The sequence below is a fragment of the Autumnicola edwardsiae genome (assembly GCF_031846505.1).
Taxonomy (GTDB): domain Bacteria; phylum Bacteroidota; class Bacteroidia; order Flavobacteriales; family Flavobacteriaceae; genus Autumnicola; species Autumnicola edwardsiae.
Genome location: NZ_JAVRHP010000020.1, coordinates 1 through 46,230, shown reverse-complemented (window position 1 = coordinate 46,230; position 46,230 = coordinate 1). Strand labels below are relative to the sequence as shown.

Annotated in this window: 46 protein-coding genes; 40 read left to right on the top strand and 6 right to left on the bottom strand. The window is 35.2% G+C overall.

Translation table 11 applies throughout. The features are described 5' to 3' along the window. Nucleotides 1-204 precede the first annotated feature (204 nt). From RM529_RS05920 to RM529_RS05905, 4 genes are all read right to left on the bottom strand, one after another. Nucleotides 205-1,110: a mechanosensitive ion channel family protein gene (locus tag RM529_RS05920; RefSeq protein WP_311483834.1), complete on the bottom strand. Its 906-nt coding sequence runs from the start codon at nucleotides 1,108-1,110 to the stop codon at nucleotides 205-207. 21 nt (nucleotides 1,111-1,131) lie between these two features. Continuing rightward, nucleotides 1,132-1,623 carry a Dps family protein gene (locus RM529_RS05915; RefSeq protein ID WP_311483833.1) on the bottom strand — a complete coding sequence of 164 codons (492 nt, stop codon included), beginning with the start codon at nucleotides 1,621-1,623 and terminating at the stop codon, nucleotides 1,132-1,134. A 97-nt stretch (nucleotides 1,624-1,720) separates the two neighbouring features. Then, nucleotides 1,721-2,041, bottom strand: coding sequence for a phosphoribosylpyrophosphate synthetase (locus RM529_RS05910; protein ID WP_311483832.1), 321 nt, complete (start codon nucleotides 2,039-2,041; stop codon nucleotides 1,721-1,723). A 130-nt stretch (nucleotides 2,042-2,171) separates the two neighbouring features. Then, nucleotides 2,172-2,309, bottom strand: coding sequence for a hypothetical protein (locus RM529_RS05905; RefSeq protein ID WP_311483831.1), 138 nt, complete (start codon nucleotides 2,307-2,309; stop codon nucleotides 2,172-2,174). 205 nt (nucleotides 2,310-2,514) lie between these two features. Here RM529_RS05905 and RM529_RS05900 point away from each other — a divergent pair, with 205 nt between their 5' ends. The 30 genes from RM529_RS05900 to RM529_RS05755 all read left to right on the top strand — a co-directional run bounded on the left by RM529_RS05900 (nucleotide 2,515) and on the right by RM529_RS05755 (nucleotide 31,121). Then, entirely contained in the window at nucleotides 2,515-3,525 is a 1,011-nt protein-coding gene (locus RM529_RS05900) for a LacI family DNA-binding transcriptional regulator (protein ID WP_311483830.1), read from the top strand. A 20-nt stretch (nucleotides 3,526-3,545) separates the two neighbouring features. Further along, nucleotides 3,546-4,607 carry a dTDP-glucose 4,6-dehydratase gene (gene rfbB / locus RM529_RS05895; protein ID WP_311483829.1) on the top strand — a complete coding sequence of 354 codons (1,062 nt, stop codon included), beginning with the start codon at nucleotides 3,546-3,548 and terminating at the stop codon, nucleotides 4,605-4,607. Between the two features lie 13 nt (nucleotides 4,608-4,620). Continuing rightward, nucleotides 4,621-5,505, top strand: a complete 885-nt coding sequence (gene rfbA, locus RM529_RS05890; protein WP_311483828.1) for a glucose-1-phosphate thymidylyltransferase RfbA — start codon at nucleotides 4,621-4,623, stop codon at nucleotides 5,503-5,505. Between the two features lie 110 nt (nucleotides 5,506-5,615). Beyond that, complete coding sequence (locus RM529_RS05885; RefSeq protein ID WP_311483827.1) at nucleotides 5,616-6,614, top strand: SDR family oxidoreductase; 999 nt, start codon at nucleotides 5,616-5,618, stop codon at nucleotides 6,612-6,614. A 64-nt stretch (nucleotides 6,615-6,678) separates the two neighbouring features. After that, nucleotides 6,679-7,053 carry a four helix bundle protein gene (locus tag RM529_RS05880; RefSeq protein WP_311483826.1) on the top strand — a complete coding sequence of 125 codons (375 nt, stop codon included), beginning with the start codon at nucleotides 6,679-6,681 and terminating at the stop codon, nucleotides 7,051-7,053. Between the two features lie 25 nt (nucleotides 7,054-7,078). Further along, entirely contained in the window at nucleotides 7,079-8,398 is a 1,320-nt protein-coding gene (locus RM529_RS05875) for a nucleotide sugar dehydrogenase (RefSeq protein WP_311483825.1), read from the top strand. 103 nt (nucleotides 8,399-8,501) lie between these two features. Then, a complete protein-coding gene (locus RM529_RS05870) occupies nucleotides 8,502-8,849 on the top strand; it encodes a four helix bundle protein (RefSeq protein ID WP_311483824.1) in 348 nt (115 codons plus the stop codon). Nucleotides 8,850-9,001: 152 nt separating this feature from the next. Further along, nucleotides 9,002-10,399 (top strand): nucleotide sugar dehydrogenase, encoded by a 1,398-nt coding sequence (locus tag RM529_RS05865; RefSeq protein ID WP_311483823.1) that lies wholly within the window; start codon nucleotides 9,002-9,004, stop codon nucleotides 10,397-10,399. An 11-nt stretch (nucleotides 10,400-10,410) separates the two neighbouring features. Next, nucleotides 10,411-12,201: an ABC transporter ATP-binding protein gene (locus RM529_RS05860; RefSeq protein WP_311483822.1), complete on the top strand. Its 1,791-nt coding sequence runs from the start codon at nucleotides 10,411-10,413 to the stop codon at nucleotides 12,199-12,201. 14 nt (nucleotides 12,202-12,215) lie between these two features. Then, complete coding sequence (gene rfbB / locus RM529_RS05855) at nucleotides 12,216-13,268, top strand: dTDP-glucose 4,6-dehydratase (RefSeq protein ID WP_311483821.1); 1,053 nt, start codon at nucleotides 12,216-12,218, stop codon at nucleotides 13,266-13,268. A 26-nt stretch (nucleotides 13,269-13,294) separates the two neighbouring features. Then, nucleotides 13,295-14,161, top strand: coding sequence for a glucose-1-phosphate thymidylyltransferase RfbA (gene rfbA, locus RM529_RS05850; protein ID WP_311483820.1), 867 nt, complete (start codon nucleotides 13,295-13,297; stop codon nucleotides 14,159-14,161). 25 nt (nucleotides 14,162-14,186) lie between these two features. Beyond that, nucleotides 14,187-14,600: a sugar 3,4-ketoisomerase gene (locus tag RM529_RS05845; protein ID WP_311483819.1), complete on the top strand. Its 414-nt coding sequence runs from the start codon at nucleotides 14,187-14,189 to the stop codon at nucleotides 14,598-14,600. Then, the gene (locus tag RM529_RS05840; RefSeq protein ID WP_311483818.1) at nucleotides 14,593-15,015 is read left to right on the top strand and encodes a sugar 3,4-ketoisomerase; all 423 of its coding nucleotides are present in this window, start codon (nucleotides 14,593-14,595) and stop codon (nucleotides 15,013-15,015) included. Before RM529_RS05845 ends, RM529_RS05840 begins: the two co-directional genes overlap by 8 nt. A gap of 36 nt (nucleotides 15,016-15,051) precedes the next feature. Continuing rightward, the gene (locus RM529_RS05835; protein WP_311483817.1) at nucleotides 15,052-16,479 is read left to right on the top strand and encodes an NDP-hexose 2,3-dehydratase family protein; all 1,428 of its coding nucleotides are present in this window, start codon (nucleotides 15,052-15,054) and stop codon (nucleotides 16,477-16,479) included. Continuing rightward, nucleotides 16,476-17,453, top strand: coding sequence for a Gfo/Idh/MocA family protein (locus tag RM529_RS05830; RefSeq protein ID WP_311483816.1), 978 nt, complete (start codon nucleotides 16,476-16,478; stop codon nucleotides 17,451-17,453). The genes RM529_RS05835 and RM529_RS05830 overlap by 4 nt, the downstream gene beginning before the upstream one ends. A gap of 48 nt (nucleotides 17,454-17,501) precedes the next feature. Continuing rightward, nucleotides 17,502-18,359 (top strand): glycosyltransferase family 2 protein, encoded by an 858-nt coding sequence (locus RM529_RS05825; RefSeq protein WP_311483815.1) that lies wholly within the window; start codon nucleotides 17,502-17,504, stop codon nucleotides 18,357-18,359. Nucleotides 18,360-18,473: 114 nt separating this feature from the next. Continuing rightward, nucleotides 18,474-19,493, top strand: a complete 1,020-nt coding sequence (gene pseB, locus RM529_RS05820; protein WP_311483814.1) for a UDP-N-acetylglucosamine 4,6-dehydratase (inverting) — start codon at nucleotides 18,474-18,476, stop codon at nucleotides 19,491-19,493. A 7-nt stretch (nucleotides 19,494-19,500) separates the two neighbouring features. Then, nucleotides 19,501-20,688 (top strand): UDP-4-amino-4,6-dideoxy-N-acetyl-beta-L-altrosamine transaminase, encoded by a 1,188-nt coding sequence (gene pseC / locus RM529_RS05815; protein WP_311483813.1) that lies wholly within the window; start codon nucleotides 19,501-19,503, stop codon nucleotides 20,686-20,688. Then, a complete protein-coding gene (locus tag RM529_RS05810) occupies nucleotides 20,675-21,514 on the top strand; it encodes an aldo/keto reductase (RefSeq protein ID WP_311483812.1) in 840 nt (279 codons plus the stop codon). The genes pseC and RM529_RS05810 overlap by 14 nt, the downstream gene beginning before the upstream one ends. Continuing rightward, entirely contained in the window at nucleotides 21,499-22,395 is an 897-nt protein-coding gene (locus RM529_RS05805) for a Gfo/Idh/MocA family oxidoreductase (protein ID WP_311483811.1), read from the top strand. Before RM529_RS05810 ends, RM529_RS05805 begins: the two co-directional genes overlap by 16 nt. Next, on the top strand, nucleotides 22,392-23,144 hold the full coding sequence (locus RM529_RS05800; protein WP_311483810.1) for an SDR family oxidoreductase: 753 nt from the start codon (nucleotides 22,392-22,394) through the stop codon (nucleotides 23,142-23,144). The genes RM529_RS05805 and RM529_RS05800 overlap by 4 nt, the downstream gene beginning before the upstream one ends. Beyond that, complete coding sequence (locus RM529_RS05795; RefSeq protein WP_311483809.1) at nucleotides 23,138-23,830, top strand: acylneuraminate cytidylyltransferase family protein; 693 nt, start codon at nucleotides 23,138-23,140, stop codon at nucleotides 23,828-23,830. The genes RM529_RS05800 and RM529_RS05795 overlap by 7 nt, the downstream gene beginning before the upstream one ends. Further along, nucleotides 23,830-24,825, top strand: coding sequence for a UDP-2,4-diacetamido-2,4,6-trideoxy-beta-L-altropyranose hydrolase (pseG, locus tag RM529_RS05790; RefSeq protein WP_311483808.1), 996 nt, complete (start codon nucleotides 23,830-23,832; stop codon nucleotides 24,823-24,825). Before RM529_RS05795 ends, pseG begins: the two co-directional genes overlap by 1 nt. 64 nt (nucleotides 24,826-24,889) lie before the next feature. Continuing rightward, a complete protein-coding gene (locus RM529_RS05785) occupies nucleotides 24,890-25,705 on the top strand; it encodes a hypothetical protein (protein ID WP_311483807.1) in 816 nt (271 codons plus the stop codon). A 47-nt stretch (nucleotides 25,706-25,752) separates the two neighbouring features. Then, entirely contained in the window at nucleotides 25,753-26,187 is a 435-nt protein-coding gene (locus RM529_RS05780) for a GNAT family N-acetyltransferase (RefSeq protein ID WP_311483806.1), read from the top strand. Then, nucleotides 26,184-26,864, top strand: coding sequence for a formyl transferase (locus tag RM529_RS05775; protein WP_311483805.1), 681 nt, complete (start codon nucleotides 26,184-26,186; stop codon nucleotides 26,862-26,864). Before RM529_RS05780 ends, RM529_RS05775 begins: the two co-directional genes overlap by 4 nt. Continuing rightward, a complete protein-coding gene (locus RM529_RS05770) occupies nucleotides 26,842-27,552 on the top strand; it encodes a PIG-L deacetylase family protein (protein ID WP_311483804.1) in 711 nt (236 codons plus the stop codon). Before RM529_RS05775 ends, RM529_RS05770 begins: the two co-directional genes overlap by 23 nt. Nucleotides 27,553-27,556: 4 nt before the next feature. Further along, nucleotides 27,557-28,600 (top strand): pseudaminic acid synthase, encoded by a 1,044-nt coding sequence (gene pseI / locus RM529_RS05765; protein WP_311483803.1) that lies wholly within the window; start codon nucleotides 27,557-27,559, stop codon nucleotides 28,598-28,600. A 36-nt stretch (nucleotides 28,601-28,636) separates the two neighbouring features. Then, nucleotides 28,637-29,824 (top strand): hypothetical protein, encoded by a 1,188-nt coding sequence (locus RM529_RS05760; protein WP_311483802.1) that lies wholly within the window; start codon nucleotides 28,637-28,639, stop codon nucleotides 29,822-29,824. Between the two features lie 124 nt (nucleotides 29,825-29,948). Further along, nucleotides 29,949-31,121 (top strand): hypothetical protein, encoded by a 1,173-nt coding sequence (locus RM529_RS05755; RefSeq protein ID WP_311483801.1) that lies wholly within the window; start codon nucleotides 29,949-29,951, stop codon nucleotides 31,119-31,121. A gap of 51 nt (nucleotides 31,122-31,172) precedes the next feature. On the opposite strand, the gene RM529_RS05750 is transcribed toward RM529_RS05755, so the two are convergent. Both RM529_RS05750 and RM529_RS05745 read right to left on the bottom strand, forming a co-directional pair. Further along, complete coding sequence (locus RM529_RS05750) at nucleotides 31,173-32,495, bottom strand: hypothetical protein (protein WP_311483800.1); 1,323 nt, start codon at nucleotides 32,493-32,495, stop codon at nucleotides 31,173-31,175. Between the two features lie 464 nt (nucleotides 32,496-32,959). Then, the gene (locus tag RM529_RS05745) at nucleotides 32,960-34,666 is read right to left on the bottom strand and encodes an asparagine synthetase B family protein (protein ID WP_311483799.1); all 1,707 of its coding nucleotides are present in this window, start codon (nucleotides 34,664-34,666) and stop codon (nucleotides 32,960-32,962) included. A 222-nt stretch (nucleotides 34,667-34,888) separates the two neighbouring features. On the opposite strand from RM529_RS05745, the gene RM529_RS05740 reads away from it, so the two are divergent. The 10 genes from RM529_RS05740 to asnB all read left to right on the top strand — a co-directional run. After that, the gene (locus RM529_RS05740) at nucleotides 34,889-35,701 is read left to right on the top strand and encodes a polysaccharide deacetylase family protein (protein ID WP_311483798.1); all 813 of its coding nucleotides are present in this window, start codon (nucleotides 34,889-34,891) and stop codon (nucleotides 35,699-35,701) included. A 20-nt stretch (nucleotides 35,702-35,721) separates the two neighbouring features. Further along, a complete protein-coding gene (locus tag RM529_RS05735) occupies nucleotides 35,722-36,606 on the top strand; it encodes a GNAT family N-acetyltransferase (RefSeq protein WP_311483797.1) in 885 nt (294 codons plus the stop codon). Between the two features lie 65 nt (nucleotides 36,607-36,671). Continuing rightward, nucleotides 36,672-37,796, top strand: coding sequence for a glycosyltransferase family 4 protein (locus RM529_RS05730; protein ID WP_311483796.1), 1,125 nt, complete (start codon nucleotides 36,672-36,674; stop codon nucleotides 37,794-37,796). 3 nt (nucleotides 37,797-37,799) lie between these two features. Then, on the top strand, nucleotides 37,800-40,001 hold the full coding sequence (locus tag RM529_RS05725) for a glycosyltransferase (RefSeq protein ID WP_311483795.1): 2,202 nt from the start codon (nucleotides 37,800-37,802) through the stop codon (nucleotides 39,999-40,001). A gap of 31 nt (nucleotides 40,002-40,032) precedes the next feature. Further along, entirely contained in the window at nucleotides 40,033-41,148 is a 1,116-nt protein-coding gene (locus tag RM529_RS05720) for a glycosyltransferase (RefSeq protein WP_311483794.1), read from the top strand. Beyond that, nucleotides 41,138-42,085, top strand: a complete 948-nt coding sequence (locus RM529_RS05715; protein ID WP_311483793.1) for a GNAT family N-acetyltransferase — start codon at nucleotides 41,138-41,140, stop codon at nucleotides 42,083-42,085. Before RM529_RS05720 ends, RM529_RS05715 begins: the two co-directional genes overlap by 11 nt. Nucleotides 42,086-42,090: 5 nt before the next feature. Beyond that, a complete protein-coding gene (locus RM529_RS05710; protein WP_311483792.1) occupies nucleotides 42,091-43,296 on the top strand; it encodes a hypothetical protein in 1,206 nt (401 codons plus the stop codon). Between the two features lie 11 nt (nucleotides 43,297-43,307). After that, nucleotides 43,308-44,126: a glycosyltransferase family 2 protein gene (locus RM529_RS05705; RefSeq protein ID WP_311483791.1), complete on the top strand. Its 819-nt coding sequence runs from the start codon at nucleotides 43,308-43,310 to the stop codon at nucleotides 44,124-44,126. Nucleotides 44,127-44,137: 11 nt separating this feature from the next. Further along, entirely contained in the window at nucleotides 44,138-45,103 is a 966-nt protein-coding gene (locus tag RM529_RS05700) for a polysaccharide deacetylase family protein (RefSeq protein ID WP_311483790.1), read from the top strand. 68 nt (nucleotides 45,104-45,171) lie between these two features. After that, nucleotides 45,172-46,230, top strand: a 1,059-nt coding sequence (asnB, locus tag RM529_RS05695) for an asparagine synthase (glutamine-hydrolyzing) (protein WP_311483789.1), incomplete at its 3' end; no start/stop codon positions are given.

Below are 46,230 nucleotides of genomic sequence, written 5' to 3'. Positions count from 1 at the left end.
TGTTGGAAAGGATAATTAATCTGCCGCTACTCTGATTTTTGGGCATTTGTGTGTTAATGTGAGGTTCTTTTATACCCTTTAAGTAGGGTAAATAAACCTACAAGGTTTTCTAAAACCTTGCAGGAGGGAGTTACCAGTAAAGGAAAATAAAAAAGTGAGCCTGGAAGATTACCGGACTCACTTCTTATAAAAAATTAGATGACTTTATTCTTTACTTCCTTCTTTTAAGTCATTGGATTTTTCAATAGAAAGATTATTGGTGAAATCGATCGTCCTGATAGGGAATGGGATATTGATTCCGTTTTTGTCGAAGGCCTTTTTAATTTCAATAATCGCTGTATTTTTAGCGACCAGAATATCCCTGTTCTTACCAACATCTGTCCAGAATCGTACAACAAAATTAATTGAACTATCACCAAATTCTTCGTACATAAATTCCACTTCTTCATTTGTACCTTGTGGAAAAGCTTTGGCTATGGTTTCTTTGGTAAGATTTTGAACGAATTCAAGATCAGAACTATAACCCACTCCGCAGGTAAGCATTACCCGGGATCGCAAGGTTCGGGTGAAGTTTTTAAAAGGTTCTTCAATAATTTTACCATTGGGAATCACCACATAGTTATTGTCTGATTGTTTAATTACTATATTCCGAAGATTAATTTCGGTGACTGCCCCGGCAAATCCGTTGGTTTCAATCCAGTCACCAATTTGTAATTCCGGAAGAAAACTTAGTATTAAACCTGAAAATGTATTGGTAAGTGTTCCCTGGAGTGCCAGGCCTATAGCTAAACCCACCACACCTGCACCCGCGAGAACAGAAGTTAAAACAGTGTCGAGGTTTAACAGCCCCAGAGCTATGAAGAAACCTATAAGGATAATGATGACCTTAAGGACCTTTACAGACATTTCCCTGATCGAGGCTTGTTTTACCTTTCCCCTCAGGAGTTTATTGATGAGGTTACCAATGTATTTGGAAAGTATAATAAATACTATAAAGACCAGTACGGCCATAATAAAATTGGGCAAATTCAGGATTAAACTATCCAGCCATTCGCCCAATTTTGCTCCAATTTTATCTATAGAATCTCTGAAACTAAAGTTTTCAAACATTTAGCAATATGTGATTTAAAATTATATCTGTTTATGATTATCGCTGGTTTTCATTTTCCATGCGTCCAACATCCAGCTGGTTTTCTCCAATTCCCTTATATAAGCTCCTATAAGGTCTATTGTTCCTTCATCTCCTCCTGCTTCAGCAATATCTATTACCTTCCTCATTTGATTTAGGAGGATACGGTGATCTTCCAGCAATATTTCAATCATATCAAAATCTGACAATCGGCTGCCCGATTCTTTGATATTTGACATTTTTAGGTAATCGCTTAAGTTGCTTGTAGGTTGATGACGAAGTGTGAGTATTCGCTCTGCGATTTCATCGACTTTTAATTTCGCGTCATCATAAAGCTCTTCGAATTTTTCATGAAGATCGAAAAAATTCTTTCCGATAATATTCCAGTGAAAATTTCGAAGTTTTTGATAGTATAAATGATAATCGGCTAACAACGTATTTAATTCTCCAACAGTTTTTTCTGTTTTTGCGTTATCTAAACCTAAGTAGCTCATAGTTTTTATTTATTGATTTGAAAAATTTCATACAAAAATATGATAACAACAACTGATCTCCAACCATAGTTGCTGAATTAATAGAAGTTTAACTCAATTAATCCAACGGCCGCTTTTCTTTAAGGTCCAGCTTTTTGAGCATTTCTTTGGAAACCTGTCCACCAGAAACACCATAACCATCAACAAGGACTCCTTTTTTTCCATTATTTGTAGAAATAGCGTAAAGGATGGCATTGTCATCGGGATTACTCATCCCTTCAAACCTTAAAACCTTGTCCACATCAAAATCTTCTACTCCGTAGGATTCGTTTAAGGATTTGATCTCTATTTTTTCGTCCAGGAGGTTAAAATCAAATTCGTAACCTTCCTCTAACTTTAGTTTATTTAGTGCCTGGGATAACGTTCCGTAATCTTTCATTTTCTGTTTGGTATAAGTTTTAATTTCAAATTACTGCTACGTGCCCGAATTTACAAATTGATCGTGAGGTTTAGGATAAGTTTAACGGCTGTGGGAACTGTGCCCATCCTGAGAAATAAAATGTTCGTTCCTATTCGTCTTTTTTACCAGAGCGAAAGAAGCCAAATGGAATAACGAGAAAAATAAAGAAATACCACCCGGTAACAAGTCCTACGATGGTAATAATAGCTGCAATAATATAAAACCAGTAGGAATTAAAAAATCTCATATTCTAGCGGATTTATAGTTTCTAATAATCTGTTAATACTCCAGTTTTTACTTCAGAAGAAATAAATAATATTTCTGAAGTGATCCCGAAAACTGAAAGCCGATAATTTGCATTTATAGCGACTGATCTTAATTAACTCTGCATAATCCTGAAAAATATAAGCAAATATCTTAAATTTGTTGAATTATTTTTTGTCCATAAGATTATGAAGACTAAAATCACTCTCAAAGAACTGGCAAAACTACTAAATGTTTCTGTTTCTACAGTATCTAAAGCGCTTAACGATAGTTCCGAAATTAGTCCTAAAACTATAGAAAGGGTAAAAGAACTTGCTGCTCTGCACAAATACCGGCCCAATCCGGTTGCGGTGAACCTTAAGAACAGCAAGAGCGGAACGATTGGAGTGGTTATTCCTAATATTTCAAATAACTTTTTTGCTCAGGTACTTTCCGGTATTGAGGCAAAAGCGCAGAAAGAAGGTCTGCAGGTGATTACGTCTATTTCTAATGAATCGCTGGACAGGGAGAAACAAATAACCGATATGCTTACCTCGGGATTTGTAGATGGGGTTTTAATTGCTATATCAGAAGCCACACACCGGGCGCGAGATTACGACCACATTTTTGGTATACTGGAATATGAAATTCCGGTTGTATTGTATGATCGTACAAATTTTGATATTCCTGTAGATAAGATAGGGATTGATGATGAAAGGAGCTTTGAAGAGGCTACCCGGTTACTAATTTCCAAGGGTATAAAGAAAATAGGCCTTGCTTCCGGAATCCATCATTTAGGGGTAGGGAAGCTAAGGATAAAGGGATATGAGAAGGCGCTTTCTGAAAATATGGAACGTTTTGTTGCGGCATCTTCCAGGCATCATGTGCTTAAGGATGGTATTAAAGACCTTCTGGTAAATAAAAGAGTGGAAGCCATGCTCTGTACAGATTTTGTAAGCGCGATGCTTGTTTCCAGAATGGCTTATGAGAATAATATTGATATACCGAAAGATCTGAAAATAATTGGTTTTTTAAACAAAGATGTGGCTCAATATCTTACACCGTCCATAAGTTATATCGAGCAGTTTCCTGAGGAAGTAGGAAAGCGCGCTATGGAGATGCTTATTAAGCGGATGAATGGACAGCTTCTTCCCGAAAAGAACACTCACAAAATCGTTAATACTGAATTGGTTCACCTTGAATCAACAGTGTTTAAATAGAAGATAAACAGATCGAAGGAATGTCAAAATCAGAGAATTTGAATGTTCTAATAACCGGAGGAGCGGGTTTTATAGGCTCTCATGTAGTGCGGCTTTTTGTAAAAAAATATCCTGATTATAATATTTATAACCTGGATTCCCTTACTTATGCAGGAAATCTGGAGAACCTCAAGGATGTTGAAAAAGAGCCAAACTATCAATTTATTAAAGCAGACATTAATGATGCGGAGGTAATAAATGAGCTTTTTAAAAAATATAGATTTCAGGCTGTTATTCATTTGGCAGCAGAATCCCACGTAGACAGATCTATAAGCAACCCTTTTGCGTTCGTAAAAACAAACATCCTCGGTACTGTAAACCTACTGAATGCAGCGAAGAAAACATGGAACGGTAATCCTGATAATCAGCTTTTTTATCATATTAGTACCGACGAAGTCTATGGAAGCCTTGGAGAAACAGGCCTGTTTACAGAAATGAGTCCGTATGATCCAAATTCCCCTTATTCAGCTTCTAAAGCGGGATCTGATCATTTTGTAAGAGCTTATGGAGAAACTTATGGTTTACCGTACATAATTAGTAACTGCTCAAATAATTACGGTCCTAATCAATTTCCGGAAAAGCTGATTCCATTGTTCATTAATAACATCATTAACGAAAAACCATTACCCGTCTATGGTGATGGAAGGTACACTCGTGACTGGCTTTACGTAAAAGATCACGCAGCAGCTATAGATCTGCTTTTCCATAAAGGCAAAAAAATGGAAACTTATAATATTGGTGGGTTTAATGAATGGCAGAATATTGATTTGGTACGGTTGCTCTGTGCTATTATGGATAAAAAACTAAATCGTCCAGAATTTTATTCAGAAAAGTTCATCAGTTTTGTAAAAGATCGCCCCGGTCATGATAAGAGGTATGCCATAGATGCCGGTAAAATTAAGGAAGAATTGAATTGGGAGCCGCCGGTGACTTTTGCAGAAGGCTTAGAAAAGACGGTGGATTGGTACCTGGAAAATGATGAATGGCTTAAACATGTGGTTTCAGGAGAATATTTAGATTATTACCAAAAGCAGTATAACTGATGAAAACCGAGATATGAAAGGTATAGTACTGGCAGGAGGAACAGGGAGTCGTCTTTACCCCATAACGAAAGGAACTTCCAAGCAGTTGTTGGCTGTATATGATAAGCCCATGATCTATTACCCTATATCTGTTCTCATGCTGGCAGGAATAAAGGAGATTTTAATAATTTCCACACCACAGGACCTGCCAAATTTTGAGAATTTGCTCGGCGATGGGAGTCAGCTCGGTTTAAAATTCAGCTACGAAATGCAGTCCCGTCCCAATGGTCTGGCAGAAGCTCTTATAATAGGAGAGCGATTTATAGGGAGTGATGACGTTTGCCTTGTTCTGGGGGATAATATTTTTTACGGACAAGGATTTAGCAGTTTACTTGCGAGTGCATTACAGAATTGTACTGAACAAAATATGGCCACTGTTTTTGGTTATTATGTGAAAGATCCAAAGCGTTATGGAGTGGTCGAATTTGACGAGGATGGCAGCGCAAAAAGTATAGAGGAGAAACCTTTAAAGCCGAAGAGTAATTTCGCGGTAACCGGATTATATTTTTATCCTAACTCTGTTGTTGAAGTTGCAAATAATTGTAAGCCGAGTGCACGTGGAGAACTGGAAATAACCTCTGTTAACCAGTATTACCTGAAGGAAAGCCAGCTGAAGGTGGAGATGATGGGGCGCGGTTTTGCATGGTTAGACACAGGTACTCATGATTCACTTTTGGAGGCTTCAAATTTTATACAAACTATAGAAAAGCGGCAGGGTTTGAAGATTGCCTGTCTTGAAGAAATTGCTTTTCGAAAAGGGTATATAGATGAAGAGCAGCTAAGGAAACTGGCTTCGGGTTTGGATAAGAGCGAATATGGGGGTTATTTAAAAGCTCTCATCGGAAACAATAAATACTGATTATAAATCCTTGTTTAAACATTTTACATTTCTTTAAGAGGTTAGAGGCTTTAGCTTAGGCAGGAAATTCTATATTTGCTGCCTGAAAACTTAAATAAAGATACTACTACATGGAGGAAGGTCTATTACAAAAATTAGATTCTGCTAATATTCTTGTTACCGGTGGAGCCGGTTTTATTGGCTCAAACTTATGTGAAAAGCTTTTAAGTCTGAATTCCCGGGTGACCTGCCTTGATAACTTCTCTACCGGGCACAAACATAATCTGGATGCCGTTATAGATAATCCCAATTTTACTTTAATTGAAGGGGATATTCGTGATGCAGATATTTGCAAAAAAGCATGTGAAGGAAAAGACTTTGTTCTTCATGAAGCGGCTTTAGGGTCTGTTCCCAGGTCTTTAAGAGATCCGGTAACGACGAATGATGTAAATGTTTCAGGATTTCTAAATATGCTGGTTGCGGCAAGAGATGCCGAAGTCAAAAGGTTTGTCTATGCGGCCAGTTCTTCTACCTATGGCGATTCCAAGGGTTTACCTAAAGTAGAGGATAAAATTGGTAAACCTCTTTCTCCTTATGCAATTACAAAATATGTAAATGAGCTTTATGCAGATATTTTTCAGGATGCTTATGGTCTGGATACCATAGGTCTTCGTTATTTCAATGTTTTTGGGAGAAAGCAGGATCCTAATGGAGCTTATGCAGCTGTGATTCCGAAGTTTGTAATGCAGTTTATGGAGCATGAAAGCCCTGTAATTAATGGAGATGGAACCTATTCCAGAGACTTTACCTATATCGATAATGTTATTCAGATGAATTTACGTGCATTAACAGTAGAAGATAGTAAAGCTGTTAATGAAGTCTATAATACAGCTGTTGGTGATCGTACAAATCTGGTAGAACTTACTCAGTATTTAAAAGAATTTCTTTCTGAATATGATCCTGAAATTAAGAATGTAGAGGTTAAGCATGGGCCAAATCGCCCTGGTGACATTCCTCATTCTTTAGCTTCCGTAGAAAAAGCTAAAAATCTTCTGGGGTACAATCCTGAATACAATATAAAGTCCGGACTAAAAGAAGCTGTAGGATGGTACTGGGAGAACCTGAAGTAACTAAGGACAAGGAGATTGGTAAAGTTGACTGGGAGACCAGGGATTTGGGTGGAGCATAACAAGTATGGAGAAGATTAAAACACATAAAGACCTTCGGGTTTATCAATTTTCTTTTGAGGCAGGAATGGAAGTTTATAAGATGACGAAAAAATTTCCAAAAGAAGAAACTTATTCCCTTACCGATCAAATGAGAAGATCCTCCAGGTCTGTTTCCGGTAATTTGGGAGAAGCAGGGCGAAAGCGCAGATATGAAAAAGCTTTTGTAGCTAAACTTTCAGATTCTGAAGGTGAAGCAGCAGAAACACAGGTTTGGCTCGATTATGCCTTAGCTTGTGCTTATATTAATGAAAAAGAACACCGGGAGGTGTATAATAAATACAATAGTATATTAGGTATGTTGGTCAAAATGATTACCAATCCCGACAAATGGACACTTTAAAACATTTAATTAGAACAAATAAAAAATGAGTACAGATAACTCCTCCATTCCCAAATTCACCGGGTCTCCCAGTCCTAAGATAGCCGTAATCGGTTTAGGGTATGTAGGGCTTCCTTTAGCCAGGCTTTTTGCTGAAAAATTTTCAGTTATAGGTTTTGATATAAATCAGAAGAGAGTAAAGGAGCTGATGACAGGCGTGGATTCTACTTTAGAAGTTGAGAACGACGTGCTTCAGGCAGTATTAAAACAGGATTTCGGTCAGGAAAATGGACTTTATTGTACTGCAGATTTAGATGAGATCGAAAATTGCAATTATTACATCATCACCGTTCCAACACCTGTAGATAAAAACAACCGTCCGGATCTCACTCCTCTTTATAAAAGTAGTGAAACTGTAGGAAAAGTATTGAAGAAAGGAGATATAGTTATTTATGAATCTACCGTCTATCCCGGAGTTACAGAGGACGAATGTGTGCCTGTTCTGGAGAAAAATAGCGGACTCACTTATAATGAGGATTTCTATGTGGGATATTCACCGGAGCGCATAAATCCGGGAGATAAGGAACATACTGTAGATAAGATATTAAAAGTAACGGCGGGTTCTACTCCCGAAATAGGAAAAAAAGTTAACGAATTATATGCCTCTGTTATCACCGCCGGAACGCATTTAGCGCCAACAATAAAAGTTGCGGAAGCGGCAAAAGTTATAGAGAATTCTCAGAGAGACATTAATATAGCCTTTGTAAATGAATTGGCTAAAATATTTAACATGATGGATATTGATACTCAGGATGTGTTGGAGGCGGCAGGCACAAAATGGAATTTCTTACCTTTTAAGCCCGGTTTGGTTGGGGGTCATTGTATTGGTGTAGATCCATACTATCTTGCTCAAAAAGCTCAGGAGATAGGCTATCATCCTGAAATTATCCTGGCGGGAAGAAGAATGAACGACTCTATGGGGCAATATGTTGCAGGGGAAGTTGTGAAATTAATGCTTCAGAATGATCAGAAAGTAAAGGGTTCGAAAGTTCTCGTATTAGGAGTAACTTTTAAGGAAAATTGTCCCGATGTTAGGAATACGAAAGTAATTGATGTCGTAAGGAATTTAAAAGAATACGGAGTAGATATAACCATCTATGATCCATTGGCAGATCCGGAAGAGGTAAAGCATGAGTATGGTCTGGACACAATCAGGAAGCAACCTTCAGAAAAATACGAAGCCATTGTACTTGCGGTAGCACATAAGGAGTTTCTTGAACTCGATTTTGATTCCCTTAAAAATGATAATGCTGTTGTTTATGATGTAAAGGGAGTGCTTGGTGACAGGTGTGATAAGAAGTTGTGAAGAAGTGACCTTGTGAAGGAGTGACGTTGTAAAGAAGGTGACGGAGTAAAGTTGCGACGATGTGAAAGATTGAAAAGTGAAAGAATACTGAGATTTTTAAGTTATGAAGTCGCATAAAGATTTAACCGTTTACAAAACAAGTATTGATTTGGTCGTCAATCTTTATCAATTAAGTCAAAACTTTCCGGATGCTGAAAAGTTTGGATTAACGAGTCAGATTAGAAGAGCAGCAGTCTCTATTCCTTCTAATATAGCTGAAGGTGCTGCAAGGGGCAGCAAGAAAGATTTCAGCAGGTTTCTTTATATCGCTTTAGGTTCATTGGCTGAAGTGGAAACTCAACTGGAAATAGCAGAAAGGCTGGATTTTATTATGAAAAATTCTGAAGTAGAAGAAAAAATAATTTATATCAGAAGAATGATTCTGAAATTAATGCAAAGTTTGAAGGATTAATGAAGTGAAGTAGTGATGAAGTGATGCTGTCAGGGAGTAAAAGATAAATTTCCTTTCTCCGTAACAAGATCACCAGATCACTTCTTTACAAATTAAAAGCAGAATTACTGTTTCACCCGAACAATTACCTGATAAAAAGATATAAAGTACAAATGACTCAAATAAAAAACATCTGCTGCATAGGTGCAGGTTACGTTGGAGGGCCAACGATGGCTGTAATAGCACAGAAATGTCCGGATGTAAATGTTACGGTAGTAGATATTAATGAAAAAAGAATAGCTGCGTGGAATGATCCCAATGTGGAAAATATTCCAATTTACGAGCCGGGCTTATCTGAAATTGTGAAAGAAGCAAGGGATAGAAACCTCTTCTTTTCAACGGATGTCAATGCTGCTATCGACAAGGCCGATATGATCTTTATCTCTGTAAATACACCTACCAAAACCTACGGAATAGGTAAAGGTATGGCGGCCGATTTAAAGTGGATAGAATTGTGTGCGAGGCAAATTGCTGAAGTGGCTAAAAACGATAAGATCATTGTTGAAAAATCCACACTGCCTGTTCGTACAGCTGCTGCATTAAAAGATATTCTTGATAATACTGGAAATGGTGTAAAATACCAGATCCTTTCTAATCCGGAATTCCTTGCGGAAGGAACTGCTGTAGAGGATTTACAAAATCCGGATAGGGTGCTAATTGGTGGTGATATAGATAGTCCCGAAGGGAAGGAAGCTATGGATGCCCTGGTGAATATTTATGCTACATGGGTGCCTAAAGAAAATATTCTTACCACCAATGTATGGTCTTCGGAACTTTCTAAGTTAACTGCAAATGCTTTTCTGGCACAACGTGTTTCCAGTATAAATGCCATGTCTGAACTTTGCGAAAAAACAGGCGCAGATGTGAATGAAGTGGCAAAAGCAGTAGGAATGGATAGCAGGGTAGGCTCTAAATTCCTAAAAGCTTCAGTTGGGTTTGGAGGTTCCTGTTTTCAGAAAGACATTTTAAATTTAGTGTATATCGCCAAATCTTTTGGATTGCATGAAGTCGCCGATTACTGGGAGCAAGTTATTTTAATGAACGATCACCAAAAAAGAAGGTTTGCGGCAAAGATTGTAAAGACTCTTTATAACACGGTTTCGGGGAAGAAAATTGCCATTTTAGGCTGGGCATTTAAAAAAGATACCAATGACACAAGGGAATCCGCTGCGATTTATGTAACAGATTATTTATTAAGTGAGCAGGCTGAGGTTGTAGTGTACGATCCTAAGGTGAAACCAGAACAGGTTTATGCAGACCTGGAATATTTATGCACTCATAGCAGTGAAGAAATACGAGAAAGAGTTACGGTAGTGCAAAATGCAGATGAAGCCTGTAAAGAGGCACATGCCATAGCTGTTTTGACAGAATGGGACGAATTTAAGGAGCTGAATTGGAAAGCTGTTTATGAAAATATGCTCAAGCCTGCATTTTTGTTTGATGGAAGAAGACTTTTGGATAAGAAAACAAAGGAAGAGCTAGGATTTGAATTTTTTTCAATAGGAAACTAAATTATTTAGTATTGGTAAAAAGATTAATAAAAAAATATTTTGAAAGCCTTGCGTATTTCTATTCCTATTTGGGATATCGGATATTAATTGTCGTTTCTTTCAGTATTATCATCGGGATCCTTGACGGATTTGGATTAACTATGTTTTTGCCCCTACTTCAAATGGTTAGTGGTGAAGGTAACGTAGATCCTGATGGGCTGGGGAATCTTAGTTTTCTAGTAGACTTTTTTGAAGATTTCGGAATAGAGCTTAGCTTACTCGTAGTCTTAGGAATAATGACTTTCTTCTTTTTAGCAAAAGGGATTTTTCAATATTTTGCCGGCGTTTACAGGGTGAATGTTCAGGAATGGTTTATTAAAAGGCTAAGGCTAAAAAATATCAAGGGTTTGAATAATCTGGCTTACAAGTATTTTGTTAATTCCAATGTGGGTCGTATTCAAAATACACTTACCGGGGAGGTAGACCGCGTAGCTACCTCCTACTTTAATTATTTTAAAGCGGTGGAATATGGAATTCTTGTAGCTGTATATATGGGTTTTGCATTTTGGATTGATGCTCAGTTTGCTATACTTGTTACCATAGGAGGTGCTTTAACTAACTTTCTTTTTAAGCATTTATATAAAAAAACCAAAGGTGTTTCCAGAACACTAACAGGAGAGAATAACAACTTTCAAAGTTTAATTATTCAAAATGTTGGAAATTATAAATATTTGAAAGCAACGGGTTCTTTGCATGGCTATGGTAGAAAATTGCATGAATCTGTTCTTAGGATTAGAGACAGTAATGTAAGAATTGGCAAATTAGATGCTATTCTTACTGCTGGCAGGGAGCCTATTTTAATTATTGTGGTGGTTTCCGTTATTATTATTCAAAATACACTTTTTGGGTCTGAGTTAGGTCCAATATTGCTGAGTTTGGTATTTTTTTACCGAGCACTTAATTATTTAATGCAGCTTCAGGTGAGATGGAATAAGTTTCTATCAGTTTCAGGTTCATTAGAGAATATGCAACAATTTGAGAAGGAACTAAAAGAAAACCAGGATTTTAATGGTGGTCGGGAACTGGAGGGAGATATTCAAACATTAGAATTAAACAGCATTTATTTTTACTACGGAAAAACAGCAGTTCTTAAGGAAATTAATCTTAACATAAAAAACAATGAAACTGTTGCCTTTGTGGGTGAAAGCGGCAGTGGTAAGACTACCTTGGTAAATATAATTGCAGGGTTACTACCTGTGGAAGAAGGGCGGTACAAAATTAATAAACATATAAGCACAGAACTTGATCTTAATTACCTTCAGAATAAAATTGGATATATCACCCAGGATCCGGTAATTTTTAATGATACGCTTTTTAACAATATTACCTTTTGGGATGAGAAAAACGAACTTTCTGAAGAGCGTTTTTGGACCGCAATTAAGCAAGCAGCAATATTCGATTTTATTAATGATTTACCTGATCGCGAGGAGACAGTATTGGGTAATAATGGAATGACACTAAGTGGTGGTCAAAGACAACGGATCTCCATAGCCCGGGAATTATATAAGGATGTAAAAATATTAATTTTGGATGAAGCTACCTCTGCCCTGGATTCTGAAACAGAAAAAGCCATCCAAAGTAATATAGATGAACTAAAAGGACGATATACCATACTTATAGTGGCTCATAGAATTTCTACTATTAAGAATGCTGATAAAATAGTGGTAATGAAAGATGGGATAATTTCTAAAACGGGAAATTTTAATGAACTCGTTACCACTTCAAGCTATTTTAAAAAATTAGTTGAACTACAAGAGTTATAATTTAACTGGAAAAGATGGGCACAAGAAATATTTTAATAACCGGAGGAGCTGGCTTTATTGGCTCTCACGTGGTAAGACTATTTGTGGAGAAATTTAGAGATTGGCATATCTATAATCTTGATAGTCTTACCTATGCCGGAAATCTTGAAAATTTAAAAGATATAGAATCGGAAGGTAATTATACTTTCTTAAAGGCCGATATAAATGATTTTTCGCAAATTGAAAAGCTTTTCAAAAAGTATAATTTTCAAAAAATCATACATCTTGCTGCGGAATCACACGTAGACAGGTCAATTGCTAATCCTGATGCCTTTGTAAGAACTAATATTTTAGGAACTGTAAATCTTTTAAATGCAGCCAGGGGAATATGGGGAAGTAATGTAGAAAATAACCTGTTTTACCATATTAGCACAGACGAAGTTTACGGAACTCTGGGCGAAACTGGTTTGTTTACAGAAACCACACCATATGCACCAAATTCTCCTTATTCTGCTTCAAAGGCCGGGTCAGATCATTTTGTAAGAGCTTTTGGAGAAACATATAACCTTCCATACATTATTTCAAATTGTTCAAATAATTATGGTCCCAACCAGTTCCCGGAAAAACTGATTCCATTATTTATTAATAATATTATTGAGAAGAAACCTCTTCCGGTATATGGTGATGGAAAATATACCAGGGATTGGCTTTTTGTTAAAGATCATGCACTGGCAATAAAACTTTTACTGGAAAAAGGTCAAAATAAATCTACCTATAATATAGGAGGTTTTAATGAGTGGCAGAATATTGATCTAATTCAACTCTTGTGCAAGATAATGGATGCAAAATTGAACAGGGAAGAAGGGAGTTCAGCTTCCTTAATAACTTGTATAAAGGACAGGCCGGGACATGACAAAAGGTATGCTATAGATGCTTCAAAAATTAACAAAGAACTAGGTTGGAGCCCTACAGTTACTTTTGAAGAAGGTTTGGAACAGACTGTAGAGTGGTATTTATCTAACCAAAAATGGATGAAAAATGTTACTTCAGGGGAATACGAGAATTATTATAATAAGCAGTATTCCTGATTTAGAAATTTATAAAAAACTAAAAAATGAAAGGAATTATTCTGGCCGGAGGCTCTGGCAGTAGGTTATACCCTATAACTATAGCGGTAAGCAAACAGTTGCTTCCGGTATATGACAAGCCAATGATCTATTATCCATTATCGGTTCTAATGTTGGCAGGTATAAAGGATATATTAATCATTTCAACCCCTGAAGATCAAAGTTCTTTTAAGAAACTTCTTGGGGATGGTAGCCATCTTGGCTGTAATTTTGAATATGCTGTTCAGAAAGAACCCAAAGGATTAGCAGAAGCTTTTACAATAGGAGAAGAGTTTATTGGCGAAGAGAAAGTAGCATTGGTTTTAGGAGATAACATTTTCTACGGAAATGGATTGGCCAACCTTCTGGCAAGCAAAGTAAATATTGAAGGGGCATCTATTTTTGCTTATCCGGTTAAAGATCCGGAGCGTTATGGCGTAGTTCAATTTGATAAAGAAAATAAGGTACTAAGCATAGAAGAAAAGCCTGAGCTGCCAAAGTCTAAATATGCTATTCCCGGTTTATATTTTTATGACAATAAAGTTGTTGAATATGCTAAAGAGGTTAAACCATCTGGAAGGGGAGAGAAAGAAATTTCTACTATAAACCAAAGATATCTGGAAGAAGGAAATTTAGAAGTGGGGGTAATGACCAGGGGGATGAGCTGGTTTGATACCGGTACGGTGGAATCTTTGGATGATGCTACAGAATTTATTCGTGTGATCCAAAACAGGCAAAGTGCTATGATTGGATGTATTGAGGAGGTAGCCTATTTAAGGAATTTTATTAATAAAGATTCCCTGAACCAATTATCTGAGAGGTATGGGAAATCTAAGTATGGTGCTTATTTAAGGGAACTGGCAAAGGTGTACTGATCAGCGCTAAAATAATATTATAGACATGAACACTATTACCAAGCCAAAAATTTTAGAATTGCCCAAAAATAAAGAGTCCCGGGGATATCTTACTTATATAGAGAAGGACCTTCACATACCCTTTAAGATTGAAAGAGCGGTATGGCGTTACGACCTGCCAATGGAGGAAATTCCGGTCGGGTACGCCTGCAAAATTAGTGAACAGTTAATTATCCCGCTTACCGGCAGCCTTGAGGTTCTGGTAACCGATGGAAAAAATAAATCTACTTTTTTTCTGAATAAGGCATTTAAGGGGCTTTATATTCCGCCGGAATATTGGGTGGAGATGAAAAATTTTTCCTCGAATTCAATGATTCTTCTTTTAGGTTCTGAAAAAAATAATGAAGAAGAATATGTTTATGAGCATTATGAATTCCTAAAATTGAAAAATCATGAATAAAAACAGTGTATTCGATTGTTCAATTTTACCGCTGGACACGTTACAAGATCAATTTGGAAATATGGTCGCGGTTCAGGGAAACCAAAATATAAATTTTCCTATAGAGCGCGTATACTATATGTATGGAATGCCTGAAGGGGTGTCCAGGGGAGGGCATGCTCATACAGATTTATATCAATTAATAGTTGCTACGGGAGGAAGTTTTGATGTTCTTCTGGATGATGGGAAAAATAAGAAAGTGGTAAGGCTTAATCAGCCAAACCAAGGACTTTTCGTGGTTCCGGGAATATGGAGAGACCTTTATGATTTTTCTGCAGGTGCTGTTTGTTTGGTTTTTGCGTCTCTTACTTACAAGAATAATGTATCGATAAGGCATTACGATGAATTCAGGAAATTTAAGGGGTTGGAAAATTAAAAACATTAAAATTACCGATATTTAATACAACTATATATGAACCGGAATTTGTACTTGTTTCTAAAAAGTCTTGTAACCCATGGGAACTCTTATGTTTCTACTGATTATGCCCTGGAATGGATAAAAGAACAAAATGAAAGAGTAGAAGTGTCTGTAGATCAAATTCAATTTTCTGAATTAAAAAATTGGAAATTAAACCATAATAATCTCAGTCATGAATCCGGAAAGTTTTTCTCTATAGATGGTATAGATATTAGTACAAATTATGGAAATGTTTCTCACTGGCAACAGCCAATTATAAATCAACCGGAAATTGGCTATTTAGGCTTCATTACCAAAGAAATTAACGGGGTATTGCATTTTTTAATGCAAGCAAAAATTGAACCTGGAAATATTAATTATGTGCAACTGTCTCCTACACTTCAGGCAACCAAGAGCAACTACTCCAGGGTTCATAAAGGTAATGCCCCGGCATATCTGGATTATTTTAGAAATGCTACAAAAGATCAGGTAATGCTGGATCAACTTCAGTCTGAACAGGGAGCGAGATTTATTAAAAAGAGAAATAGAAATATTATTATTAAAGTAGAGGAAGATATAGAAATTCTCGAAAATTTCCTTTGGTTAACCCTGGCGCAAATAAAAGAACTTATTGGTCACAATAATGTTGTAAATATGGATACCCGTACGGTAATATCAGGTATTCCATTGGGAGATTTGACTTCAGAAAGTGTGGACGTTATCAGTATTTTTGAAGATGTTAAATGGGATGGTTTCAATAAGGGTCTTTTAAAATCTTATGCACTGGATGCAAACAGCTATAATAATCTTAATGATATTATCCTTTTTATTACCAGCAGAAAATGTGAATTGGAGTTAGAAATTTCCAAAGTCCCGTTAATGTCTTTAAAAAATTGGATAGTAGGTGATACAGCGATCTATCATGAAGAACATAAATATTTTGAAATTATAGCTGCAGACATAAAGATAGGCAACCGTGAAGTTATAAATTGGTCGCAGCCAATGGTAAAGCCGGTTCAGGAAGGACTTTGCGCCTTTATATGCAAAAATATTAATGGGGTGTTACACTTTATTGTGCAAACAAAAATGGAATGTGGCAATTTTGATTTAATTGAATTTGCTCCCACAGTGCAGTGTCTTACAGATAATTACAAAAATAAGACTTCATTTAAAACGCTTCCCTTCCTAAAACAGGTGTTGAATGCACCTAAGGAAAAAGTTATTTTTGATACTTTACAGTCAGAAGAAGGGGGGAGGTTTTATAGAGAACAAAACAGAAACCTACTTATAATGGCCGATGAAGACTTTCCCCTGGAGCTCCCCAAAAATTATATCTGGATGACTTTTAGTCAGCTTCAAACGTTTATGAAGCACAATAATTATATAAATATACAGGCGAGAAATTTACTTTCTGCTTTATCATTTCATAATATAAATTCATGAATAAAAAAATAAGAATAGGGGTTTTAGGTACAGCGAACATTGCAATGCGATCTGTTGTTCCAATTTTGAATTCCCTGAAAGATAAATTCGAATTTATAGGAGTAGCCACCAGGGATCCTTCCAAAGTGGATTATCCTGATTATAATATTGTAAAAGGTTATGATGCCCTTATAGAACAGACGAACCTGGATGCTGTTTATATTCCCCTACCCAATGCAATGCATTATGAATGGGTTAAAAAGTCTTTGGAAAAAGGGCTACATGTACTAGTTGAAAAATCACTGGCTTGTAATTATGAAGAGGTTAAAGAGCTAAATTTCCTGGCCAGGCAGAAAGACCTTGTACTATTGGAGAATTTTCAGTTTAGATCTCATTCCCAACTCAAAACCATCAGGGAAATTCTGGACAATGGTGTAATAGGGGAAATACGTATTGTTAGAAGTACGTTCTGTTTTCCTCCTTTTCCTGATAAAACTAACATAAGGTACCGCAAAGATTTAGGGGGAGGAGCTTTACTGGATGCAGGGACGTATCCCGTAAAATTATCTCAGCTTCTGTTAGGAAAAGAGCTTGAAGTTACTTCCGCAGTACTAAATTTTGATGAAGATCTTGGCGTTGATATCTGGGGAGGAGCTTTTCTGAAACAGAAAAATGGTTCTTTATTTTCCCAGATAGCTTTTGGATTTGACAATTATTACCAATGTAATCTTGAAGTAGTAGGATCTAAGGGTAAACTCTATACTAACAGGATTTTTACAGCTAAAGAAGACTTTACTCCTACACTCTTTTTAGAAACTAATTCTGAAGGTTTAAAAGAGGTAAACCTTAAAGCTGATAATCACTTTAAAAACATGCTTATATACTTTTACACTTGTGTAATCGGAGATAGTATTAATAGAGAAGAAGAATATGATAATAATATTAGTCAGGCTTACTTGTTACAGGAATTACGAAGCAAGGCTATTGAAAGCTGAGGATGATTGTAAATAAATGTTCCTTTTTAACGGATTAACTATAACAATATGCATACAAAAAAGCCTAAGGTTTCGGCTTGTATTATAACTTATAATCATGAGAAGTTTCTCAGGAAGTGCCTTGATGGTGCTATATCACAAAATTTAGATTTTCCTTATGAAATTGTGATTGGAGAAGATAAATCTACAGATAATACATTAGCAATATGTAAGGAATATCAAAACAGATACCCAGATCTTATAAGGCTTATAGAGAGACCGGCTAATCTCGGAATGTTGGGTAACTGGACTGGTACTCTGGGAGAATGTAATGGAGAATATATAGCGGTATGTGAGGGGGATGACTATTGGATTGATCCCGATAAATTGAAAAAGCAGATTGATTTTTTAGATAAAAATAGGCAGTATGTTCTATGTGGTAGTAAAGTGAAGAGCAGCAATGAAAATGGAGAAGAAGGCGAAAGTGGAGGAAAAAAATATGGTGCTGTTTCCCTGGAAGATATCTTATGGAGAAATCAGTTTACAACCTGCTCTGTAGTATTACGAAAAGAAGCATTGGACATCCCTCCCTTTAAAAATTTTTCACGTTACTTTACCCCAGACTGGACAGTTTGGTGCAGTGTTTTGCAGTACGGAAAAGGCTATAATTTTAAGGAGATTACAGCACAATATAATATACACTCTGCAGGTGCTACTTCCGGTCGCAACCGGGTTAATGCTTTGCGTAACAAATTGGAAGATAGAATGTTGATGATGGAAAATTTTCCAGCTCATAAGCAAAGGATTAAAAAATACGGCTTAAAAATAATTTTTCACTACATGTGGAAATCTTTGTTGCTTAAAAAGAGCTATAGCCAGGCCCTTTCAAAAAACAGAAAATTGGTGCTTAATTATCTAAATTGTTGAATTATCCTATAAAAGCAAAAATTTCTACTTGTTAAATTTGATTTAAAATGAACGGGTTATAGTTCTTAGGCTTTTAAAGTCTTTAATTTTGGCCCTTAAAATAGATATAATTATATGTTGGAACTATCAGGTAAGTCCATCCTTATAACCGGTGGTACCGGTTCTTTGGGAAAGGCTTTAACAGCGCATATGTTAAAGAACTCGCCCAATATCAAAAAATTGGTAATCTTTTCAAGAGATGAGCAAAAACAATTTGAAATGGCTCAGGAGTATCCTGTTTCAAAACACCCTCAAATTCGTTTTTTTATTGGAGATGTTAGAGATTTCGATAGGGTGAAGAGAGCTCTGAAAGGTATAGATTATGTTATTCATGCCGCCGCAATGAAACATGTTCCTATAGCAGAATACAATCCCATGGAATGTGTAAAAACCAACATTTTGGGTGCTGAGAATATCATTAATGCTTGCCTGGAGACGGAAGTAAGCCGGGTAGTTGCTTTGTCTACAGATAAGGCTGCTGCTCCAATCAATCTTTACGGCGCCACAAAGCTGGCATCAGATAAACTTTTTGTTGCAGCAAATAATATTACAGGCTGGAACCCTATAAAATTCTCTGTTGTGCGATACGGTAATGTAATGGGATCCAATGGTTCAGTAATTCCATTCTTCTTAAAAAGAAGGAAAGAGGGAGTACTGCCTATTACAGATCCTACGATGACAAGATTTAATATATCGCTTCAGGGAGGGGTGGATATGGTAATGCATGCCCTTGAAAATGCATGGGGAGGAGAAATATTTGTCCCTAAAATCCCTTCATATAAAATAACTGATATTGCTGAAGCTATTGGACCAAATTGTGAAAAACCAGTTGTTGGTATTCGTCCGGGAGAAAAAATACATGAGGAAATGATAACATCATCAGATTCCCATTATACTTATGATTTGGGGCGGTATTATGCCATATTACCTACCACTCATAAATGGAATAAAGAAGAGTATCTTGAAAAATTTAATGCTAAAAAAGTTAAACCAGGATTTCAGTATAATTCAGGTGAAAATGAAGAATGGGAAACAGTCGAAAATCTCAGAACTTTAATTAAAGAGCATGTAGATCCAACGTTTGAAGTAAAATAAGTATAACATGGATAAGCCAATACCCTACGGTAGACAAAATATTACAGAAGAAGACATTTCTGCAGTTATAGAAACCCTGAAATCTGATTACTTGACGCAGGGTCCTAAAATTGCCGAATTTGAGAATAATTTTGCCAATTATGTAGGAAGCGAGTATGCAGTAGCAGTGGCAAATGGTACCGCTGCCCTGCATTTATGCGCCCTTTCATTAGGGATTGAAAGGGGGGATAAAGTTATTACAACCCCTATCACCTTTGCGGCTTCTGCCAATTGCGTGAGGTATGCAGGCGGGGAAGTTGTTTTTGCTGATATTGATCCGGAAACTTATCTCATTGATATTGAAAGCGTAAGAAGATTGCTTGAAGATGCTCCAGAAGGCACGTATAAAGGAATAATTCCTGTAGATTTTGCGGGTAGGCCTGTAGATATAGAAGCTTTAAATAAACTTGCCAGGGAATATAATCTTTGGATTATTGAAGATGCCTGTCATGCGCCTGGCGGTTTTCTTCTTGATAAGAATAATGATAAGCAAATATGTGGAAATGGGAAATATGCAGATCTGGCTATTTTCTCATTTCACCCCGTAAAGCATATTGCCAGCGGGGAAGGAGGGATGATTACCACAAACAATAAGGATTTATATCAAAAATTACTTCAGCTTAGAACACATGGGATTGTAAAAGACGATTCGCGTTACGAAAATTCTATTGAATTTGCCGGAGGCAAAGATAATTACCCATTATGGTATATGGAAATGCAGGAACTGGGATTTAATTATCGCATAACAGATTTTCAGGCCGCCTTGGGAAACAGTCAACTACAAAGAGCTGATGAAGGACTAAAGGAAAGAAGAAAAATTGCAGGCCGCTATTATAAATTCTTTAAAGATAAATCATATATAAAAGGCCAATCAGGAATAATAGAGGGGCATGCTTACCATCTTTATATTTTGGAGGTGCCAAGTAGATTAGAACTCTATGATTTTTTAAGAGAACATAAAATTTATGCACAAATTCACTACATCCCCTGCCATTTAATGCCATATTACAGACAATTTGGATGGAAAGAAGGTGACTTGCCATATGCTGAAAATTATTACAAGCATTGCATTAGTTTACCTATGTACCCAACATTACAGGAAGAGGAGCAGGAATATGTAATGGAAAAGATAAATTCGTTCTATGCAGCAAAATAGAAGAATTGGTTTAGGCACTGTGCAATTTGGGATGGATTATGGCATATCTAATGGAGAAGGCCAAACTTCAGAAGAAGAAGTATTTTCCATCTTAGGCTGTGCCAGAAAAAACAATATTGGTCTCTTAGATTCTGCTTCGGCATATGGAAATGCAGAGGAAATATTGGGAAAATGTGGAGTTGATAGCTTTGAAATCGTTTCTAAATTTCTGCCTTCAGAAAATGGACAAACAATAACCCGTCAATTAAAATCAAGCCTTAGTAACTTAAACCAACATTTTATTTATGGATATATGGCACATCGCCCCCTTTCCCTAATTGACCAGCCGGAATATTGGGATGAATTGCTTGAATTGAAGAATACTGGTAAGGTAAAAAAAATTGGTTATTCTCTTAATACACCTGAAGAACTGGAAAAACTCTTAGCAGAGGGCATGATCCCAGATTTGGTCCAGGTTCCCTATAATTATTTTGACAGGAGATTTGAAAATGCTATAGAAGTTTTAAAAAAACAGGATTGTGAGGTGCATACCAGATCTGTATTTTTACAAGGGCTCTTTTTTATGAAACCAGGTAAGTTATCTCCTTTTTTTGATGAAATTAAATCTATTTTAGAAAGCCTTCAACATAGAGGATCCACCTTAGGTGGAGATCTTCTAAATTTCGTTCTTTCTAATAAGATGATTGATAAGGTAATTATTGGTGTAGAGAATAAGATACAACTGCAAAACAATCTTATAATGTTGCAGAAAGCCAGACAATTGCCTGAAATACACAATAAAATATCCGATAATATTTTAATTCCATCTTTATGGCCGCAAAAATAAGGTTAGGTATAATAGGAATGAGCCAGGGCAATGGCCATCCTTATTCCTGGAGTGCTATTTTTAATGGTTACAATGAAAAGGCTATGCAAAACTGTCCTTTTCCGGTAATCCCTGAATATCTTTCGGCACATAATTTCCCGGAAGATGGATTGTCACACCTGGGGAAAGTTACCCATATCTGGACGCAGGATATAGGTTTATCCCACGAGGTCGCCGAAGCATCAAATATTGAGCATGTGGTAACATCCTTAGAAGATATGATTGGGCATGTAGATGCAATTTTACTCGCAAGAGATGATGCAGCCTCGCATTATGGAATGGCTTTACCTTTTTTAAAGGCTGGTTTACCAATTTATATTGATAAGCCAATTGCCGTTACTTTGAATGAAGCAGATAAATTATTGGATGCGCAGCAGTACGAAGATCAAATATTTACGTGTTCATCCTTAAGATTTGCTTCAGAATTAATGCTGGATAGGGAACAAATAGATAGCTTAGGAGATATTTTACATGTAGAAGGTTCTGTGCCAAAATATTGGGATACTTATGCTGTGCATCTTTTAGAACCCATTATTACGCAAATTCCTAACCGGGGAGAATTATTAAACGTGTTCCCATTTGATAAAAATGGGATACGGCATGTATTTGTAGAATGGGAAAATACTTCTGCCTATATCAAAGTCACGGGAAATGCCCCTTCACCACTTCAAATTCATTATTTTGGAACTAAGGCATCTGTTCAAAATGTATTTAAGGATTCCTTTTCATGTTTTCGGGGATCTTTGAAAAAATTTGTGGAAGTTGTTCATGAAAAGTCTAATAATATACCAAGACAAGAAACTCTTGAAATAGTAAGAATTTTAGAAGAAGGCCGCCTATGAAAACAGTTTTAATTACAGGAGGGAGCGGTAAGGTTGGTCTCCAGCTTTTAAAACACTTTTTGAAGAAAGGGTTTTTAGTAGTGACCACTACCAGGAACAGAAATAAATTTTTAAAGAACAAAATTGAAGATTTGCCTTCTGAATATTTGGAGAACCTCAATATAATTGAAGTAGATTTTTCCTTAGAAAATGCTATTGAGACCATTATGGCATTTATTGATAAACAGAAGATAGAGATTGATAGCGTTGTGCATAATGCCCGATCCCTGGATTATTTAAAAATTGAGCAGGATCATTCTGTTAGTAAGAAGAATTTTCTTGGAGAGTTTGATATGGATGTGGTTTTTCCTTACCATTTATCTCTCAGGTTAGAGAAAGATGGTTCACTGAAGAATATTATATTTATTTCTTCCATGTATGGAGTTGTTGCTCCCACACCTAATCTTTATGAAAAATTTCATGAGTCCTCTCCTATTCATTATGGAGTGTGTAAGGCGGCCCAAATTCACCTTACAAAGGAATTAGCAGTACGTCTGGCTCCTGAAACCCGGGTGAATTGTGTGAGTTTTGGAGGTATTAAAGGGCGAACCAATGAAGGCTTCTTAAAAAGATATGAGAAGTTGACTCCACAAAAGAGGATGCTTGAGGAGGAAGACGTAATCGGTCCTGTTGATTTTCTTTTATCAAAAAATTCTGAAAGTATGACGGGACAAAATTTAATTATAGACGGAGGGTGGTCAATATGGTAAAAAAGAAGATCATAGTAGTTATTCCTGCCCGTGGGGGATCTAAACGAATTCCCAGGAAGAACATTGTTTCTTTATGTGGAAAACCCATGATTGCGTGGACGATACAGGCAGCTTTAGAATCAAAGTATATTTCTAAAGTTGTGGTAAGTACTGATGATGAAGAAATAGCCGAAGTCTCCCGTGAATATGGAGCAGAAGTCCCATTTTTAAGAGATCAGAATGCAGACGATCATTCTCCAATTAGCCTTGCAACCATCAGAACACTGGAGCAGCTGGAGGAAGTTAATATTATTGATCAGCAAATTGTGGTTCAGTTAATGGCAAATTGTCCATTGAGAAGTTCAGAAGATATAGATAAGGCCGTTGAAAATTTTATTTCCAAAAGATTACATTTCCAGATTAGTTCATTTAAATATGGCTGGATGAATCCGTGGTGGGCTCACAAAATTGATGAGGAAGGCAAAGCCATACCTGTTTTTGAAGAAAAAGAAAGGATGAAAAGGTCTCAGGATCAGCCTGATCTTTATTGTCCAACAGGAGCTATCTGGATTGCCGATATTCAGGAATTGAAAAAAGCAGGTACTTTTTATGGTCCTGATTACAGGTTTTTCCCACTTCACTGGGTACAGGCTATAGATATAGATGAATATGAAGATTTAGAAATGGCAAAATATTTCTTGAAGTAATGGGGAAATCCCGCATTTTTATAAGAGCTGATGGTGGGTTGGAAATAGGCTTAGGCCATCTGGTGAGATGTCTGGCCTTAGCTCAAATGCTAAAAGAGCAATATAAGTTCGAGTTTGTTTGTAAATCTATTCCTGAAAAGTTTCAGGAGGAAATCACCTCGCAAGGTTTTTCTGTAAGTATAATTTCCAGTGAGGAATATTTTTTCGAGAAGCTGGTTTCGGGGATAATAGTAATACTCGATCATTATGGGATGGATTCCGGCTACCAACAACGGATTAAGAGCAAGGAGTGTAAATTAGTTGTTATTGATGATTTACATGACAAAGAATTTTTTGCTGATATTATTATTAATCATTCTCCGGGAATAAAATCTCAGAATTATAAAGCCCAGTCTTATACTAAATTTGCCCTGGGGATAAATTATGCTCTTTTAAGGCCCCAGTTTCTACGTGCAGCCAGGGATGTTGTAAAAAGAAACGCTAATAAAACAGTGTTAATTTGTTTTGGAGGTAGTGATTTTTATAACCTAACTGAAAAATGCCTGACTGCTGTAATTCATTATAGTCAGTATAAGAAAGTAAATGTTGTCCTTGGTGCAGCATATGATAATGTGGGGAAAATTCAGGAGATAGCAGGAAATACTACGAATGTGAAGATATATCATGCAGTGGATGCTGAAGTTATGTTAGCTCTTATGCAGGATTCAGATGTTGCCATTGTGCCTTCAAGCGGAATTGTTTTTGAAGTAATTGCAGCCGGATGTTTGCCATTTATTACTTACTATGCTGAAAATCAAAAATTGTTGTTTGCACATTTAGTAGAAAAGAAAGGCTTTAAATTTTTTAATGGAATAGGATTTAATGAAGAAAGTTTTTTAAAGAATCTACAGCAATTGGAATATAGACAGGATGAGTCTTACAGCCGAATGAGAAAAGAAATAGGATCTTCTAAAGAGAACCATTTAAAGAATTTTGAATATCTGGAGGAAAAATAATTCTTTTTGATTTCAATATGTTCACCAGAATATTTATATTATAAAATTTAAATCAAATATAACCATGGGGTATACCATAAATGCAGAGGAAGTACATATAGGTAAATATGTTACCATAGAAGATGGAGTCTTTATAGGGGACAAATTTGGGAAAAAAGCAAAAAAAGTAGTAATAGGGGATGGAGTTACCATAGGGAAAAATAGTCGCTTTTATTACCCAAGTTTGGAAATTGGTGACTACACCAATATTAATAACCATGCCTTTGGAAGTGGAGATAATTCCTGTAAAATAGGAAGTTGCTGCTGGTTTGGCCAAAACTGCATTCTGGATGCTGAAGGTGGTTTAGAGATTGGAAATGGGGTTGGAGTAGGAGCCTATTCCCAGTTGTGGAGTCACATCAAATTTGGTGACACCTTGCAGGGGTGCAGATGGGATCAAAAGAAAAAGCTAACAGTGGAGGACGATGTCTGGTTTGTGGGACATTGTATAGTTTCCCCAATTATTGCAAGAAAAAAGAGTATGGCTATGGTAGGTGCCGTTATTACTAAAGATATGGAAGAAAATCATGTTTATGCCGGTACTCCTGCTAAAGACATGACCAACATCTTTGGAAATCAGTTTGAAGAAAGGTCTGTAGATGATAAGTTTAATACTATGCAGGATGAACTTAATAAATTTAAGGAAGCTCATCCTGAATTTGACAATATAAATAAACACATCAAAATAATTAAGGAAGAAAAGGAGTTGCAAGAGAAAGAAGGGGTTTCTTTTTTCAATGTAGCTGACAGGACATATAGTAAAACATTGTCAGAAGTAGAAAATAGTTTTATGAATTTCTTACTTGTCCAAATTAAATTTTATCCTAGATTACCACATTAAGCTTTCAAATTTTGTTTATAATCAATCCTAACGATAATTATTGTTCGATGAAATTGCAACTAAGAAGGTTGGAGGATAAAGATTGTCTGCTGTTGTTTGAGTGGATCAATGATCCGGAGGTGCGAAGAAATGCCTTTAATTCAAAAGAAATAAATCTGGAGGAGCATAAGGAATGGTTTTATAATATAAGGAAGAGCGATTATTCAAAAATATATGTACTTGAACAGGAAAATGAACCCATAGGGCAGATTAGGTTTGACAGGGAAAAGGATTATTGGAAAATATCATATTCTATTGACCGCAGATACCGCGGACAGGGATTAGGGACTAGAATACTGGAATTAGGAATTAGTAAAATTAAGGGGAAATTTAGGGCGTGGGTGAAGAATGGAAATCCAAAATCAAAGAAGGTCTTTGAAAAATTAGGTTTTGTTCAGGTAGATCGATCAGAAGAAAGTGTAGAATATGAAATAATAACATGAAAAATTATATAATTCTTTCAGAGAAGCCATGGCATAAAGAGATGTTTCAAAATCTTCAAGAAACATTTCCGGATTATAAATGGAATTTGATAACCAGTAAAGTAGATTTCCAACAGGATCATTTAATAGAGTTAAAGCCGGATAAAATTTTTATACCACATTGGTCGTATATTATTCCGAAGGCTATTTACGAAAATTATGAATGTGTTGTTTTTCATATGACTGATCTTCCGTATGGAAGGGGAGGAAGTCCTCTTCAGAATTTAATTTTGAGGGCAAAAGAGAAAACTAAAATTTCTGCCTTAAAAGTTCAAAAGGGTTTGGATACCGGGCCTGTTTATTTAAAGAAAGATATGATGCTATATGGTACAGCGCAGGAAATTTTTATTCGCACCACCGCTATAGTGGAAGAGATGATTAAAGAAATTATTCATGATACTTTAGAGCCGCAGCCTCAATCGGGTAAGATAACAGAGTTTAAAAGAAGAAGACCGGAAGATGGAGATATCTCCAAAATATCTGATATTGATAAAATATATGATTTTATAAGAATGTTGGATTGTGAAGGATACCCTGCAGCATTTTTTGAGAATGAACATTTTAGATTTGAATTTTCAAGAGCTTCACTAAAATCCGAAAATAAAATACTTGCAGATGTTAGAATCATTAAGAAATAAAAGAATTTTAGTGGTAGTGGCTCATCCAGATGATGAATTGCTGGGGCTTGGGGCTACTATGTACAAATTAATAAAAGATTACTCCTGTAAAATACGGGTGGTGATTTTAGGAGAAGGAATTACTTCCAGGTCTGAAATAAGGGACCAGTTAAAATGGAAGAGGGAATTAGAGATTCACCGGAAAAATATTGCAAGTGCGCAACGTGCTATTGGATATGAATCTGTTGGGATTTATGATTTTCCTGATAATAGATTTGATACTGTGGCATTGCTTGACATTATAAAAGTAGTGGAAAAAGAAAAGCAAAAGTTTGATCCAGAAGTTGTCTTTACCCATCATGGGGGAGATGTGAATGTAGATCACCAAAGAACATTTGAGGCAGTTATTACCTCATGCCGTCCTTTGGCATCAGAAAGGGTTAAAACTATTATTACTTTTGAAACACCCTCAGGGACGGAATGGAGGGCGGCTACAGATCCTCGGCATTTTATTCCAAACTTTTTTGTAGAGGTAAGTAATGAAGGGCTTGAAGCAAAAATTAAGGGAATGGAAAGTTATGAATTTGAAAAACGTAAATTTCCTCATCCAAGATCCCCGGAAGCTTTAAGAATACAGTCACAGCGGTGGGGAATAGTGGTAGGAGCAACATACGCAGAAGCCTTTTCAGTTGTACGAATTTTAAATTAAAAATATGAAAATAGGGAATTTTAAAATTAACGATAAGAGTGAGGTTTTTATAATAGCAGAACTATCTGCCAATCATAACGGAAGCCTTGAAACTGCTTTAGAAACCATAAAAGCGGCTAAAAGAGCAGGAGCTAACGCCGTTAAATTACAGACTTACACTGCCGATACCATGACCCTGGACGTACATAAAGATGATTTTATGCTCAAGCAGGGCACCATTTGGGATGGAAAGTATTTACATGATCTTTATAAAGAAGCTTATACACCCTGGGAATGGCATAAAGAACTCTTTAGGGTAGCCGAAGAGGAGGGCTTGGTTTGCTTCTCTTCCCCTTTTGATTTTTCGGCAGTAGATTTTTTGGAAGAACTTGATGCACCGGCTTATAAGATTGCCTCCTTTGAAATAACAGATATTCCGTTAATTGAAAAGGCAGCAGCAAAAGGAAAACCTGTAATTATTTCAACAGGAATAGCAGGAAAAGAAGATATAGAATTAGCGCTTGAAACATGCCGGAGAGTGGGAAATAACGATGTGGCACTGTTAAAATGTACTTCCTCTTATCCTGCTCCTATTGATGAAGCCAATATGAAAATGGTTAGAGATTTGGCAGAAAGGTATAATGTGATTAGTGGCCTTTCTGATCATACTATAGGCAATACTGTTCCTATTGTGGCAACGTGTTTTGGAGCGAAAATAATCGAAAAACACTTTATCCTGGATCGCTCTATAGGAGGCCCCGATGCTTCTTTTTCTATGAATGAGCAGGAGTTTAAAGATATGGTTACAGCGGTGAGACAGGCAGAAAAAGCCATAGGAGAAGTGGATTATAATTTAACTGAAAAGCAAAAAAGTGGTCGTGAATTTTCCCGCTCACTGTATATCGCCGAGGATGTAAGTGCCGGTGAAGTTTTAACTGATAAAAATTTAAGGTCTGTACGGCCCGGTTATGGCCTCCATCCAAAATATTACATCGAAATATTAGGAAAAACTACAACTGAGGATTTAAAAAAAGGTACAAGATTAAAATTGGAACATGTAAATAAATGATGAAAGAAATTCAAATGAATTCTTAATTAGATAAATATGACAATTGTTTTTTTTTGTCCCAATATTCTACGGGATGCGCATAAGAGTATTTTCCAATTAGAACGCTTAAAGAAAGAAGGATATAAATTTATTCTCTTAGATGCTACGAAATATTATGGTAATGAATCTACGGCAACAGAGAAAATCATATTGGAAAATAAGGTTGAATGTAATTCAAAGAATGATTTTGTAGCATTTAAAAATCAATTACCAAAAGAAACAGTCCTTTACGTGACCTTTGATTTTTATATGCGATCTGCTGCACCAATTTTACAAATTTTAATTAGGAGGAATGATAAATTATTGTCATATCATACAAAAAGGTTTTCCGCAGTACATCTTTCCCAAAATAAATTTCGGATTTTGATTGATAAAATTATTAAAAAAACAGATAAATTTCTTCCTCTCCATCTTCTTAAGAATTTTTATAAATTAAAAAATAAAGTTTTTATTCCTGATTATTATTTATGTAGTACCAATTTTGTTGTTCCTTCGAAAGTATATTTTACCATAAAAAGAGAAAATAGGATAATTGTTCATGCAGATGATATTAATCAAACTTTATCTGAAAATAAAAGTTCAATTTTTAAAAATGAAAATAAGAAAATCGGTGTTTTTCTAGATCAGGCAATTCCCTATCAAGATCGTCTTCATCCTTTATTGATTCCAGAACCGATTTCTGATGAGTATAAAATTAGTTACTATAAATCGGTTGAGAAGATTTTAGCAATATTAAAAAATAAGTTTGCTTTAGATGAAGTAGTAATAGCTTTACATCCAGATGCAATTAAATTAAAAGAGGAATTATCAAATAAGTTTAAAGGGTTTAGGACCTTTTATGGGGAAACGCATGAACTGATAAAAAATTCAGCCATGGTATTTGGTCACAGTAGTACAGCTATTGGATATGCCATATACTATAAAAAGGCTGTTATTCTTTTAAAAGATGATTATCTTTTTGAAAATTTTCCTTTAATCCAGAAATTCCTCATGTTTTTTCACGAGAATCTTGATATGAAAATTCTTGATGTAGAGTCACCAAAAGAACTTCAACTATCCGAAGTTCAAATTAACGAAAAGAAATACAATGAGTATATTAAGAAATATTTAAAAGATAATAGAATTAATGAACATTCTTATTACTATTCATTTAAACGTATAGAAAAGGATCTAAAAAAACGATAAGATATCAATCCCGGAATAGATGCTATTTTTTAATGGGTTATCTGATGTTAAATTTTAGGGACGCCTACGTAAATATTAATTTAAGAAGATTTTTAAACAAATTGAAAATTAATAATTTCTTTTTATGACTGTCATATTTTTTTGTCCTAATATTTTGCGAAACGCTCATAGACGAATTTTTCAGCTGGACAGATTAAAGGAAGAGGCATACGATTTTATTTTTTTAGATGCCACAGCGCACTATAACAATAAGCCAACAGCAACAGATAAGCTTATCCTTGAAAATACAAAAAAATGTAATTCTCTGGAAGATTTTAAAGCTTTTAGAGAGCGACTTCCTGCTGCACCTGTGCTTTATGTAAGTTTTGATCAATATTTGCAGTTTGCAGCCCCGGTTTTGAATATTTTGGTTAGAAAAAAGGATAAAGTATTGTCTTACCACACCAAGAGATTTTCTTCTGTTCATATTCCTTCCAATCCAGTAAGAAAATTTACAGATAAGATAGTCAGAAAAGCAGATAAGATCTTACCTCTTCATCTATTCAAACAATACTATAGACGCAGGTATGGATTCTTTATTCCTGATTACTTTTTATGCAGTACAAGCAATCTTATTCCAAGTAAAATCTTTTTTAGCGTTAAAAGGAAGAATCGAATTGTGGTGCATTCCGATGATATTAATCATACTTTAGAAAATAAACCTTCACTCTTTGATACTAATAAAAGAGTGGGAGTATTTCTTGACCAGATGATGCCTTACCAGACAATATTACATTCTGGAATAAAACAGGAAACTCCTCCTGAAGGATATAAGGATTATTATTACGAGAGGCTAATAGCAACATTGCAACATCTACAAGAAAAATTGGAATTGGATGAAATTATAATTGCTCTTCATCCTGATGCAGTAAAATTTAAAGATGAAATTGACCAAAGTTTTAAAAATTACAGAACTTTTATAGGAGTGACTCATGAATTAATCCGGGATTCAAAAATTGTCTTTGCTCATAGCAGTACTGCTCTTGGCTGGGCTATCTACTATAAGAAACCTGTGGTTTTGATGAAGGAAAACTACATCATGCGGCAGCTTATGGGGAAATACATGCACTTTTTTGAAGAAAAACTGGGTTTTCAATCTTATCCAATGGAAGCTAAAAAGAGTGCTCCCATCCCGGTTCTTTCATTTGATCATCAAAAATATAATGATTACACTACCAAATTTTTGAAGGACAATCACATTAAAGAAAATTCCTATTATTACGCTTTCAATTATATTAAAAGCGATATTTCAGGTTAACTATTATTTACAGAACTGAGAGAGGATACATTTTACTTATATAAGTATTCTTTAGGATTTGTTCTTTAAATCATTTTCGATTATTCGTGTCATCATACAAATAATTGTAACTCTAAAAGCAAGAGTAAAAATATCTAAATTTTTAGGTTTGTTGACAATCTTCGAAATTTTCTTTTTTGTATAATTAGGTAGAAGACGACGAACAAAATGTATTATATAAGCCTTCAAAAATAGAAATGGAGACTTTTTCTGATTTTCAGAGGCTTTTAAATCATGAAGTATTTCTTCTAAAAAAGATTTTGGAAAAATGTTTTTAGCATTTGCTACTTTAAATTCTTCTTTTACCAAAGTAGTAAAATCTTTTCTTTTCAAAAATTGTTTTTTTGAACTGGTGCCGCTTCTGTGAGCATATTCTTTTTCTGGATCAATAGATTCCACGATTTCTTTGAAAATCGTTTTATTATTACGTAGATTATCGGGTATCATCTGTGTAAGATCTATTAAGCGATTGGTCAAAAGAGGATTGAATTCTTCTACATAAGGAAATTTTAAATCAGCCAGTGCAGCTTGTACAATAGGAATGCGATATTGCAGCAACAGTCGGTCTCGATAAACTGAGAGATTTTCATTATTTTGGAGTTTAATATGTTCTGGGAGGTTGTGTTTAAGTTTTTGTAGATATGTATATTTTTTAAGATTCGTAAATTCAGAAAGAAGTGAAAGTCCCATGAAGTTTCGAATTTCGTATTCTGAAGAAGCGGAAATATTACTGAAAAGTATATTGCCTCGGATTAGACCTTCAATTTTATCCTCAAAAATATTCTTCCACATTTCGAAACCGTCCAAATATCCCGTAAGGTGATCTATGCGGCCTTCACCATTTTTTAGGAATCTCTCAATAACCGTCTTAGCTTTTTCATTTGAGTGATTTAAATTATAGTAATGATGTTGTGTCTCATAGTAGTTGGCTGTTTTCTTTGCAATATGTGCATCGCTGCCTCTTAGTTTTTCTTCATTTATGCCTCCCCAGGTAACTGTCTTTAAATTGATAGTTGAAGTTTTATTTCTACTTAAAAATGCAAGAATGCCCCGGCAATCGTGCCCTCCTGAAAGTGATAAGGCCCATTTATTGAAATCTAAATAGTATTCTGAAAAGGTTTCATCAAGGCTTTGTCTTAACAGTTTCTTGTATTCTGATTCGGAAAAATCCCGTTGTTCTTTTTTAGTAATTTTTCTTTCTTTGATTTTAAATTTCCATGTTTCTTTGTTGAAAAAAATAGAACTGTAGGGGGGTAAAAGGGAAATTCTTTTATCCCAGGAATAAAAACTTGAATTGCCTGTAGCTATTATCCAGGGTATGATTTTTTCTTCCAATTGAAAGTCCCCCAGATAGTTTATTATTGCTCTTTGAGAAGTTGCAAGAATGATTTGCTCGTCGTCTTTATAGTACCAGATGCTTCTCGTTCCCAGCCGGTCTGATACTGCCTCTAATATTTCCTCATGTTGTCGGAAAATCGCATAATTGCCATCTGGGAAATCAACATCTACCTTTTCCCAACTCTCATTATTATTTAAAAGACTGCCGAGAAGGATATTTTTTTGGTTTATTTTTATGGTGCCAGTAGGATTAGCAATGCCACAGGTCACACTTTCAGAAGAGAAAGTATAGGAGGGGTTAGGGGTAATATTATCTGTATTAATAATATTATCACATATTTTTTTTAACCTTTTTTCTGAAGGTTGTGCTTTTCCTCTATTGCGAAAACATACATAGATTATCTTGGACATACACGAGAAATTATGAAAAAAGAATAAGCTGGTTTATAACCGTAAAATTATCAATTTTTTTCTTGCATATATCTATGAATTCTACAAATGATAAAAATTCTGAAAGCTAAATGATTATTATCCAAGGATAAATATTTGTTGTGGGTTAAAGCTCTTTTTAAGCCAATAGGCAAGATTGCTTTTAATCTAGAGATTTTATTAGATTTAGAGATGTTCTGGTTTGAATCATTTTCTGTATTTAAATTTGAATTAATTTCAGAGAGAAAAGAACTGGGAAAAATTTTAGTAGCATATTCTGACTCTAGTTCTAAGCGAAGTATTGCCACTATTCTTTCATCTCTTAGTAAGTGAAGTAAAGAAGCGTTAGAACTTTTACTTGCATAAGGTACCTTAATGTCATACTTTTTCATTATGGCCCTGAACAGCTTTTTATTTGTTCGTAAATTATCAGGAATTTGACGGACAATTTTTACTATTTTCTTTGATAGAAATGGATTTATTTGTTCCACATAAGAATACTTTAAATCAGCAAGAGCAGAGATAGTTGTTGGAATGCGATATCCTTGGTAAATTCTATCTCTCCATAAAGACAAAGATTCTTTATCTCTCCTAACTAGATCATCGGGTATTTTTTGTTCAAGTGCTTGGATATAAGGATATTTTTTTAAATTTTTGTAATCTTGGCACAAAGTCAAACCGACTACTTTTTTGACCATTAATGGAGAATTTACCTTACTATATCCAAAAACTTCATCTCCGCGAATTATTCCTGTTATTCCATTCTCCCACATATTCTTCCAAAGAAGAAAACCATCTAAATAACCAGCGAGGTGATCTATTTCTCCCTCTCCATTTATTAAGAACCTTTCAATAATCATTTCCATTGATTCCTTAGTTTTTTGGGTATCATAGAAAGTATGTTTAGTTCCCATTATATTAGACAATTTTTTTGAAATTGCTGAGTCGCTGGATGGATCAAGAAGAGAATTTTTAGTTCCCCAGGTAATTGTCCGTATGCTCTTATTTTTCGTAGTATTACTAAGCAACAATAATATTCCTCTACTATCATGACCTCCTGATAAAGTGACTGCCCAATTTTTAAGTGAAGTGATAGCATTTAGATTCTTAAATGTATCTAGAAGAGCCGTTTCTAAAAGGTTTTTATAATTTTTTTTGGGTAGAGGTGAGGGATGAAATTGTATTGACTCGGCTAATTCCTGTAATTGCCATCTTTTTCTATCAATTATTACTTTACCATTCGGAGATATTTTTTTTATTCTTTGATCCCACCCATACCTCCCCAATGTACCTGTCGAGATCATCCAGGGTATCACCCTAGGATCAAAATGGAAGTCTCCTAAAAAACTAACTATAGCTTTTTGTGATGAAGACAGCACAATCATATGATCATCAAAATAATACCATACATTCCGACTTCCCAGAAAATCAGTAAGTACTTCAAGTTTCATAGAATTAGCACGAAACATCACGTAATTTCCATCAGGTTGGTGACTAGTGGTTTTCTCCCAGTCTGGGATGTTCTCGAAAAAGTTCCCAAGTACAATAGAACTTCCTTTGCTTATAATATCTGGATGAGGATTGACAATTGAGTAGATTATATTTTCCTCGGCAAAAATTTTAATGGGTTTTACTTCAATATCATTAGGGACAATGCTGTCGCTTATTTTCTTTACTTTTTTGATGGTACTCTTATCTATTGTTTTATTCCTGTAGCAGATGTATAATATTTTAGACATAAATTGATATATATTAAATAGGTTTAGGGCCCTTTACATGTTTCCAAGGTCAAACGAGAATGCAAGTTTAACAAATATTATAATTTTTCCACCTTTGCAATGGCTATTTTTGGAATTTCTAAGATAGGAATTAATCGCGCTATATTTTTCTTATAAAATCATTCTTACTTTATGAAACAAAGGCCTTTCTTGTATTCTCTTCTAAGTCAAACAGGATCTTTTTTGTTTTCAGCTAACACAAATTTGCGGGTTCTCGCTTACCACACCGTTCCAAGTTCAGAGAAATTTGACGGCCAGATTCAATATCTTATAAAAAATTATAATGTTATAAGTATTAAAGACTTGTATCAACATATTTTTATTGGGAAATCATTGCCATCCCGTGCAGTACTAATTACTTTTGACGACGGTGATATTTCTGTGTTAGAAAATGGACTCTCGGTTTTAGAAAAATATGATCTTCCGTCTGTACTATTTGTAATAACAGATTTGATTGATTCTTCAAATACATTTTGGTGTAGGTGGGTTGAGAAAATCTATGAGAAAAAAGGAAGAAGTTATAAGGAAGCTAGGGAAAAAGTGAATTCTCTGAAGAATATTCCAAACAAAGAAAGAATGGAATATTTAAATAATTTGGAAAAAGCAGAAAGCAGACAATTAAAAAGTGCTGAATTGCAGATCTTACAATCTAAAAAGATGGTCATAGGTAACCATACTCATACACATCCTATGATTAATAATTGCACAAAACAGGAAATTGAACAGGAGCTGGAAGCGACCAAATCACTTTTTAAAAAATGGGATTTAGAAGGTTATCCTTTTTTTGCTTATCCCAATGGTAATTGGGATGCTAAAAGTGAAAAAATATTAAAAGAAAAAGGTGTGGAAATGGCTTTTCTATTTGATCATCAAATTAATAAAAATAAAATTAACCCTTTGCGCATCTCGAGAATAAGAGTGGATGCAGATACCGAGCTTAATGAGTTTAAAGTAAAAGTTTCAGGATTACATTCAAAAATAATGTCTTTAAGATAGCCATCACAAAATTATAATTAATGTTAGAATTTAGGGAAATAGACTATGCTAGGGATATTCCGGAAATTGCAGATCTTTTGCTTACAAGCCTTAGTGATACCAACAACAAAGAGCATTTTATCTGGAAGCATATAAAAAATCCATTTGGGAAATCTTATGGTTTACTTGCATGCGATGAGGGTAAGATTGTTGGTGTACGTATGTTCATGTTCTGGGAGTTTGCAAGGGATGGGAAAGTGGTTAAAGCTATAAGGCCGGTAGATACAATCACCCATCCGGAGTACAGAGGTAAAGGTATTTTTAAAAAGCTTACGTTAGATGGCCTTGAAAAATGTAGGGATAGATATGATTTGATTTTTAATACCCCAAATAATAATAGCTTTCCCGGTTATTTAAAAATGGGCTGGCAAAAATCTAAAGGCAGGCTTTCTTATAGGTTCGCAGTTGTTTTTCCATTATTAAGCTCTAAAAGTTATTCCTTAGAAACCGTAAAAACTGAAGAGTTGGATGTAAAGGCACTTTTTCCCTCGCCTAAATGGACCACGAATTACACGAAGGAATATTTGAGATGGAGGTATGCGGCAGCGGTCTATAAAAAAGCCTCTTTTAAGTATAAGCAAAGCAGCGGCTACATTATTTACAAAATAAAAAAAGTAAAAGGAGTAAAAATCCTGTTATTGATAGATTACATAGGGCGGCAGGAATCTCTTCAGGAAGTGATAAGAGGATTGGCAGCTAAAAACAATACCTGTCTCATACATTATTTAGATAATAATAAGATGTTAGCTTTGCGTCCGGTAATTTCTTTTAAACGCCAGGAATCTGTAGTGGTTTATAAAGAAGATCAAAAAGAAATTACATCTCACATCCTTTTTTCCAGTGGCGATCTTGAAGGGCGTCTTTGAATTTAAGATACCGTTAGGGGTTTTTCTTCTAAATAAAACTATTTTCGTAATTTTTGAATGTAATCATGAAGGTATTTGTACTAATAAATTCGCTTGGGGCAGGTGGCGCCGAACGTTCCATGGTCGAATTTGCTAAATTTCTTTTCCAGCAAAACAGCATAACAATAAAATTTGTATGCCTGGAAAGACGGAAGATAGGATTGGAGGAAGAAGTAGCATCAGTAGGTATACCAGTAATTTTTTACGCAGGAAAAAATAGTTACTATTCAAAAATAATATTTCTTAATGAACTTATAAATAAAGAGAACCCTGACATTGTTCACTCTGTACTTACACAATCAAATCTTGTTGCAAGGGGTATCAGGATAAAAAACAGGAAAATTAAAATAATTCAGAGCCTTGTAAATACACCCTATTCAGTGGAGCGGAAGAAAGATGCCAAACTCCCATGGTACAAATCCCAAATAGCAAAACAACTAGATATTTGGTCTGCCAGGTTTTCTAAAAATATATTTTACCATTCCATAACGCACGAAGTACTTGAGCATTATAAGCCGCTATTTCATATAAAAGAAAATTATAAGATCATTCATAGAGGGAGATATGAGAATTCTTATTCAGGAAGTGTAAAAAAGGCTGATGAATTCCTAATTGTTAATTCTGGCAGGCAGGAGTTTGCAAAAGGCCAAATAGATATTTTAAAAGCGCTGAAACATTTAAGAGATAGTAAAGGAGTTTCAGATATCAATTTTATGTTACTGGGACGGCCAGGGCATTATACTGAAATACTTGAAGATTTTGTAAAGAAAAACCATCTTGAAAATCAGGTAAATTTTCCCGGATTTGTTGACGATGTAGAAAAGCGACTTGCTACTGCTCATGCTTTTGTTTTTCCTAGCTATTATGAAGGTTTGGGAGGAGCCTTAATAGAAGCTTTTTCAGCAAGGTTGCCTTGCGCCTGTTCAAATATACCAGTTTTAAAGGAAGTTGTGGGAGACGAGAAAGGAGCATTATTTTCAGCGCCCGGGGATTTCGAGGCACTTGCTGAAAATATTCTGAAATTGTATAAGGACAAGAAGCTTAGGGAAGAATTGGGTCAGTATTCTTATCAAAGATTTCAGCAGTCTTTCAGAATGGAGAAAATAAATAAGGAAATGTTGGCCATGTATAAAAGCCTTTTAAAGCATTAGACAATGAAAATCCTTCAATTGGTCACCAAAAGGCAGTACAGGGGAGCAGAGGTTTTTGCTGCTAATTTAAGCGAGGAATTAATAAACCTGGGCCACGAAATTATTTTTGTAGGATTGTATAAAAATAAAGGAAACATTCTGCAGTTAGACCGGGCACAGAATATTGATCTAATAGAAAATACAAAGATATTTTCCCTGTTATTGGTTAAAAAGCTGGTTTCACTTGTTAAAGAAGTAAAACCAGATGTTATTCAATGTAATGGATCGGATACCTTAAAATATATGGTTTCAGCTTCATTTTTTGTTCCTGGCATTCCTATTCTGTATCGAAATATCAGCATGATTAGTGAATGGGTTCCTGATGGTCCAAAAAAAATAATTTATAGGAATTTATTTAAAAGAGTCGCACATGTTTCTTCGGTAGGAGAAGAAGCAGTGGCAGATTTTGTCAAAACCTTCAATTACCCTTCCAGTCAAACCTCTGTTATAAGAAGGGGGATTCCTTTAAAGGAAATTGAGAAGAATAAAGCCCGCGAGCAATTGAAAAGGGAATTGGGTCTGATGGAATCAGATAAAATAGCCATGCATATTGGTAATTTTAGCATTGAGAAAAACCACATTTTTTTATTTGATATTTTTTCAGATTTGAAATTGAAATATCCGGATATTAAACTGGTATGCGTTGGAACAGGAATTTTATTCGAAGAACTTAAAGAAGAAGTTGTAAAAAGAGAACTTGAGAATACCATTTATTTTATGGGTTTCCGGAAAGATATTCCTGAACTTCTGGCCGGGGCAGATCTTTTTGTTCTGTCGAGCAAGGTAGAAGGAGTTCCCGGTGTTATCCTGGAGGCAGCAACCCAATGTATTCCATCTATAGCAACAGATGTTGGGGGTGTAAGAGAAGTTTTAAATAATAATCAAACAGGATTTATTATTAAAGATTTTAATAAAGAAGAATTTAAGAAGAGGATAATTGAACTTACAGAGAATGATGAGCTAAGTAATAGATTGGGTAGAAATGCTTATGGGTTGGTAGTGAAAGATTTTAACCCGGTGAGAAATGCCGGTAAATTTGAAACACTTTACAGAAATTTAATAGGTGGTAACCGCTCATGTTTACGTATTCTGCAGATAATTCAGAAAAAACAATATAGAGGAGCTGAAATCTTTGCAAGTCAGTTATCAAATCACCTTCTTAATAAAGGTCATAAGGTAAAGATTTATAGTATCTATGAAGGAGATGCTATTTTACCATTTAAAAAACAGCTTTACAGTTTGAACAGGGCCGAATCCTATAGATATTATGATTTAGCAGGATGGAAAAAACTGGCTCAAATTGTCAGGCAGTTTAAACCTGATATAATTCAGGCTAACGCGGCAGACACTCTTAAATATGCTATATTTTCAAAGCTTGTTTTTAGATGGGATGTGCCTGTGATTTTCAGGAATGCCAGTGCTTCCAGTTTTTATGTAAAGAATAACTTTTCCAAAAAACTTAATTCTTTTCTCCTAAAAAGAACAGATTATATACTTTCAGTTTCACAGGCTTCAAAAAAAGATATTAACAGCTTTTATCCTTTTACCCGGCAAAAAAGTACGGTTATTCCTATTGGTATAGAACCCAATGAAATTTCATCTGAAGAAGAAAATAATGTTCCTTTTGATAAACAAAAAAAGAACATTCTGCATATAGGCTCTTTTACACAGGAAAAAAATCATGCCGGATTACTTATGGTATTTAAAAAGGTTCATAGTAGAAATCCTGATGCAGTTTTACACCTTATAGGAGATGGCCCTTTAAAGGCAAATATTATTAAATCAATCAAGGAGTATGACCTTGATGGTGTTGTAGTAATTCATGGAGAATCAAATTATCCATATCCGTATATAAAAAAAGCAGATGTTTTAGTACTACCAAGCCTGATTGAGGGCTTGCCGGCTGTACTGCTGGAGGCAATGTTGTATCAAACCTTGTCTGTGGCTTATAATGTGGGCGGGGTAAGTGAAATAATAACCAAAGACACAGGTTATTTGGTAAAAGAAGGTAATATTGATGATTTTGCTGAAGCTATTCTGCAGGCTTTGGAAGAAAATGCTAAAAACAAAAGAATTTTAGAGCACGCTTATAAGTTGGTGGTTGAAGATTATTTAAATGAAAAATTAGTAGACAGGTTTCTGGACTCCTACATTAAACTGCTATAAATTTCCTGATTCAGTACGGGTTTCATAAATTATGAGAATAAAAGTTTTACATATTATCAAATCGTTGGGCAGGGGCGGGGCAGAGGTACTCCTGCCTGAGACTCTTGCATTACACGATCAAAATAAATTTGAATTCCACTATGTCTATTTTCTACCCTGGAAAGACCAAATGGTAGATATAATCAAAAAGCATGGCGGCAAAGTAAGCTGTATTACCGCGAATAATAACCTGCAGTTAATACAAAAGTTAGATGAAGTAGTGCGTTACTGTAATAAAGAAAAAATAGATATTATACATTGCCATTTACCATGGTCTGGCTTCCTGGGACGCAGGGTTTTTTCAAAAACAAAAATTCCCGTTGTATATACTGAACATAACATCCAGGAAAGATATCACTGGGCTACGAAATTGGTGAATAAATATACCTTTAATTTTCAAAGTATGGCTTTGGGGGTATCTAATGATGTTACAGAATCTATTAAAAAAAATATAGTCCCCAAAATTCCGGTTGAAACCGTTCTGAATGGCGTGAATACGAACAATTTTCAACGCGATATTGGTAAAGGTAAATCCTTAAAGCAACGCCTTGGGATTCCGGAAGATAGCTTTGTTCTTGGAAATATTGCTGTATTTAGGGAACAGAAAAAATTGCTGGATTGGATAAGAGCATTTAATGCAATTCATAAAGAATATCCTGATGTTTATGGAATACTTGTTGGAGCAGGACCTAAAGAAAAAGAAATCAAAGATATTGTTGATGAATTAAACCTTACCGAAAAGATCGTTTTTCCGGGATTACAGGAAGACACAATACCATATTTCTCAGTAATGGATGTATTTATGCTAAGTTCTGCATTTGAAGGATTACCTATTGCTTTACTTGAAGCAATGAGCATGAAATGTGCCGTAGTTTCTACTAAAGCAGGGGGAGTTGTAGAAGTTGTAAGACATGATAAAGAGGGGCTTTTATGTGAGCCGGGAGATTGGGAAATGCTGGCTGAAAATGTCAAAAAATTAATTCAGCATCCTGAAAAAAGGGTTAAAATACAGGAACTTGCCAGGGAAAGAGTTTTGCAGAATTTCAGTTTACTTGAAATGGTTAGAAGTCTTGAACAAAAATATTTCAAAATTTATAATGGAAATTAGAAAGGCAGAAGAAAAAGACATTCCTGGCATCATCCAGGTACTTAAAGCTTCCTTGGGAGAAACAGATTTACCTGTTTCTGAAGATGTTTGGAGGTATAAACATGTTGCTAATCCCTTTGGACCTTCTATAGTATTGGTTGCAGAAGAAGCTAATAAAATTGTTGGAGTAAGAGCTTTTATGAGGTGGCAATGGCAATTGCAAGCTACTTCTTATTGTGCACTAAGAGCGGTAGATACAGCAACTCACCCCAATTTTCAAGGTAAGGGTATTTTTAAAAAACTAACATTGAAAGCTTTGGAGGAAGCTGAAAAGAATGGAGACAATTTTGTTTTTAATACTCCCAATGAGCAAAGCAGGCCGGGTTATTTAAAGATGGGATGGGAGCAGGTTGATAATGTGGAGGTAGGTTTGAGGCCAGCGTTTAATTCATTTTGGAAATTAGGGCGGATAGAGCTTGCTTACAATCAGGAAATTATTACTACTGAAGAAAAGATAGAAAATCTTTGTGAACGATGGAACACAAAATTAGCGCACGAAAAAAAATTGTTTACACCCAAAAGCAGAGAATATTTATATTGGCGGTATGAAAAAAATCAATTGCAATCTTATGAAGTTTATGCTGAAGAAAACATATATCTGGCAGCTTATGTAAAACGAAGGGGGAAGCTCAGGGAATTAAGAGTTGCCGAATGTATTTATTTGAATTCTGCAGCAGAAGTAGCAAAAATAAAAAGAATTATACGAAAAATGTCGTGGAGATTTGGGGTGCAATTTTGTAGTTTTTCTCCTGAGCTATTATCTTTAAATTTCACTAATAAAGGAAAATTTGGCCCAATGCTTACCTTTAGGGAGATTTATATTGAGAAAAACCTGAAAGGGAAGTTGCTGCAAATTGAGAATTGGAATAGTAGCATTGGAGACCTGGAGTTATTTTAAGTGATATGATTGGAGTATTATTTTTAATACTATTATTTTTTGGTGTAAACCAAATGATTTTTGGTGTCTACAAAAGAAAGCATAAGTTCTTCTCTACAAAGAAGATGAATTTACTATTTCTTTATCATCTGATTTTTTATGGGGTATATACCTGGTATGCCTATAACAATCCTTCTGACTCCAAAGGTTATTATAATAATATAAGTAGCCATGCTGGTAGTTGGGTTGAACTGTTTGGAACTGATACTCATTTTATACATTTTGTTGGCTATCCTTTTTATTTAATAGGTTTTAACTATGATATGATTATGGTCACTTTTGCATGGCTCGGTTATCTGGGCTTTATGTATGCATATTTATTTATAAGAGAGAAAATACCAATTCAGATTACTGTATTCAAATCAATAAATTTACTCAACCTAATTCTTTTTTTTCCTAATATGCATTTCTGGACTGTCTCTTTCGGGAAAGGTTCGCTTATCTTTTTTGGCTTAATGATGTTTACATATGCTATTATCAAACCACAAAAGCGGTTATTCTTGCTTATTCTATCCTCTATAATAATCTTTCATATACGTCCCCACGTTTTCTTTTTTGTGGCAATAGGAGCTGCATTGGGCTATATGAGTGGAAAAGAAAAGATACCTTTATGGCAAAAAGCAGGAGTCTTTTTTGTTATGCTTGGAGCTGTAGTGATTTTAAAAGACACTATACTGGGAGTAATGGGTCTCCAAAACTCAGATAATTTGATTGAAGATTTTCAAGCCGCATCAGCAAAGAACGCGGAAGATTTAAGTTCCGCCGGCTCTGGTGTAGACATGTCCTCGTACCCCTTACCTTTAAAACTTTTTACATTCTGGTTTAGACCTTTATTTATTGATGCACCCAGTGCGCTGGGTTTAGTTATTTCAGTTGAAAATTTAATTTATCTGTTGCTTTTTATAAAAATATTAAAAAAAGATTTTATTAAGTTCATTAGAAAATCACCATCGATAGTTAAGATGAGTTTTGTTGTTTTTTTTACTACATCTTTTGCTATGACTTTTGTAATGTCCAATCTAGGTATTATCATCAGACAGAAATCCATGGTTATGTACTATATATTTTTTGTAATATATTACTACCTGGCTGAAAAAAAATATAAACGGATAGTTCGTGCTAGAAGATTAAAGAAGAGAAATAATGTAGAGCGGTTATCTGTTCATGCTTAAAATTAAATCCAATGAATAAAGTAGGTGTAATTATTCTTACTTATAATAGAATAGATTTACTGAAAATTACGCTTTGCAGAGTCTTAAATCAGACCTATAAACCATCTGAGATTTTAGTTGTTGATAATTTTTCTACAGATGGAACAATAGATTATTTACGAAGTGTAGAAGGCATTAACACCTTGTTTTTAGGCCAAAATACCGGTCCTGCTGGAGGTTTTTATGAGGGGGTGAAATATTTTGCGGAAAACACTGATGTGGAATTTGTATGGATGATGGATGATGATTTTTTTCCATTTATGTCTTGTTTAGAAAATCTCATGCAATCTGTAGATAAAGAAAAAATATTATTTCCCTATACCAGAGAAAAGAATTTCGTTTTTCGGAAAGAGCCGGGATGGTGGGGGGTACTTGTTCCTATGGATATAATCAAAAAAGTAGGATATCCTAAAAAGGACTTTTTCTTTTGGTCAGAGGACACGGAGTATTTACTTTATAGAATCAGGGAAAAATATAATTTTAAAGCTCAATGGGTAAAACCAGCTAAAGGAGTACATTTTACTGAACGCATTAAAAATCACCGTCACACGTGGAAATACTATTATGAAGTGCGGAACATGATGTTCATGAGATTATATGTTAGAAAGCCCACATTGAGAAGATATTATAAATTAATGAGAAGTTGGCTTTTTCTTTTAGGGGCCATTGTAGTAAAAGAAAATGAAAAATTTTCAAAGTTGAAGATGTTTCTTTATGGAACATGGCATGGAATTACAAAGAAATTGGGTAAACGAATTGATCCTTCTTCTGGAAAAAAGCTTAAGCTATAAAATTGGAGGATATGAACAAGCATGGAAAAATTATAATTTCACTTGACTTTGAACTTTTATGGGGCATATTTGATGTTGTGGATTACAATTCTAAGAAAAAATACTTCTGGCAAACGAGAGAGATTATTCCTGAAATTCTCAAATTATTCGAGGAATATCAGGTTCACGCTACTTGGGCAACAGTAGGGATGCTTTTTAATAAAAACTGGAAAGAATGGGAAGAGAACATTCCTTCTGAAATTCCAAACTACAGGAAGAAAACGCTTTCTGCTTATAAATTTGGGACCTCTATAAAATCTAAATCTACGGAGGAATTTTGCTTTGCTCCGGAACTTATTAAACTAATTTCAAGAACGAAAGGACAGGAACTCGCCACCCATACCTATTCTCATTATTACTGCCTGGAAGAAGGGCAGACTGACACAAGTTTTGATAAAGATTTAGCAAAAGCAGTCTCGGTGGCTAAAAGCATGGATATTGATTTAAAATCGCTTGTCTTTCCTCGAAACCAGCTTACTAAAGAGTATCTTCAAATTTGTGCAAAGCATGGAATAGAAAATGTGAGGTCCAATCCATCTTCCTGGTACTGGAAAGATGCTACTTCCAATTCCCTTGTAAATAAATTGGCGAGAACGGGTGATGCTTATGTGAATCTCGGAAAAAAAACATATCCGGCTTCATTTTTTTCGAAAAATGTAAATTTGCCTTTAGAACAAAAGGCGAGTCGGTTTTTACGGCCTGTAGAAGGAAATAGATTGATGCGTAGTTCCAAGATAAATAGGATAAAAAACGAAATAGAAGCAGCTGCAAAAAAGAACGAAATTTATCATCTTTGGTGGCATCCTCATAATTTTGGAGATCATCCCGAAGAGAGTATAAAGGATCTAAAGGAAATTTTGGTTCATTATAAAGCAATGCAGGACAAGTATGCTTTCCAGTCATTGAATATGCAGGAATTAGGAGCCTTATACTCTTAAATATTTTTTAAGGAAGAAGCTATCCTCTAAAAGAACATTATCTTTACCGATTTTAAATTTGAGCTACTATGTGCGGAATTAATGGAGTATTTTTTAAAAAGAATAAATCTGAAAAAGAAATCTCCGGGACACTTTCTAAAATGAATGGAAAAATCATCCATCGCGGGCCAGATGAAGATGGTTTTTATGCAAAAGCAAAACAGGAGTTCAGCATTGGTATGGCAATGCGCAGGTTATCTATTATAGACCTTAGCACAGGTAAGCAGCCTATGTTTTCTGAAGATGGTAAAATAGCAATTGTTTTTAACGGAGAAATATATAATTACCGTCAACTGAAGAATGATTTACTAAAAAAAAATGTAGAGTTTCTCACTACTTCAGATACTGAAGTTATCCTAAGACTATACGAGCAGCATGGAACCTCGTCCTTCAAAATGTTGGACGGAATGTTCGCTTTCAGCATTTTTGATGAAAATAAAAATAAGCTTCTAATAACAAGGGATTTCTTTGGAGAAAAACCACTTTACTATGCAAATTTTGAAAATAAAATTTTCTGGGCTTCGGAATTGAAGTCTATCATGGCTGTTGCAGATAAAAAGCCGGAAATCTCTAAAGAAGGCCTTAATCTATACTTGCAGCTCACTTATATTCCTGCACCTTTCAGTATCTACGAAGGCATACACAAGCTTCCTCCAAATCATTACCTGGAATTGGACTGCTCTAACTCATCTACGAAAATTGTAGAAATCGAAAATGAATTGCAGACTAATATTGATCCCGATATAAGTTTTGAAGAAGCAAAGAGACAGACTCATGATCTCGTAACCGAAAGTGTGAAAAGCAGGTCTGTAGCAGATGTTCCTTTGGGGACTTTTCTTTCGGGAGGGGTAGACTCCTCTATTGTTTCGTTGGCCCTTGCTCAGCAAGAGGAGAATAAAATTGACACCTTTTCAGTAGGCTTTGAAAAAAAATCTTTTGATGAAACCGATAAATCCCGGGTGGTGGCAGATATTATTGGCAGTAGTCACCATGAATTTATAATTTCTGTAGATGACCTTAAAGATAATATCAACAATATTCTCTTGAATTTTGATGAACCCTTTGCAGATTCTTCTTCTTTGCCAACA

Excerpts from the sequence above, each read along its gene's own strand:
- RM529_RS05920 (WP_311483834.1), bottom strand. The coding sequence starts at position 1,110 with ATGTTTGAAAACTTTAGTTTCAGAGATTCTATAGATAAAATTGGAGCA.
- RM529_RS05915 (WP_311483833.1), bottom strand. The coding sequence starts at position 1,623 with ATGAGCTACTTAGGTTTAGATAACGCAAAAACAGAAAAAACTGTTGGA.
- RM529_RS05910 (WP_311483832.1), bottom strand. The coding sequence starts at position 2,041 with ATGAAAGATTACGGAACGTTATCCCAGGCACTAAATAAACTAAAGTTA.
- RM529_RS05905 (WP_311483831.1), bottom strand. The coding sequence starts at position 2,309 with ATGAGATTTTTTAATTCCTACTGGTTTTATATTATTGCAGCTATTATT.
- RM529_RS05900 (WP_311483830.1), top strand. The coding sequence starts at position 2,515 with ATGAAGACTAAAATCACTCTCAAAGAACTGGCAAAACTACTAAATGTT.
- rfbB (WP_311483829.1), top strand. The coding sequence starts at position 3,546 with ATGTCAAAATCAGAGAATTTGAATGTTCTAATAACCGGAGGAGCGGGT.
- rfbA (WP_311483828.1), top strand. The coding sequence starts at position 4,621 with ATGAAAGGTATAGTACTGGCAGGAGGAACAGGGAGTCGTCTTTACCCC.
- RM529_RS05885 (WP_311483827.1), top strand. The coding sequence starts at position 5,616 with ATGGAGGAAGGTCTATTACAAAAATTAGATTCTGCTAATATTCTTGTT.
- RM529_RS05880 (WP_311483826.1), top strand. The coding sequence starts at position 6,679 with ATGGAGAAGATTAAAACACATAAAGACCTTCGGGTTTATCAATTTTCT.
- RM529_RS05875 (WP_311483825.1), top strand. The coding sequence starts at position 7,079 with ATGAGTACAGATAACTCCTCCATTCCCAAATTCACCGGGTCTCCCAGT.
- RM529_RS05870 (WP_311483824.1), top strand. The coding sequence starts at position 8,502 with ATGAAGTCGCATAAAGATTTAACCGTTTACAAAACAAGTATTGATTTG.
- RM529_RS05865 (WP_311483823.1), top strand. The coding sequence starts at position 9,002 with ATGACTCAAATAAAAAACATCTGCTGCATAGGTGCAGGTTACGTTGGA.
- rfbB (WP_311483821.1), top strand. The coding sequence starts at position 12,216 with ATGGGCACAAGAAATATTTTAATAACCGGAGGAGCTGGCTTTATTGGC.
- rfbA (WP_311483820.1), top strand. The coding sequence starts at position 13,295 with ATGAAAGGAATTATTCTGGCCGGAGGCTCTGGCAGTAGGTTATACCCT.
- RM529_RS05845 (WP_311483819.1), top strand. The coding sequence starts at position 14,187 with ATGAACACTATTACCAAGCCAAAAATTTTAGAATTGCCCAAAAATAAA.
- RM529_RS05840 (WP_311483818.1), top strand. The coding sequence starts at position 14,593 with ATGAATAAAAACAGTGTATTCGATTGTTCAATTTTACCGCTGGACACG.
- RM529_RS05835 (WP_311483817.1), top strand. The coding sequence starts at position 15,052 with ATGAACCGGAATTTGTACTTGTTTCTAAAAAGTCTTGTAACCCATGGG.
- RM529_RS05830 (WP_311483816.1), top strand. The coding sequence starts at position 16,476 with ATGAATAAAAAAATAAGAATAGGGGTTTTAGGTACAGCGAACATTGCA.
- RM529_RS05825 (WP_311483815.1), top strand. The coding sequence starts at position 17,502 with ATGCATACAAAAAAGCCTAAGGTTTCGGCTTGTATTATAACTTATAAT.
- pseB (WP_311483814.1), top strand. The coding sequence starts at position 18,474 with ATGTTGGAACTATCAGGTAAGTCCATCCTTATAACCGGTGGTACCGGT.
- pseC (WP_311483813.1), top strand. The coding sequence starts at position 19,501 with ATGGATAAGCCAATACCCTACGGTAGACAAAATATTACAGAAGAAGAC.
- RM529_RS05810 (WP_311483812.1), top strand. The coding sequence starts at position 20,675 with ATGCAGCAAAATAGAAGAATTGGTTTAGGCACTGTGCAATTTGGGATG.
- RM529_RS05805 (WP_311483811.1), top strand. The coding sequence starts at position 21,499 with ATGGCCGCAAAAATAAGGTTAGGTATAATAGGAATGAGCCAGGGCAAT.
- RM529_RS05800 (WP_311483810.1), top strand. The coding sequence starts at position 22,392 with ATGAAAACAGTTTTAATTACAGGAGGGAGCGGTAAGGTTGGTCTCCAG.
- RM529_RS05795 (WP_311483809.1), top strand. The coding sequence starts at position 23,138 with ATGGTAAAAAAGAAGATCATAGTAGTTATTCCTGCCCGTGGGGGATCT.
- pseG (WP_311483808.1), top strand. The coding sequence starts at position 23,830 with ATGGGGAAATCCCGCATTTTTATAAGAGCTGATGGTGGGTTGGAAATA.
- RM529_RS05785 (WP_311483807.1), top strand. The coding sequence starts at position 24,890 with ATGGGGTATACCATAAATGCAGAGGAAGTACATATAGGTAAATATGTT.
- RM529_RS05780 (WP_311483806.1), top strand. The coding sequence starts at position 25,753 with ATGAAATTGCAACTAAGAAGGTTGGAGGATAAAGATTGTCTGCTGTTG.
- RM529_RS05775 (WP_311483805.1), top strand. The coding sequence starts at position 26,184 with ATGAAAAATTATATAATTCTTTCAGAGAAGCCATGGCATAAAGAGATG.
- RM529_RS05770 (WP_311483804.1), top strand. The coding sequence starts at position 26,842 with ATGTTAGAATCATTAAGAAATAAAAGAATTTTAGTGGTAGTGGCTCAT.
- pseI (WP_311483803.1), top strand. The coding sequence starts at position 27,557 with ATGAAAATAGGGAATTTTAAAATTAACGATAAGAGTGAGGTTTTTATA.
- RM529_RS05760 (WP_311483802.1), top strand. The coding sequence starts at position 28,637 with ATGACAATTGTTTTTTTTTGTCCCAATATTCTACGGGATGCGCATAAG.
- RM529_RS05755 (WP_311483801.1), top strand. The coding sequence starts at position 29,949 with ATGACTGTCATATTTTTTTGTCCTAATATTTTGCGAAACGCTCATAGA.
- RM529_RS05745 (WP_311483799.1), bottom strand. The coding sequence starts at position 34,666 with ATGTCTAAAATATTATACATCTGCTACAGGAATAAAACAATAGATAAG.
- RM529_RS05735 (WP_311483797.1), top strand. The coding sequence starts at position 35,722 with ATGTTAGAATTTAGGGAAATAGACTATGCTAGGGATATTCCGGAAATT.
- RM529_RS05730 (WP_311483796.1), top strand. The coding sequence starts at position 36,672 with ATGAAGGTATTTGTACTAATAAATTCGCTTGGGGCAGGTGGCGCCGAA.
- RM529_RS05725 (WP_311483795.1), top strand. The coding sequence starts at position 37,800 with ATGAAAATCCTTCAATTGGTCACCAAAAGGCAGTACAGGGGAGCAGAG.
- RM529_RS05720 (WP_311483794.1), top strand. The coding sequence starts at position 40,033 with ATGAGAATAAAAGTTTTACATATTATCAAATCGTTGGGCAGGGGCGGG.
- RM529_RS05715 (WP_311483793.1), top strand. The coding sequence starts at position 41,138 with ATGGAAATTAGAAAGGCAGAAGAAAAAGACATTCCTGGCATCATCCAG.
- RM529_RS05710 (WP_311483792.1), top strand. The coding sequence starts at position 42,091 with ATGATTGGAGTATTATTTTTAATACTATTATTTTTTGGTGTAAACCAA.
- RM529_RS05705 (WP_311483791.1), top strand. The coding sequence starts at position 43,308 with ATGAATAAAGTAGGTGTAATTATTCTTACTTATAATAGAATAGATTTA.
- RM529_RS05700 (WP_311483790.1), top strand. The coding sequence starts at position 44,138 with ATGAACAAGCATGGAAAAATTATAATTTCACTTGACTTTGAACTTTTA.